The 57,671-nt window shown below is 74.0% G+C and carries 40 protein-coding genes and 5 pseudogenes (2 of these 45 running past the window's edge); 25 read left to right on the forward strand and 20 right to left on the reverse strand.

From position 1 onward, the window contains the following. Window positions 1–8,100 carry the 5' portion of a non-ribosomal peptide synthetase/type I polyketide synthase gene (locus O7613_RS04885; protein WP_282292380.1) on the reverse strand. 3,822 nt of this gene lie to the left of the window's left edge, so only the first 8,100 of its 11,922 coding nucleotides appear in the window; its start codon is at window positions 8,098–8,100; its stop codon lies beyond the left edge, outside the window. Window positions 8,101–8,848: 748 nt separating this feature from the next. Here O7613_RS04885 and O7613_RS04890 point away from each other — a divergent pair. The 11 genes from O7613_RS04890 (at window position 8,849) to O7613_RS04940 (ending at window position 22,887) form a co-directional block, all read left to right on the forward strand. Continuing rightward, window positions 8,849–12,064, forward strand: a complete 3,216-nt coding sequence (locus O7613_RS04890; RefSeq protein ID WP_282292382.1) for an Ig-like domain-containing protein — start codon at window positions 8,849–8,851, stop codon at window positions 12,062–12,064. Window positions 12,065–12,291: 227 nt separating this feature from the next. After that, window positions 12,292–13,560, forward strand: coding sequence for a cytochrome P450 (locus O7613_RS04895; protein ID WP_282292385.1), 1,269 nt, complete (start codon window positions 12,292–12,294; stop codon window positions 13,558–13,560). A 166-nt stretch (window positions 13,561–13,726) separates the two neighbouring features. Beyond that, window positions 13,727–14,164 (forward strand): helix-turn-helix transcriptional regulator, encoded by a 438-nt coding sequence (locus O7613_RS04900; protein WP_281583987.1) that lies wholly within the window; start codon window positions 13,727–13,729, stop codon window positions 14,162–14,164. A 253-nt stretch (window positions 14,165–14,417) separates the two neighbouring features. Beyond that, entirely contained in the window at window positions 14,418–16,811 is a 2,394-nt protein-coding gene (locus O7613_RS04905; RefSeq protein ID WP_282292387.1) for a nitrate- and nitrite sensing domain-containing protein, read from the forward strand. Between the two features lie 18 nt (window positions 16,812–16,829). Then, window positions 16,830–17,234: a roadblock/LC7 domain-containing protein gene (locus O7613_RS04910; RefSeq protein WP_282292389.1), complete on the forward strand. Its 405-nt coding sequence runs from the start codon at window positions 16,830–16,832 to the stop codon at window positions 17,232–17,234. A gap of 47 nt (window positions 17,235–17,281) precedes the next feature. After that, entirely contained in the window at window positions 17,282–18,475 is a 1,194-nt protein-coding gene (locus O7613_RS04915; RefSeq protein ID WP_282292390.1) for an ABC transporter substrate-binding protein, read from the forward strand. 5 nt (window positions 18,476–18,480) lie between these two features. Continuing rightward, window positions 18,481–19,353, forward strand: a complete 873-nt coding sequence (locus O7613_RS04920) for a branched-chain amino acid ABC transporter permease (protein ID WP_282292392.1) — start codon at window positions 18,481–18,483, stop codon at window positions 19,351–19,353. Continuing rightward, window positions 19,350–20,456, forward strand: a complete 1,107-nt coding sequence (locus tag O7613_RS04925) for a branched-chain amino acid ABC transporter permease (protein WP_282292393.1) — start codon at window positions 19,350–19,352, stop codon at window positions 20,454–20,456. The genes O7613_RS04920 and O7613_RS04925 overlap by 4 nt, the downstream gene beginning before the upstream one ends. Continuing rightward, window positions 20,453–21,196 (forward strand): ABC transporter ATP-binding protein, encoded by a 744-nt coding sequence (locus tag O7613_RS04930; protein WP_282292394.1) that lies wholly within the window; start codon window positions 20,453–20,455, stop codon window positions 21,194–21,196. The genes O7613_RS04925 and O7613_RS04930 overlap by 4 nt, the downstream gene beginning before the upstream one ends. Continuing rightward, a complete protein-coding gene (locus O7613_RS04935) occupies window positions 21,196–21,993 on the forward strand; it encodes an ABC transporter ATP-binding protein (protein ID WP_282292395.1) in 798 nt (265 codons plus the stop codon). The genes O7613_RS04930 and O7613_RS04935 overlap by 1 nt, the downstream gene beginning before the upstream one ends. A 6-nt stretch (window positions 21,994–21,999) precedes the next feature. Further along, entirely contained in the window at window positions 22,000–22,887 is an 888-nt protein-coding gene (locus O7613_RS04940) for a methyltransferase domain-containing protein (RefSeq protein WP_282292396.1), read from the forward strand. Window positions 22,888–22,906: 19 nt separating this feature from the next. Here the strand turns inward: O7613_RS04940 and O7613_RS04945 are convergent, their stop codons facing one another. Further along, window positions 22,907–23,380, reverse strand: a complete 474-nt coding sequence (locus O7613_RS04945; protein ID WP_281583979.1) for a DUF5709 domain-containing protein — start codon at window positions 23,378–23,380, stop codon at window positions 22,907–22,909. Between the two features lie 98 nt (window positions 23,381–23,478). Here O7613_RS04945 and O7613_RS04950 point away from each other — a divergent pair, with 98 nt between their 5' ends. Together O7613_RS04950 and O7613_RS04955 are read left to right on the forward strand one after the other, a co-directional pair. Continuing rightward, complete coding sequence (locus O7613_RS04950; protein ID WP_282292397.1) at window positions 23,479–25,137, forward strand: FAD-dependent oxidoreductase; 1,659 nt, start codon at window positions 23,479–23,481, stop codon at window positions 25,135–25,137. Window positions 25,138–25,172: 35 nt separating this feature from the next. Beyond that, complete coding sequence (locus O7613_RS04955; protein ID WP_282292399.1) at window positions 25,173–26,591, forward strand: ATP-binding protein; 1,419 nt, start codon at window positions 25,173–25,175, stop codon at window positions 26,589–26,591. Window positions 26,592–26,680: 89 nt separating this feature from the next. Here the strand turns inward: O7613_RS04955 and O7613_RS04960 are convergent, their stop codons facing one another. Next, entirely contained in the window at window positions 26,681–27,496 is an 816-nt protein-coding gene (locus tag O7613_RS04960) for a DUF72 domain-containing protein (protein ID WP_282294482.1), read from the reverse strand. A 242-nt stretch (window positions 27,497–27,738) separates the two neighbouring features. Here O7613_RS04960 and O7613_RS04965 point away from each other — a divergent pair, with 242 nt between their 5' ends. After that, window positions 27,739–28,497 carry a peptidylprolyl isomerase gene (locus tag O7613_RS04965; protein ID WP_282292401.1) on the forward strand — a complete coding sequence of 253 codons (759 nt, stop codon included), beginning with the start codon at window positions 27,739–27,741 and terminating at the stop codon, window positions 28,495–28,497. A gap of 56 nt (window positions 28,498–28,553) precedes the next feature. On the opposite strand, the gene O7613_RS04970 is transcribed toward O7613_RS04965, so the two are convergent. The 11 genes from O7613_RS04970 to O7613_RS05020 all read right to left on the reverse strand — a co-directional run bounded on the left by O7613_RS04970 (window position 28,554) and on the right by O7613_RS05020 (window position 41,854). Then, on the reverse strand, window positions 28,554–29,930 hold the full coding sequence (locus O7613_RS04970; RefSeq protein ID WP_282292403.1) for a glycosyl hydrolase family 18 protein: 1,377 nt from the start codon (window positions 29,928–29,930) through the stop codon (window positions 28,554–28,556). A 102-nt stretch (window positions 29,931–30,032) separates the two neighbouring features. Then, entirely contained in the window at window positions 30,033–31,712 is a 1,680-nt protein-coding gene (locus O7613_RS04975; RefSeq protein WP_282292405.1) for a discoidin domain-containing protein, read from the reverse strand. Between the two features lie 160 nt (window positions 31,713–31,872). Next, the gene (locus tag O7613_RS04980; RefSeq protein WP_282292406.1) at window positions 31,873–34,134 is read right to left on the reverse strand and encodes a catalase; all 2,262 of its coding nucleotides are present in this window, start codon (window positions 34,132–34,134) and stop codon (window positions 31,873–31,875) included. Between the two features lie 74 nt (window positions 34,135–34,208). Further along, a complete protein-coding gene (locus O7613_RS04985; protein WP_282292408.1) occupies window positions 34,209–34,883 on the reverse strand; it encodes a 4'-phosphopantetheinyl transferase superfamily protein in 675 nt (224 codons plus the stop codon). Then, window positions 34,880–35,713 (reverse strand): metallophosphoesterase, encoded by an 834-nt coding sequence (locus O7613_RS04990; RefSeq protein ID WP_281583971.1) that lies wholly within the window; start codon window positions 35,711–35,713, stop codon window positions 34,880–34,882. Before O7613_RS04990 ends, O7613_RS04985 begins: the two co-directional genes overlap by 4 nt. 50 nt (window positions 35,714–35,763) lie before the next feature. Next, complete coding sequence (gene pip / locus O7613_RS04995) at window positions 35,764–36,720, reverse strand: prolyl aminopeptidase (protein WP_282292410.1); 957 nt, start codon at window positions 36,718–36,720, stop codon at window positions 35,764–35,766. 42 nt (window positions 36,721–36,762) lie between these two features. After that, on the reverse strand, window positions 36,763–37,167 hold the full coding sequence (locus O7613_RS05000; RefSeq protein ID WP_281583969.1) for a hypothetical protein: 405 nt from the start codon (window positions 37,165–37,167) through the stop codon (window positions 36,763–36,765). A 106-nt stretch (window positions 37,168–37,273) separates the two neighbouring features. Then, entirely contained in the window at window positions 37,274–38,821 is a 1,548-nt protein-coding gene (locus tag O7613_RS05005; RefSeq protein WP_282292411.1) for a hypothetical protein, read from the reverse strand. A 119-nt stretch (window positions 38,822–38,940) separates the two neighbouring features. Next, complete coding sequence (locus tag O7613_RS05010) at window positions 38,941–39,903, reverse strand: sensor histidine kinase (RefSeq protein ID WP_282292412.1); 963 nt, start codon at window positions 39,901–39,903, stop codon at window positions 38,941–38,943. Then, window positions 39,900–40,721 carry an MEDS domain-containing protein gene (locus O7613_RS05015; protein WP_282292414.1) on the reverse strand — a complete coding sequence of 274 codons (822 nt, stop codon included), beginning with the start codon at window positions 40,719–40,721 and terminating at the stop codon, window positions 39,900–39,902. Before O7613_RS05015 ends, O7613_RS05010 begins: the two co-directional genes overlap by 4 nt. A gap of 23 nt (window positions 40,722–40,744) precedes the next feature. Then, window positions 40,745–41,854, reverse strand: a complete 1,110-nt coding sequence (locus O7613_RS05020; protein ID WP_281583965.1) for a hypothetical protein — start codon at window positions 41,852–41,854, stop codon at window positions 40,745–40,747. Between the two features lie 246 nt (window positions 41,855–42,100). Between O7613_RS05020 and O7613_RS05025 the strand changes: the two genes are divergently transcribed. The 3 genes from O7613_RS05025 (at window position 42,101) to O7613_RS05035 (ending at window position 45,154) form a co-directional block, all read left to right on the forward strand. Continuing rightward, entirely contained in the window at window positions 42,101–42,610 is a 510-nt protein-coding gene (locus O7613_RS05025; RefSeq protein ID WP_282292416.1) for a DinB family protein, read from the forward strand. An 82-nt stretch (window positions 42,611–42,692) separates the two neighbouring features. Beyond that, window positions 42,693–43,076, forward strand: a complete 384-nt coding sequence (locus O7613_RS05030; RefSeq protein ID WP_282292417.1) for an SCP2 sterol-binding domain-containing protein — start codon at window positions 42,693–42,695, stop codon at window positions 43,074–43,076. Continuing rightward, window positions 43,073–45,154 (forward strand): glycogen debranching N-terminal domain-containing protein, encoded by a 2,082-nt coding sequence (locus O7613_RS05035; protein ID WP_282292419.1) that lies wholly within the window; start codon window positions 43,073–43,075, stop codon window positions 45,152–45,154. The genes O7613_RS05030 and O7613_RS05035 overlap by 4 nt, the downstream gene beginning before the upstream one ends. 10 nt (window positions 45,155–45,164) lie before the next feature. Here the strand turns inward: O7613_RS05035 and O7613_RS05040 are convergent, their stop codons facing one another. Together O7613_RS05040 and O7613_RS05045 are read right to left on the reverse strand one after the other, a co-directional pair. After that, window positions 45,165–45,866, reverse strand: coding sequence for a Pr6Pr family membrane protein (locus tag O7613_RS05040; protein WP_281583960.1), 702 nt, complete (start codon window positions 45,864–45,866; stop codon window positions 45,165–45,167). 9 nt (window positions 45,867–45,875) lie between these two features. Then, window positions 45,876–46,772, reverse strand: coding sequence for a hypothetical protein (locus O7613_RS05045; protein WP_282292421.1), 897 nt, complete (start codon window positions 46,770–46,772; stop codon window positions 45,876–45,878). A 90-nt stretch (window positions 46,773–46,862) separates the two neighbouring features. Here O7613_RS05045 and O7613_RS05050 point away from each other — a divergent pair, with 90 nt between their 5' ends. Further along, a complete protein-coding gene (locus O7613_RS05050; protein WP_282292422.1) occupies window positions 46,863–47,753 on the forward strand; it encodes a DUF72 domain-containing protein in 891 nt (296 codons plus the stop codon). Between the two features lie 91 nt (window positions 47,754–47,844). Here the strand turns inward: O7613_RS05050 and O7613_RS05055 are convergent, their stop codons facing one another. From O7613_RS05055 to O7613_RS05065, 3 genes are read right to left on the reverse strand one after another with little or no spacing between them, the layout of a single operon-like run. Continuing rightward, window positions 47,845–48,474: a hypothetical protein gene (locus O7613_RS05055; RefSeq protein WP_282292424.1), complete on the reverse strand. Its 630-nt coding sequence runs from the start codon at window positions 48,472–48,474 to the stop codon at window positions 47,845–47,847. A 53-nt stretch (window positions 48,475–48,527) separates the two neighbouring features. Continuing rightward, on the reverse strand, window positions 48,528–49,397 hold the full coding sequence (locus O7613_RS05060; RefSeq protein WP_281583956.1) for an alpha/beta fold hydrolase: 870 nt from the start codon (window positions 49,395–49,397) through the stop codon (window positions 48,528–48,530). Between the two features lie 59 nt (window positions 49,398–49,456). Beyond that, window positions 49,457–50,671 carry a globin domain-containing protein gene (locus O7613_RS05065; protein ID WP_282292426.1) on the reverse strand — a complete coding sequence of 405 codons (1,215 nt, stop codon included), beginning with the start codon at window positions 50,669–50,671 and terminating at the stop codon, window positions 49,457–49,459. A 150-nt stretch (window positions 50,672–50,821) separates the two neighbouring features. Here O7613_RS05065 and O7613_RS05070 point away from each other — a divergent pair, with 150 nt between their 5' ends. Together O7613_RS05070 and O7613_RS05075 are read left to right on the forward strand one after the other, a co-directional pair. Further along, window positions 50,822–51,259, forward strand: a complete 438-nt coding sequence (locus O7613_RS05070) for an Rrf2 family transcriptional regulator (RefSeq protein ID WP_281583954.1) — start codon at window positions 50,822–50,824, stop codon at window positions 51,257–51,259. After that, window positions 51,259–51,891 carry a class I SAM-dependent methyltransferase gene (locus tag O7613_RS05075; protein ID WP_282292428.1) on the forward strand — a complete coding sequence of 211 codons (633 nt, stop codon included), beginning with the start codon at window positions 51,259–51,261 and terminating at the stop codon, window positions 51,889–51,891. The genes O7613_RS05070 and O7613_RS05075 overlap by 1 nt, the downstream gene beginning before the upstream one ends. Window positions 51,892–52,075: 184 nt before the next feature. On the opposite strand, the gene O7613_RS05080 is transcribed toward O7613_RS05075, so the two are convergent. Beyond that, a complete protein-coding gene (locus tag O7613_RS05080; RefSeq protein ID WP_282292431.1) occupies window positions 52,076–53,332 on the reverse strand; it encodes a hypothetical protein in 1,257 nt (418 codons plus the stop codon). A 282-nt stretch (window positions 53,333–53,614) separates the two neighbouring features. Here O7613_RS05080 and O7613_RS30750 point away from each other — a divergent pair. The 5 pseudogenes from O7613_RS30750 to O7613_RS30770 all read left to right on the forward strand — a co-directional run. Continuing rightward, window positions 53,615–55,090: pseudogene (locus O7613_RS30750) on the forward strand (ATP-binding protein); the annotation flags it as partial. Further along, window positions 55,067–56,536: pseudogene (locus O7613_RS30755) on the forward strand (DNA topoisomerase); the annotation flags it as partial. The pseudogenes O7613_RS30750 and O7613_RS30755, both read left to right, overlap by 24 nt. A gap of 6 nt (window positions 56,537–56,542) precedes the next feature. Beyond that, window positions 56,543–57,181: pseudogene (locus O7613_RS30760) on the forward strand (toprim domain-containing protein); the annotation flags it as partial. Between the two features lie 32 nt (window positions 57,182–57,213). Next, a pseudogene (locus tag O7613_RS30765) lies at window positions 57,214–57,621 on the forward strand (DNA gyrase subunit A); the annotation flags it as partial. Between the two features lie 3 nt (window positions 57,622–57,624). After that, window positions 57,625–57,671: pseudogene (locus tag O7613_RS30770) on the forward strand (LAGLIDADG family homing endonuclease); its annotated part runs 847 nt beyond the window's last position; the annotation flags it as partial.

Here is a 57,671-nt window from a genome sequence, read left to right on the forward strand (position 1 = left end):
GAGCACGCCGAGCAGCGCGACCGGCAGCTCGGCCGAGCGGGGCAGGCAGAGCGCGACCGGCACGTCCGGCCCGACGCCGGCCCGGCGCAGCCGGTGCGCGAGCCGGTTGGCGCGGGCGTCCAACGTGGCGTAGTCGAGAGTGGTCCCGCCGAACGTCACGGCCGGCCGGTCGGGGCCGGTCGCCACCTGGCGGGCGAAGAGGTCGACGAGCGTCGGCACCCGGTCGGGCGGGGTGTCCCAGCCGGCCGGCGTGGCGGTGTCGTTCCACTCGGCGAGCCGGGCCCGCTCGGCGGCGGTGAGCAGCGGCAGCGCCGCCAGCCGGACGCCCGGGTCGGTGACCGCGGCGGCGAGCAGGGTCTTCAGGTGGCCGACCATCCGCTCGGCGGTCGTGGCGTCGAACAGCGCGGTGTTGTACTCCAGCCGGAACCGCAGCCCCTCGGCCACCTCGTACGCGTACAGCGCCAGGTCCTGCTGGGCGATGCCCGGCTCGACCGCGAACGGGGTCATCCGCACCCCGGCCGCGTCCACGTCCCGCTGCTCGGGCACGTTGAGCAGGTTGAACATCACCTGGAACAGCGGGTTGCGGCTCAGGTCGCGGGGCGCGTCGACCAGGTCCACCAGCCGCTCGAACGGCACCTCCTGGTGCGCGTACGCGTCAAGCGCGGTGCGCCGGACCCGACCGAGCAGCTCGGTGAACGTCCAGTCGCCGTCCAGCACGGTCCGCATCGGCAGCATGGTGACGAAGAAGCCGACCATCGGCTCCAGCTCGGCGCGGACCCGGCCGGCGACCGGGGTGCCGACGCAGAAGTCCCGCTGGCCGGTCCAGCGGAAGAGCACCGTCTGCCACGCCGCCAGCAACGTCATGGCCAGCGTGGCGCCGTGCTGCTGGCTGAACCGGCGCAGCGCGTCGGCGGCCGGTCGGGGCAGGACCAGCGTGCGGACCGCCCCGTCGAACGTCTGCACCGGTGGGCGCGGCCGGTCGGTGGGCAGTTCCAGGGCGGCCGGCACCCCGGCGAGCTGCGCCCGCCAGTACGCCAGGTCCGGGTGGTCCGGGTCGGCCAGCCGGCCGCGCTGCCAGCGCGCGTAGTCGCCGTACTGGACGGCCAGCTCGGGCAGCGGGTCGGCGCGTCCCTCCCGCGCGGCGGCGTAGAGCGTGGCCACCTCGCGGGCCACCACGCCGAGCGACCACCCGTCGGAGACGCCGTGGTGCATGGTCAGCGACAGCACGTGCCGGTCGTCGGCGACGCGCAGCAGCACGGCCCGGAACAGCGGCCCGGCGGCCAGGTCGAACGGGCGCCGCACGTCGGCGGCGAGGGCGGCGTGCACCCATCCGGGCAGCGCGCCGGCCACCGCCGGCTCGACGATGCTCGGCGGCGCGTCCGGGTCCGGGTCCGCCGGGGCGGTCCGGACCGGCAGCTCCACCGACCCGGCCGGGAGCACCCGCTGGACCGGGTCGCCGTCCGGGCCGAGCGGGAACACGGTCCGCAGCGCCTCGTGCCGCCGCACCAGTCCGGCCAGCGCGGCGCGCAGCGCGTCCAGGTCGAGCTTGCCGTCGAGCAGCAGCGTGGTGCCGACGGTGTAGGCGTTCTGCGCGTACGCCTGGTCGAGGAACCACAGGCGGTGCTGGCCGGAGGAGAGCGGCGCCGGGCCGGCGTCCGGCGCGGCGCGCGCGATGCGCTCCCCGTTCGCCGCGTCCGGGGCGACGACCGTGGGCCGGGTCGCCGCGTCGTGGCTGTCCGCCGCGGGCTGGGCCGTCGGCCAGCCGTCGATCGGTGCGGGCAGCGCCGCCGCCAGCGCGGCGACGGTGGGCCGGGCGAAGACGGTCTCCATCGGCACCGCCACGCCGAGGCGGGCGCGCAGCCGCACCACCACCTGGGTGGCGAGCAGCGAGTGCCCGCCCAGTTCGAAGAAGTCGTCGTGCGCGCCGATCGGCCGGATGCCGAGCAGCTCCCCCCAGACCTCCGCCACCACCTCCTGCGCCGCCCCCGCCGGCGCCACGAAACCGGTCCCCAACGCCGGCCGATTCCCCCCGTCCTCCGCGCGCTGATTCCCGGAAAGCGTGGCTGTCTCGACCGGAACAGCCACGCTTTCCGGGAAAGCGGCCCCGGCGGGTGCGGGCTTGGCGGGGGCGATCCAGTGGCGCTGTCGGGCGAAGGGATAGCTGGGCAGCGCCACCCGCCGGTCACCGTCGCCGTGGAAGCGGTCCACGTCGACCGGGACGCCGGCCAGCCAGAGCCGGCCCACGGCGTCGAGCAGCGTCGTCAGGTCGTCGGCGTCGGCGCGGGGATGCCGCATCGCCGCCACCGCGTGGGCCGGGCGCAGGCCGGCGAGCCGGGCCAGGCCGCCGAGCGCGTGCCCGGGACCCAGCTCGACCACTGCCGCCTCCTGCTCGGCGAGGAGCGCGGCCGACTCGGCGAAGCGGACCGGCTCCCGCAGGTGCCGCACCCAGTACGCCGGATCGGTGACCAGGCCCGGCGTGACCGGACCGCCGGTCAGGTTGCTCAGGTAGGGACGGTCGGGTTCGGCGTAGTCGACGGCGGCGGCGTGCGCGGCGAACTCGTCCAGGATCGGATCGAGCAGCGCGGAGTGGTAGCCGCGGGCCACCCGCAGCGGCCGGCAGTCGACCCCGTCGGCGGCCAACCGGTCCCGCAGCCGCCCGACCGCCGCCGGGTCGCCGGAGACCACACACAGCTCCGGGGCGTTCACCGCGGCCAGTGACAGCCCGTCGTCGAGCAGCCCGGTCACCGCCGCCTCGGGCAGCCCCACCGCGAGCATCGCCCCGGCCGGGGTCCGCTCCACCAGCTCGCCGCGCACCCGCACCAGGCGCAGCGCGTCGGCGAGGGAGAAGACGCCGGCCAGGCAGGCGGCCACGTACTCGCCGAGGCTGTGGCCGACCATCAGGTCCGCGGTGACGCCCCGGGCCAGCAGCGTGCGGGCCAGCGCGTACCCGGTGACGAAGAGCGCGGGCTGCACCAGCGCGGGCCGGTCGAGCAGCCGCTGTGCCGCCGCGTGCCCGCCCGGCGGCGGGTCGAGCACGGCGCGCAGGTCCCGGCCAAGGTCGCCGCCGAGCAGTTCGGCGCACTCGTCCACCACGGCCCGGTAGGTCGGCTCGGACCGGTGGAGCCCGGCCCCCATCGCCACGTGCTGGGCGCCGTGCCCGGGGAAGGCGAACGCGAGCGTCCGCCGGCCGCCCGGGTGGCTGCCGGTGAACCGGCGCGCCGGGGTGTCCAGGGCGGACACCGCGTCGGCGCGGTCCGCCGCCACCACGTACCGCCGGTGGGTCATCGGCTGCCGGCGGCCCAGCGCCGTCGCGACGTCGGCGAGCGCCACCTCCGGGTGGGCGTCGAGGTGGTCGCGGAGCTGCCCGGTGACGCGCTCCAGCGCGTCCGGGGTACGCGCCGACACCACGAGCAGCCGTGGCCCCGGCGCGGCCGGGACCGGCGGCGGAGCCGGTGCCGCCGGCGGCTCCTCCAGCACCACGTGCGCGTTCGTGCCGCCCATGCCGAACGAGCTGACCCCGGCCCGGCGGGGTCCGTCGGCCACCCACGGGCCGCCGGCGGGGTCGAGCCGGAACGGGCCGGTCGTGACGTCGATCGCCGGGTGCGGCCGGTCCACGTTGATGGTCGGCGGCAGGGTACGCGTCCACAGCGCCATCACGGTCTTGATCAGACCGGCCACGCCCGCCGCCGCATCGGTGTGCCCGATGTTGGCCTTGACCGAGCCGAGCGCGCAGAAGCCCCGCGCGTCGGTGCCGCGCCGGAACGCCTCGCTCAGCGCGGCCACCTCGATCGGGTCGCCGAGGCTGGTGCCGGTGCCGTGCGCCTCCACGTAGCCCACCGAGCGCGGGCTCACCCCGGCCGTGGCCAGCGCCCGGCTGATCACCTCGACCTGCCCGGCGACACCAGGCGCGGTGTAGCCGGTGCGGCGCGCCCCGTCGTTGTTGATCGCCGAGCCGCGGATCACCGCGTAGACCGTGTCGCCGTCGGCGAGCGCGTCGGCCAGTCGCTTGAGCACGACCACGCCCACGCCGCTGGACTCGATGCTGCCGCGCGCGTCGGCGCTGAACGGACGGCAGTGCCCGTCGGGGGAGTAGATGCCGCCGTCGTGCCAGAGATACCCGCGTCGCTGGGCGGGGAAGACGCTGACGCCGCCGGCGAGCACCACGTCGGACTCGCCGCTGAGCAGGCTCTGCCGGCCCAGGTGCACGGCCACCAGCGAGGTCGAACAGGCGGTGGCCACGGTGACCGCGGGGCCGGTCAGGTCGAGCTGGTACGCGACGCGGCTGAGCAGGAAGTCCTTGTCGTTGCCGAGCGAGATCTGATGTTCGCTGAGCCCGCCGGTCAGCTCCGGGTGGCCGTTGAGGTGGTCGAGCAGGTAGGAGCTGCGGCCCGAGCCGGCGAACAGACCGACCCGGCCGGCGTGGCGGGACGGGTCGTGGCCGGCGTGTTCGAGCGCGTGCCAGGCGCACTCCAGCAGCAGCCGGTGCTGCGGGTCAAGCGTCTCCGCCTCGCGCGGGGTGAAGCCGAAGAAGGCCGCGTCGAACTCGTCGATGCCGGGCAGGTACGTGCCGGCGCGCACGTACGCCGGGTCGTCGACGCGGGCCGGGTCGGCGCCGTCGGCGAGCATCTCCTCGACAGTGAACTCACCTACCGACTCCACCCCGTCGCGGATGTTCGCCCAGAACTCGTCCACCGTGCGGGCGCCCGGGAACCGGCACGCCATGCCCACCACGGCGACCAGGCCGTCGGCCGGACCGGCGCTCACGGCCGGCGGCGCGACGGGCAGGACCGCCGGCTGCGGGTCCGCGCCGGTCGTCGTGACTCCGACGAGGTACGCGGCGAGCGACTCGGGCGTGGGATGGCGGAACAGGTCGGTGGCGGTCAGCACGTCACCGAGGCGGGCGCGGAGCCGGTCGAGCACGGCCAGCAGCCGCATCGAGTGCCCGCCGAGGTCGAAGAAGCTGTCCCGGGGGCCAATCTCGTCCACGCCGAGCACCTCGCGCCACACGTCGGCGACGAGCCGCTGAAGGCGTACCCGGTCGGCGTCCCACCGGTCCGCCGTGGCGGTGGCGGCGGGACCGGCCGGCTCCCGACGGGCGGCCTGGGGGCCGGTGACCCGGCGGACGTCGGACGGCCCCGGTGCGGGCAGCGCCTCCGGGTCGAGCTTGCCGTTGCCGGTCAGCGGCAGCGCGTCGAGCCGGACGAACGCGGCCGGCACCAGCCAGGACGGCAGCTCGGCGGCGAGCGCCGCGGCCAGCCCGGCCGGGTCCGCCCCGTCGCCGGCCAGGTAGGCCACCAGGCGCGGGTCGGCCGGGTCGTCGTGGCGCAGGTGGACGGTCACGTCGGCGCCCGGCCGGTGCCGTCGGATCGCCGCCTCGATCTCGCCGCGCTCGACCCGGTATCCGTGCACCTTGACCTGCCGGTCGGTGCGGCCCAGGTATTCCAGGACCCCGTCCGGCCGGCGACGCGCCAGGTCGCCGGTGCGGTACAGGCGCGCGCCGGGCACGCCGGAGAACGGGTCGGGCCGGAACCGCTCGGCGGTGCGGTCCGGCTGCCCCAGGTAGCCGCGCGCCACCCCGGCGCCGCCGACGTACAGTTCGCCGACCACGCCCACCGGCACCGGGTTGCCCCACGCGTCGAGCAGGTACAGCGCCGTGTTGGCGATCGGTCGGCCGATCGGCACCGAACCGTCGGCCGGGGTGTCCGGCTCCACCTCGTACGCGGCGCAGCCGACCACGGTCTCGGTCGGGCCGTACTCGTTGACGAGCGCGGTCCCCGGCGCGTGCGTCCGCCACGGCGCGACCTGGTCGACGCGCAGGTTCTCGCCGCCGATGACGAAGCACCGGGTCCGCCCGGCCAACTCGTCCGGGCGGAGCTGGTGCGTGACCAGCTCCAACTGGGCCGGGGTGATCTTGACGAGGCCGAACGGGGTGGTGGTGTCGCGCAGCGCCTCGCCCAGCGCGGCCGGGCCGAGGTGCGCACCGATCATGCGGACGGTCGCGCCGGCGGCCAGCGGCACCAGCAGGCTCGTCACGGTCAGGTCGAACCCGACCGACGAGTGCAGCGGGACCACGTCACCGGCGCGCAACCGGTAGGACTGGGTGGCCCACCGCACGTAGTTGGCCACCCCCCGGTGGGTGACCATCACGCCCTTCGGGCGGCCGGTCGACCCGGACGTGTGGATGACGTACGCCAGGTCGTCCCCGGTGGGCGCGGGCCGTCGTCGCGGGCGTCGGCGCGGCCCGCCACCACGCGCCGGCTCCACCACAGTCGCCTGGTCGTCCGGCCCCGGCACCAGCAGCGCCGCGTCCCCGGGCACCAGGTGCGCCAGCTCGGCGCAGGTGAGCACGACCCGGGCGGCGGTGTCGTCGATCAGGTGCCGCAGCCGGGCCGGCGGGTTCGCCGGGTCCATCGGGACGTAGGCAGCGCCGGCCCGCAGCACCGCCAGCACCGCCACGGTGAAGCCGACCGTGCGGGGCAGCAGCACCCCGACCAGGGCGCCGACGCCGACCCCGCGTGCGCGCAGCGTCTCCGCCAGCGCCTCGGCCCGGGCCTGCAACTCCCGGTAGCTCAGCGCGGCCACGTCGTCGGTCACCGCCACCCCGTCGGGGGTACGCCGGGCCTGCTCCTCGATCAGCACGTGGACCAGCTCGTCCGGCTCGGCCGGCGTGGCGGTGCGGTTCCACTCGGCGACCAGCCGCCGGTGCTCGGCGGCGGTGAGCATCGCCGCCGAGCCCACCGGCGCGCCCGGCTCGGCCAGCAGCGACGCCAGCAGCGTCTGGAAGTGCCCGGCGAGGCGGGTCATCGTGTCGGCGTCGAACAGGTCGGTGCGGTACTCCAGCACGGTCCGGAGACCACTGTCGTTCTCCCGGACGGCGACCGTGAGGTCGAACTTCGCGGTGTCGACCGGCACCTCCACGGCGCTCACCTGGAGGCCGTCCAGGCGGGGCGGGGCGGCTTCGCGCCCGTACACGAACATCACCTGGAACAGCGGGCTGAAGCCGGCCCGCCGCGCCGGGCGTACCGTCTCCAGCACGGTCGAGAAGGGAAGCTCCTCCCGGCTCAGGGCGTCGAGCACCGCGCCACGCACCCGGTCCAGCAGCAGGTCGAAGGACGGGTCGTCGTCCAGCCGGGCCCGGATCGCGACGGTGTTGAGCAGCAGGCCGACGAGGTGCCGCGTCTCCGGGCCGCGCCGGCCGGCCACCGGCGTGCCCACCACCACGTCACGCTCGCCGGTCCACCGGGCCAGCAGCACGTGCAGCGCCGCCAGCAGCACCATGTACGGCGACACCCGCGCCCGCCGGCAGAACGCGGCCAGTTCCTCGGCGGGCACCTCCAGCGGCACCGCGAGGGTGGCGCCGGCGGCGGACGGCACCGCCGGGCGCGGTCCCCGGGTGGGCAGGTCGAGCGCCGCCGGCGCGCCCGCGAGCTGGTCCCGCCAGTAGTCGAGCTGGGCCGAGGACTCCGTCCCGGCCAGCCAGTTCCGTTGCCGGATCGCGTGGTCGCGGCAGTCGCCGGCCACCGGATCGAGCGCGGCCGGTCGGCCCGTGCGGTGGGCCGCGTAGAGCAGTTCCCACTCGTCGGTCAGGATGCCCAGCGACCACTCGTCGATCGCGACGTGGTGGATCGTCAGCAGAAGCAGGTGCTCCTCCGGCGAGCACCGCAGCAGGTCGGCCCGGAGCACCGGCCCGCGTAGCAGGTCGAGCGGGTCACGGGCGGCGGCGCGCAGTCGTGCCCGCACCTCCCGGTCGCGCTGCCAGCTCGGCAGGCCACTGAGGTCGTGCACCCGCAGCAGCCCCGGGCGAGGCTCGTGGACCACCTGGACCAGACGGCCGTCATCGCCGTCGCCGCCCGGTCCGGGCGCGAGCGTGGTCCGCAGCGCGGCGTGTCGGGCCACCAGGTCGTCGAGCGTCGCGGACAGCGCCGGCACGTCGAGCGGCCCGTGCAGCCGGTAGGCCAACGGCACCAGGTAGCCGGCCGACCCGGGGTCGAGTCGGTCCAGTTGCCACATCTGGCGCTGCGCGGCGGTGGCCGGCGCGGAGCGGCCGGGGTCGGGCCGCGCCGGTCGGGTCGGTCGCCGGGTCCGCAGGACGTCGGTCATCGCCTCCGCCTTCGTCACTGTCCGGCCGCCTGGTGGGCGTCGTCCGGGCACGGAGAACCGCGCCCGGATCGGCCGGGTGATGGAAAAGATCCGGATTCCTCGATGGGGAACCACGCCCATCATGGCACCGGCGATCTTCGGCCGCCGATCCCCGGATCGTGTCGGCGGTTGATGCGTTCGGTGCCTGAGGCAACACTTTCGGCCAATTCCCGAGCGTCGGCAAGAAATGCGATTGCGGCATCCCGGCCCCGGCGATGTCGACCGGACGATAGTTTTCCCTGCTCACGGCCTTGTGTGGTGGCGTCGTTGACAGAGCGAACTTGATCGATTACCGTCACGATCGATCTTCGCGCGGCCCGCTGGGGCGACCGCTCGACGCGTTCGTCCGGGGCGGATCGCGCCGTCCCCGTCATTGATTCGACAATTGCGTCGGCGTGCTGCCCGCCGCGTCGCACCCCGTTCCTCGACACACTTCCCCGTTCTTTGTCGACATTTCCCGCGAAGGCAGTCGCCCAGGCGTCAGATCCAGCTCGGTCGACACCATTTCGCCGAGGTGGTGGGTGGGGCCCACCCGATCGGTGGACGGGACCCGCCGGTGTGGCCGAAATTGATGCCGAGCGGTCGATAACCGGCGCGGCGGCGTATCGCGAGAACTCCTTGCCTCCCTACGGTGACCTCCGGCACGCGGACGGAGGGAGTCGGGAGCCACCCGAGGGCGCCGTCCGCGCGGACAGGGAGAGTTGACTCGATGCGAGTTTGGAGTCGCGCCGTCGCGGTGCTCGCCGTGGGCGCGGTCGTGGTGGCGGGGGTGCCGGCGCTCGCCGCCACCACGACCGTCACCGACGCCGGCGCCGCCGGGCGGACCGGCGCCCGGGCGATGGGGGGCAGCGCCGCGCTCGGCGCCGCCCGTACGGTCGCCACCAGGGCACAGGTGACGCCGGGGGACACCCGGCTGATGCCGACCACGCCCCGCACCGACACGCCGCGGATCAACAATGGCGAGATCACCGACATCGAGGTGATCGGCAACCGGGTCTTCATCGCCGGCACCTTCACCTCGATCACCAATGTCGGCGGCACGGCGATCGCGCAGCGGTCGCTGGCGTCCTACAACCTCGACACCGGCAAGGTGGACACCGGCTTCAAGCCGACCATCGACGGCGCGGTGGCGGCCGTCGAGGCGTCACCGGACGGGTCGTCGCTCTACATCGCGGGCTCGTTCAACACGATCAACGGGGTCACCAAGCGCAAGATCGCCCGGCTCAACCCGTCCACCGGCGCGCCGGTCGCCGCGTTCACCGCGACCGCGAACGCGCGGGCGACCGCGCTGGCGGTGAGCCCCACCGCGGTCTACGTCGGCGGCCAGTTCGCCACCGTCAACGGGGTCTCCCGCAGCGGCCTCGCCGCGGTCAACCCCACCACCGGCGCGGTCGACACCGCGTTCAACCTGCCGCTCACCGGCGGCATCGGCGTCGGCGGCATGCTCACCGTGCAGCAGCTCAAGCTCACCCACGACCGCAGCAAGCTGCTCGTCGTGCACACCGGCCGCCAGATCGCCGGCCAGGACCGCTACGGGGTGGCGCTGATCGACACGGCCGGCAAGTCGTTGCTGCCGTGGCGGACCCGGCTGTGGGAGGACAACCTCTCCTTCGTCGGCGGAATCCAGCGCGTCTTCGCCGGCGACATCGCGCCGGACGACTCGTACTTCGTCGTCACCAGTGGCTCCGGCGGTGACCGCCCGCCGATCAACGACACCGCCATCGCGTACTCCCTGACCGGAAACGACCACGTCGAGCCGCTCTGGGTCTCCCGGCACTTCGACAGCATCTACTCGGTCGCGATCACCGACACCGCCGTCTACGTCGGCGGCCACTTCAGCTGGCAGGAGTCGCCCACCTCGAACGTGCCCTGGCCCGGCCTGGACAACGTCGGCTACGGCACCGGCCAGGGCCTGAGCGGCTACGGCCTCGGCGACCAGGTGGTCCGCCGCGACCACCTCGGCGCGCTGGACCCGGTCACCGGCACCGCGCTGGAGTGGAACCCCGGCTCCAACTCGTACGAGGGAGAGAAGGCGATGCTCGCCACGTCGCGCGGCCTGCTCGTCGGCGGCGACGGCAACGTCAAGGGCGGCAAGACGACCGGCCGGGTGGCCTTCTTCGACCTGTCCGCCGAGCCCGCGCCGTCACCGCTGGACACCACGATCACCACCCCGATCGAGGGCGCGGTGAAGCAGGCCGGCGAGTCGTTCGACCTCGCCGGGCAGGCGCTGGCCCCGGCCGGCGTGTCGAAGGTCCAGGTCGAGATCATGGACCGCACCAGCGGTCGGTACCTCCAGGACGACCTGACCACCTGGGGCGCGTTCAAGGGCATCAAGGCGACGCTCGCCGAGCCGAACGCCACGTCCACCACGTGGACGCTGCCGGTGTCGCTACCCGCCGGCACCTACCAGATCCAGGCCAAGACGTTCGCCGTCGGCGGGGCCGGCGACACCACCAAGGCGGTCAAGAAGATCGAGGCGTTCCGCTTCGACGATCTGCCGCCGTCGACCCGGATCAGCGCCCCGGCCGGCGGACTGCTCGCCACGCAGAGCTTCGTGGCCAGCGGCACCGCTACCGACGACCAGGGCGTCAGCTCGCTGATCTACTCGTTCCGCACCCCGGACAACCGTTACCTCCAGGACGACGGCAGCGTCGCGGCGGTCTACAACACGTTCCGCGGTGAGCCGGACGTGATCGGTGCGAAGTCCGCCACCTGGCAGTACGAGGTGACGCTGCCGATCGAGGGGCAGTGGAAGATGACCGCCACCGCGGTCGACACCGCCGGGCAGAGCGACCTGCGCGGCGACACCCGGGACTGGACCGTCTCGGCCACCGGCGTCCCGCCGACGGTGGCGATCACCGCGCCGGTGGCGATGACCCCGCCGACCGCCGCCGCGCCGCTGACCGTGGAGCCGGGCGCAACCGTCACGTTCGCCGGCACCGCCACGGACGAGGACGCCCTGCGGTCGGTCGAGATCTACCTGCGCAACAACACCACCCGTGAGGCGCTGGCCGCCGACGGCACCTGGGGTGCCGACTCGGTCGCCGCGTACCACCGGATCTCACCGACCAACCTGAACGCCGCGACGTTCGACTGGTCCTTCACCAGCGTGCCGCTCACCCCCGGGGTGTACGACTTCCGGGTACGCGCGACCGACAATCTCGGCCTGACCACGTCCAACTCCAACCTGGGCCGGCTCACCGTCACCGCGCAGACGCCCGGCGACGCCTTCCCGAACGGGCGGCTCAACTTCACCGGCACCGACCAGAACATCGACCAACTGCACCTCGACCTGTCCGGCACGGCCACCGACGACAAGGGCGTGCGGGCGGTCCGGGTGGCGTTGCGCGACCTGGACACCGGCCGGTACGTGCAGCCCAACGGCACGATGGCCGCCGCGTTCGCCACGGTCGACGCGACGCTCGCCGATCCGGACGCGACGAGCACCGCGTTCACGCTCTCGATCGACCTGCCCACGAAGGGCACCTACAGCGTCGAGGCGTGGGCCGTGGACACGGTCGGCCAGCAGGACGGGAACACCTCCGGCGCCACCGCGAGGTACCTGGTCTACCCCGGTGACCTCGACCCGACGCTGGAGCCGAGCATCACGCCGGTCGAGGGTGAGGTCTACTCCGGCGGTCGGATCGTGGTGACCGGCCGGGCCGTCGACGACGTCGGCATGCAGAAGGTGGAGCTCCAGATCACCAACAGCGCCGGGCAGGGCATGAACGCGGCCGGCACGTTCGGCCGGGCGGGCACGTGGATCGCGACGTTCCTCACCAGCCCGGGGTCCCCGGGGTCGAACTTCGCCTACACGTCCCCGGTCGTCCCGGCCGGCACGTACACGGTGACGATCCGCGGGATGGACAACTACGGGCAGTACCAGCAGCCGCCCCGTACCGTCTCGGTGACCGTCACCGACTGAGCCGTCGTCGCTCCGCGGGCCGGTCCGGCGTCGAATCTCTCGGCGCCGGGCCGGCCCGCGGCCGTCTCGGGCGGACGGCAATCCCTTGAGCACGGTCATCCGGATGGCAAGGCGCATGGCGCAAGGTGCGGGAAAGCGGCAGAAACAGATTGATGCCGGCATATCTTGACTCGTGTTCGACCGGTAGCGCACGGTAAGGAAAGCGGCCGGTAGTGCAGGAGGCGGTCATGCGGTTGAATCCGTTCGCGGGAACGTATCTCACCGATCCGGCCGGCGTCTGGGCCCGGCTGCTGGACCGCGACGGCGGGGTGCACCACGACGAGCAACTCGGATTGTGGCTGGTCACCCGGCATGCCGACGTGCGGCGGGCGCTCGCCGACGTGCGCTCGTTCGGCAACGCGCTCACCCTCGCCCCGGTGTACGACATCTGCCCGGAAGCGCTGGCGCTGGTCGCTCAGATCGATGCGCCACCCACCACCGCCGCCGCCGATCCGCCGGTGCATCCGCGGACCCGGCGGGCGTTGCGGGTGACCTTCGCCAACACCGCGGAACGGGTCGAGCAGCGCTACGGCCGGATCGTCCGTCGCCGGGTGGACGAGCTGGTGGCACGCCTGGCCACCCGGGTCGGGGCCGAGGTCGACCTCGTGCCGGAGTTCACCGCCGAGCTGCCGCTGCTGGTCCTGCTGGACATCCTCGGCGTACCGGCGTGCGACGTGCCGCGGATCCGGGCCTGGGCCGACGGCCAGATCGCCCTGGTCTGGGGGAGCCCGGACCCGGCCGAGCAGGTCCGGCTGGCCGGCGGGCTGCTGGAGTTCTGGCGCTACTGCCAGGACCTCGTCCGGTGCCGCCTCGACGTCGGTGGTGACGACTACGTGACCGAGCTGCTGGCGTACCGGGGCGGCGACGACGAGGTCCTGACCGCCGCCGAGGCCGCCAGCATCGTGTTCAACCTGCTGGTCGCCGGCCACGAGACCACCGCCGGGTTGCTCGCCCACGCGGTGGACCGGGCACTGTCCGAACCGGGCCGGTGGCGGGCGCTCGCGGACCGGCCGGAGCGGGTGCCGGCGTTCCTCACCGAGACGCTGCGGTACACGCCCGCGATCGACGGCTGGCTGCGGGTGACCAACCGGCCGGTCACGCTCGGCGGTGTCACCATTCCCGCCGGGGCGCGCTGCCTGCTGCTGATCGGCGCGGCCAACCGGGATCCGGCGGTGTTCGACCATCCGAACCGGTTCGATCCGGACCGGACGGACGCGCACGACCACCTCTCCTTCGGGCACGGTCCGCACTTCTGCATCGGCGCGGCGCTGGCCCGACTGGAGGCGGGCACCGCGCTCACCCGTCTCGCCGCGGCCCTGCCGGATCTGCGCCCGGCGACCGGGCACGACCGGGTCTTCCGGCCGAACCTGGCGTTCCGCGCGCACCGCACGCTGCCGGTGACCGTCGACGTGGCGGTGCCGGCCGGTCGGCGTCCGGCCGCCCGCCCGGCGGCCTGACCGCGTCCCGATGCGGGTGTCGACGATCGGCGGGAGCGGACACGCAGCGCGTTCACGTCTTCACACCCACGTGCCGGTGGGTTAAGAATGGCTCCCTGCGAACGCCCATTCATCACCCACCCTCGATCTGCTGCCGATGCCGGCCCGGCGTCGCGGAGGTGAGCACATGGATCGCACACCCGCTCCCTCCGCCGCCAGCCACCAGTTCCGTGTCGAGCTGCGCCGCTGGCGGACCCGGCGCGGCCTGACCCAGCGGGCGCTGGCCGAGCGGGTGCGGTTCAGCCGGGAGACGGTCGCCGCGGTCGAGTCCGGCCGGCGGTTCGGCAGCCAGGAGTTCGCCGTCCGCTGCGACGAGGTGCTCACCACCGGCGGCCGGCTGGCCGAGTTGTGGCCGTTGGTCGCGGCGGAGCAGTTGGCGGCGGACGGGCGACGGGGCCCCCGGCCCGGCGAGCCGGAGCCGGTCGGCCGTCCGACCGCACGACGCGACCCGCGCGATCCGCAGGCCGTGGTCGCGGCGATCGACGAGCTGCGGGAGTTGATCGGCCAGGTGCTCGCCCAGCCCGAACCCGAGGGCCCGCCGCCGTCGGCGGCCGGCCGGCGCTGACCGGCCCGGCGCCCAACGCCTCCGGGGCGTCGCCGGTGTCGCCAACTCTGGGTACAGATGCTGGTACGGCCTGTTTGTACCACGGTCGGGTCTGGTCTCGACGCATGGCTTCCGGCGCAATGAACGTGCAATCCGCAAATGCAGATGGAACGTTGCCGATCAGCGCGGGGAGTCAGCAGTGGCGTCGAGCACGAGGTCCCACGCGGCCCGACCCTACCCGACCCGCCGCCGCCGGTGGCGCATCGGTGGCCGCATGCGCCTCATCGTGGCCGCCCCGCTCGTCGCCGTGATGGGCTTCGCCGGACTGGCGCTCACCGAGAGCGCCCGGCAGACCGCCCGCGCCAGCGACCTCGGGCAGCTCGCCCAGCTCGGCGCCGAGGCGGGCGGTCTGGCCCACCGCCTCCAGCACGAGCGGATCGTCGCCGCCGACCTGCTGACCCGGGGCGCTCCGGAGCAGCAGGACGCGTACGCCGCCGCCACCGCCGCCACCGACACCGCGGTCGCCGGATACCGCCGGCAGCGCGCCCGGGTGCCCGCCGGCGACACCGCCGAACGGGCCGTCCTGCCGCGCATCGACGCGGCGCTCGCCGGCCTCGCCCCGCTACGCGCGCAGGTACGCACCGCCGAGCGCGCCTCGGTCTCGGCGATGACCTTCAGCTACCGGATCGTCATCGCCGACCTGCTCGGCCTGCGCGAGAGCGTCACCCTCGGCGTGGTCAACCCGCGGATCGCGGACGGCATCCGGGCCTCCGCCGCGCTGTCCAAGGTGGCCGAGACGGTCGGCCAGCAACAGGTGGCCGTGCTGCGCGCGGTCACCGCCGGCCAGGTCACGCCCGCGTTGCAGCAGGACATCACCGCCGCCCGGACCGGCTTCACCGAGGCGTCGCTGGCTTTCCTGTCCCTCGCCCGGCCGGCTTGGCAGGGCTGGTGGGAGCAGGCCGGCAGCGGCGAGAGCGCCGTGCGGCTGCAACGGATCCTCGACCAGGTGGCCCGGACGGCCGCCGGGGACCGCCTCGAACTGGACCTGGACACCTGGCTCACCGCCACCGGGCAATGGGCGGTACGCCTGGCCGAGCTGCGCCTGCGGGTCGACGGTGCGGTGCTCGACGACATCCGCGCCGCCCACGCCGACCAACGTCGGCGCACCGTCGTGGAGGCGGCGGCGGCCATGCTGGCCCTGCTGCTGACCGCGCTCGTCACCTGGGCGGTGGCCCGCCAGATCACCCGCCGGCTGCGGCGACTGCGGGACGCGGCGAACGCGGTCGCGTACGAGCGGCTGCCCCAGGTGGTGGCCCGGTTGCAGGAGCGGGACAGCGCCTCGGTGGACCCGGACGAACTGGCCCGCAGGCAGGCCCTCGACACGATCGAGGTCTCCGGCGACGACGAGATCGGCGAGGTCGGGCAGGCGTTCGACGCGGTGCACCGGGCCGCCGTGCGCACCGCGGCGGAGCAGGCCGTGATGCGGGCCAACACCCAGGAGATCTTCATCCACCTGAGCCGGCGGGAGCAGCGCCTGGTCGACGCCGTACTGGCCCAGGTGGACCTGGTCGAGCGGGACGAGACCGATCCGGACCGGCTGCACCGGCTCTACGCGCTCGACAATCTCGCCACCCGGATGGGGCGGATCAACGCCAGTCTGCTCGTCCTCGGCGGGGTGGGCGTCGGGCGGGTCCGCCACCACGACGTGCCGCTGCCGCAGGTGCTCCAGGCCGCGCAGAGCCAGATCGAGCACTACGCCCGCATCCGCCTCGGTCTGGTCGACGGCGACGTGGCGGTGGCCGCCGAGTCGGTCGACGAGGTGGTGCACCTGCTCGCCGAGCTGATGGAGAACGCCACCGGCTACTCGCCGCCGGCGACCGAGGCGTGGGTGACCGGCCGGAGCCTCGGCGACCGGGTGATCGTGCAGATCAGCGACGAGGGCGTCGGCTTGCCCCCGCACCGGCGGCAACAGCTCAACGACCTGCTCGCCCAGCCGCCCGCCATCGACGTGGCCACCGTCCGGGCGATGGGCCTGGTCGTGGTGGGGCAGCTCGCCATGCGACTGGGCGCCGCCGTCCAGCTCCGGTCCGGGCCGCGTCGCGGCACCATCGCCGAGGTGGCGCTCCCGGCCGCGTTGATCCGGTCGTTGCCCCCCGAGGAGTTCCTGCTCACCCCCGAACGGCCGTCCCGCCGGGCGGCCCGCAACACGGTCGCCTCCCCGGCCGGGCGGGCCCCCGTCGTGTCCGCCGGCCCACGGCCCGCCCCGCAGCCGTGGGCCGGCGGTCCGGCCGCCGACCGGGCGCTCCCGGTCGCCCCGGTCTTCCAGCCGGTGCCGGCCGGCGCCGGCGACGCGCCCACCGAGGAACTGGTCATCTTCCACCAGGTCAACCACTGGTTCCAGGCGGACCGGCCGGACGGCGACGGCCCGTCCTGGTCCGGCCCCGCCGACGACGCCTGGCGCACCGCGGCGCGTGCCGACGAGCCCCGGGTCGCCGGCACCACCACGTCCGGACTGCCCCGGCGGCAGCCGCAGGAGCACCTGGTGCCCGGCGGCGTGCCGGCGTCCCGCCCGACCAACGAGCACCGCGACCCGGCCCGGGTGGCCACCGCGATGGCCGCGTACGCCCGCGGTGTCGCCGGCCGCCGGCCCAACCTGATCACCCACTGACCCGACAAGGGAGTGCACGTGACCGATCACCAGGATCTCGGCTGGCTGCTGGACGCCTTCGCCGAGCGCGCCACCGAGGTCACCCACGCGATCGCCATCTCCAGCGACGGGCTGATGGTGGCCGCCACCCGTGGCCTCCCACCCGACCGGGCCGACCAGTTGGCGGCGACCGGCAGCGGGTTGGTCAGCCTGCTGCGCGGCGCGGCGGCGTTCTTCGACGCCGGCGCGGTGATCTCCAACGTGACCCAGTTGGAGGGCGGCTTCATGTTCTCCATGGCCTTCAACGACGGCGCCTCACTGCTCGTGCTGGCCGACCCGCAGTGCGACGTCGGCAAGGTCTCCTACGAGATGACCGAGCTGGCGAACCGCATCGGTGACGCGCTCACCCCCGCGGCCCGGGCGGCGTTGAGCCGCAGCCGCTGACCGCCGGCGTCCCGCCGGATCCGCACCCCTGACACAGGAGAGACACCATGTCCCTGACCCTGCCCGGGCGCAGTCGTGCCCGCACCGCGGCGCTGCTCGCGCTCGTCCTGCTCGCCGCGCCCGCCTGCGCCGACGACGGACCGTCCGCCGGCTCCGGCGGCCCCGTCAAGATCGGTCTGCTCGCGTCGCTCTCCGGCACCTACCAGTCGGTCGGCAAGGACATCCGCGACGGCTTCCAGCTCTACCTGTCCGCCCACGACGGCAAGCTCGGCGGCCGGCGGGTCGAGCTGGTCGTCGCGGACGAGGGCAACGGCGCGGCGACCGCCGTACCCGCCGCCACCAAGCTGCTCAAACAGGACCGGGTGGTGGCGCTGACCGGCATCGTCGGCGGCGGCTCGGTGGCCGCGGTCTATCCGCTGCTCAAGGAGACGAAGGTGCCGTTCGTCGGGTCCAACGGACGGCCGGAGCTCAAGGACGTGTCCCGGGTCTGGCACACCTCCTACCTGTCCGACGAGCCCGGCCAGGCGATCGCGGCGCACGTACGCGAGGACGTCAGCGGCAGCGTCTACGCCATCGGCCCGGACTATCAGGGCGGCTGGGACGAGCTACGCGGCTTCACCGAGGCGTTCGCCTCCGCCGGCGGCAAGCTCGCCAACCCCGACGGCAAGACCACGTTCACGCCGTTCCCGGCGACCACCAACTTCACCCCGTACTTCGCCCGGATCAAGGCGTCCGGGGCGGACGCGGTCTACACGTTCTACGCCGGCAGCGCGGCGATCGACTTCGTCAAGCAGTACGCCCAGTCGGAGATCAGGGACGTACCGCTCTACGCCGCCGGCTTCCTGACCGAGGGCGGGGTGCTCGACGCGCAGGGCGACGCCGCGCGGGACATCTACTCGGTGTTGAACTACTCGCCCGACCTCGACAACGCGGAGAACCGGTCGTTCGTGGCCGCCTGGAAGGCCGAGCACGACGGCTCCCCGACGACCTACGCGATGGCCTCCTACGACGCGGCGGCGGTGCTGGACCGGGCGATCGCGGCGGCCGGCGACGACGCCACCCCGGAGAAGATCAACGCCAGCATCGGCCAGCTCGGGCAGATCAGCAGCCCGCGCGGCACCTGGCAGTTCTCGCCGACCACCCACGCGCCGGTGCAGAAGTGGTATCTGCGCCAGGTCCGCCCGGACGGGCGGGCGCTGTCCAACACGGTGGTCGGCGACCTCGCCACCGTGGGGGGCTGACCGGCGTGCCGATCGACCCGTACGTCGTCCCGGCCCTGGACGGGGTCGCCTACGGGCTGCTGGTGTTCGTCGCCGCGGCCGGGCTGGTGCTCTGCTTCGGCGTGGCCGGCATCCTCAACCTCGCCCACGGCACGCTCTTCGCGATCGGCGGCTACACCGCCGCCGCGCTGCTGGACGGCGGGTGGCCCAGCCTGGCGCTGGCGCTGGCGGTCGGCGTGACCGCCGCCACCGCCGCCGGCGTGCTCGTCGCGGTGCTGCTCACCCGGGTCGCGGCGGCCGGGCACCTCACCCAGGCGCTGCTCACCTTCGGCGTCGCGCTGGCCGGTGGCAGCCTGCTCGTGGCCGCGTTCGGCCCGGACGACCCGCCGGTACGGGTACCCGCCGCGCTCGACGGGTCGGTCGCGCTCGCGGGTCACCGCTACGCGGCGTACCGGCTGGTCTTCATCGTGGTGGCCGGGTTGCTCGCCGGCCTGCTGCACCTGGTGGTGCGCCGCACCCGGGCCGGCATGCTGGTGCGGGCGGCGGTCGACGACGCCGAGATGGTCGCCACGCTCGGGGTGAGCCCGGCGGTGGTCCGGGTCGGTGTGCTGGCCGCGGCCGGCGCGCTGGCCGGGGCCGCCGGGGTGCTCGGCGCGCCGATCATCCGCCCGGGGCCCGGCACCGCCGACGCGGTGCTGCTGCTCTCCCTGGTCGTGGTGGTCCTCGGCGGCCTCGGCTCGATGACCGGCACGCTGCTGGCGGCGCTGGCGGTCGGCCAGATCCAGACGCTCGGCGTGGCGCTCGTCCCGTCCGCCGCCCCGTTCCTGCTTTTCGCCGCCATGGCGGTCGTCCTCGCGGTCCGGGCGCGCGGCCTGGCCCCCGCGCGGAGGGCGACGTGAGGGAGCGGGCGGTGCGGGTGCTGCGTCCGGTGGCCGGCGCGGTGGTGCTTGCCGGGCTGGTTGCCGTGCGGTCTGGTCGCGGTGCGGTGGGCGACGTGCGGGAGCGGGCGGTGCGGGTGGCCGTCGCCGTGGCGGTGCTTGGCGGCTTGGCCGCCGTGCCCTGGGCGGTGGACGACTACACCGTGGCGCTGCTGGCCCGCACGCTGGCGTTGGGCCTGGTCGCGGTGAGCGTCGCGCTGCTGACCGGCGTCGCCGGGCTGCCCACGCTCGGGCAGACCGCGCCGTACGCGGCCGGCGCGTACGCCGGCGCGGTGGCCGGCGGTCAGCTCTCCGACGTCGGGCCGGTGCACCTGCTCGTCGCGGCGGCGGCGGGCGCGGCGCTGGCCGTGGTCGCGTTGCCGCTCGTGCTCCCAGCCCGGGGGGTGGTGCTCCTGATGATCACGCTGGCGATCGGTGAGCTGGCGGTGGTCGTCGCCGGGCGGTGGACCTCGGTGACTGGCGGCACCGACGGGCTGGCCGGCATCGCCCCGACGCGCCCGTGGTGGGGGCTGCCGGTGCTGGCCACCGACCGGGCCCGCTACCTCTACACGCTTGTGGCGGTCGCGGCGCTCGCCGGCCTGGTGCTGCTGGTGCTGCGGACCCGCGTCGGGTTGCTGCTGCGCGCCGGCCGCGACGACGAGGCGCGGCTGCGGGCCAGCGGGCACCGCGTGCCGGCGCACGTGGCGGGCGTCCACGTCGCCGCCGGCGCGATCGCCGGCGCGGCCGGCTCGCTGCTGGTCACCGCCCAGCAGTACGTCTCGCCGGCCGACTTCGGCTTCGACACCTCCGCGCTGCTGCTGCTCGGTGTGGTCGTCGGCGGCACCGCCTCGGTCGGCGGCGCGCTCGTCGGCGCGGTGCTCGTCGTCGCCGCCCGGGACTGGCTGTTCGGCGCGCTGCCGGGGCAGGGGCCGCTGCTGCTCGGGTTGGCCTTCGTCGTGGCCGCGCACCTGCTGCCCACCGCCCGGTCCGCCCGGCCGGCGGCCCGGCCCGACCGCCCGGCCACCCCGGACGCGCACCCCGCCGAGGCGGAAAGACGCGCCGCCACGACCGGGGTACGCGCGTGACGCCCCTGCTCACCGCCGAGGCGGTCACCGTGCGCTACGGGTCGCTCGTCGCGTTGGACGCGGTCGACCTGCGGATCCCGCTCGGCCAGCGACACGCGCTCATCGGGCCGAACGGCGCGGGCAAGACCACGCTGCTCGACGTGGTGGCCGGCGCCACCCGACCGACCGCCGGTCGGCTCCGGCTGGCCGGGCGGGACGTCACCGGGCTCGGTCCGGCCGCCCGGGCCCGGCGCGGTGTCGGCCGGATCCACCAGCGTCCCGCCGTCTGGGGTTCGTTGACCACCCGGGAGAACGTGCTCGTCGCCGCGCTGCCCCGGGCCGAGCGGCCCGGTCGGTGGCATCCGGCGGCCCGGCGGCGGGCGGCCGGGCGCACCGCGGACGCGCTGCTGGACCGGGTGGGCCTCGGCGGCCTCGCCGCGACGCCCGCCGGGCAACTCGCCCACGGGCAGCGCCGGCAACTGGAGATCGCCGTGGCGCTCGCCGGCCGGCCGCGTCTTCTGCTGCTCGACGAGCCGGCCGCCGGGCTGTCCACCGTGGAGGCCGGCTGGTTGGTGGAGTTCCTGCGCGGGCTGCCCCGCGCGGTCGCGGTCCTGCTCGTCGAACACCGGCTGGACCTGGTCTACGCGCTCTGCGACACGGTCACCGTGCTGCGCGACGGGCGGACGCTCGCCACCGGGTCGCCCGCCGAGATCCGCGCGTCCGGCCCGGTCCGTCAGGCGTACGCGGAAGGGGTGACGTGATGCTGCGGATCGAAGCGCTCCGCGCCGGCTACGCCGGTGGCACGGTGCTGCACGAGGTGGATCTCGACGTGCGGCCCGGCGCCGTGCAGGCGGTGGTGGGCCGCAACGGCGCCGGCAAGACCACGCTCGTGCACTGCGTGGCCGGCCTGGTCCGGCCGCAGGCCGGGCGGATCGAGATCGGCGGCGTGCCGGTCGCCGGCCGGCAACCGCACCGGATCGCCCGCGCCGGGGTGGGGCTGGTGCCGCAGGGCCGGCGGGTCTTCTCCCGGCTGACGGTGGCCGAGCATCTCGTCCTGGCCGCCGCGCCGTGGCGGGCGGCGACCCCGGGCGGGGAGGGCTGGACCGTCGCCCGGGTGCTGGAGCTGCTGCCCCGGCTCTCGGCACGGCTGCGGCACCGCGGCGACCAGCTCTCCGGCGGCGAGCAGCAGATGCTGGCGATCGCCCGCGCCCTGCTCGGCCAGCCCCGCGTGCTGCTGCTCGACGAGCCGTGCGAGGGGCTCGCGCCCGACCTGGCCGTCCGGGTCCGCGACCTGGTCGGCTCCCTGGCCCGGGCCGGCATGACCGTGCTCCTGGTCGAGCAGCAGCTCCGGTACGCGATCGAGGTCGCCGACCGGATCGCCGTGCTGGAGTACGGCCGGGTGGTCTACGACCGGCCGGCCGACGAGTCCCGGGCCGACCCGGGCGCGGTGGCGGCGCTGCTGAGCGTCGCCGCAGTCGCGGAGCCACCGGCTCCCCGGCCCCGGCCCGGGTTGGCGGCAGCCCCGGGCGCGCGAACCGAACGACCGCGACAGGAATGAGGAGCGATGCCGACCGACACCCCCGAGACCGACCACGCCCCCGAGTCCGACCACGCCTCCGAGTCCGACCACGCCTCCGAGTCCGACCACGCCTCCGGCACCGACTACGCCTTCGACACCGGCGCCCCCGACGCGGTGCCCCAACTGCACGCGCTCGAATCGTTCCTCGATCCGATCACCACCGGCCGGATCGCCGCGCCGCTGCTCGCCCCGGGCAGCCGGTGCTGGGAGGTCGGCGCCGGCGGTGGCTCGGTCGCCCGGGCCATGGCCGCCACGGTCGGCCCGGCCGGCCGGGTGCTCGCCACCGACCTCGACCTGACGCACCTGCGCCCGGCGGGCAACCTCGACGTACGGCGGCACGACGTGCGTCACGAGCCGCCGCCCGGGGACGACTTCGACCTGGTCCACGCCCGGCTGGTGCTGCTGCACCTGCCGGAACGGCGCCGGGTCCTGCGTACCCTGGCCGGCGCGCTCGCCCCGGGCGGCTGGCTGGTGGTCGAGGAGTTCGACTGCACCGCGCCGCTGCGGGTGCTGACCGCGCCCAGCGACGACGCGGCGAAGCTCTTCGCCCAGGTGACGGACGCGATGCTCGGCATCCTCCAGAGCCACGGCGCGGACCTGGCCTGGGCGCAGGACGTGCACGCCGAGCTGGCGTCGGCGGGCCTGGTCGAGGTGGACAGCGTCAGCCACGCACGGAGCTGGCCCGGTGGCTCGCTCGGCATCTCGCTCTACGGCACGAACTCCCGGCAGCTCGAACCGGAGCTGCTCGACGCCGGGCTGTCCGCCGGCCAGTTGGACGCCTTCCGCCGGCTGCTGCGCGATCCGGCGTTCGCGGCGATGTCGTACCAGTTCGTCTCGACCCGGGGTCGGCGGCCCGGCCCGGGACGGCGATGACGCCCCCGCGGGCCGGCGGTCAACGCAGCGGGCCGTCGCCCGGGCCGAACGGATCGTCGACGACGTGCACCGCGGCCTCCTCGGCGCTGGCCGCGCCGCCGTCGATGCCGACGTCCCAGGCCACCGAGTCGGCCTGCTCGTCCTCGCCGAAACCCTGGTCGTCGGCGACCAGGCGACCCGTCCGCGCCTCCCGCTCGTAGCCCCGGCGGCTCAGTTCGTCCTCGTCGTCGGCCGGCTCGGCGTACGGGTCGACGTCCGGCTCCTCCTGGGCGAGCAGATGCGCGAGCGAGTCGCCGGCCCGCTCCTCGGCGGGCGTGGTGCCGAACCGGTTCGCCGCCGTCCAGCGGTCGGCGGCGGCGATGCCGGTGTCCAGCGGGTCACCGCCCCGGTCGTCGAGGGTGTCCGAGGCATCAAGCACGCCGTCGTCCTCGGCGACGTTCCATTCGTCACCGACCTGCTCGGCCTGGCTCATGGTGGACCCCTTCCCGGTCATGTCCTGCTCCGCCATCTCAGCGCAGAAATCCCGTCGACGGAAGGGCCCGTGGCCGCCGGTGGTGCGGATGGGCAGCCAGGGGTGCTTCACTGGACGCCATGCCCAACCCCGCGATCCTCACCGTCGACGACGACCCGGCCGTCTCCCGGGCGGTCGCCCGCGACATCCGGCGCCGCTACGGCGACCGCTACCGGGTGGTGCGGGCCGACTCCGCCGAGGCGGCCCTGGAGGCGCTGCGCGAGTTGAAGCTGCGCGGCGAGCAGGTGGCGGTGCTGATCGCCGACTACCGGATGCCGCAGATGAACGGCATCGAGTTCCTCGAAGCGGCGATGGACCTGTTCCCCGCCGCCCGCCGGGTCCTGCTCACCGCGTACGCCGACACCGACGCCGCGATCAACGCGATCAACGTGGTCGACCTCGACCACTACCTGCTCAAGCCGTGGCACCCGCCGGAGGAGAAGCTCTACCCGGTGCTGGACCAACTCCTGGAGGCGTGGACCGCCGGCGGGACCACGGCCGCGCCGGAGCTGCGGGTGGTCGGGCACCGCTGGTCCGCGCCGTCGTTCACGGCCCGCGACTTCCTGGCCCGCAACCTGGTGCCGTTCCGCTGGGTGCTCGCCGACGAGCCGGAGGGCGCCGAGTTGCTCACCGCCGCGGGCGTGACCGCGAACGACGTACCCCTGGTGGTGACCGCGGACGGCAAGTCGCTGGTGCAGCCGACGGCGGCCGACCTGGCCGCGCAGGTCGGGCTGGCCACCACGCCGGCCGCCGACTTCTACGACCTGGTGGTGGTCGGCGCCGGCCCGGCCGGCCTCGGGGCGGCCGTCTACGGCGCCTCCGAGGGGCTGCGGACGGTGCTGATCGAGCGGCGGGCCACCGGCGGGCAGGCCGGGCAGAGCAGCCGGATCGAGAACTACCTCGGTTTCCCGGACGGTGTGTCCGGCGCGCAGCTCACCGACCGGGCCCGCCGGCAGGCGTTGCGCTTCGGCGCGGAGCTGCTCAGCGCCCGGGAGGTGGTGTCGCTGGAGAACGCCGGCGGGGCGCGGGTGCTGCGGTTCAGCGACGGCAGCAGCGTCGCCGCGCACACCGTGGTGCTCGCCACCGGCGTCTCCTACCGGATGCTGCCGGCGCCGGGGCTGGCCGAGCTGACCGGTCGTGGCTGCTTCTACGGCTCGGTGGCGAGCGAGGCGCCGAGCTGCTCCGGGGCGGACGTCTACATCGTCGGCGGGGCCAACTCGGCAGGTCAGGCCGCCGTCCACTTCTCCCGGTACGCCCGCCGGGTGCACCTGCTCATCCGCGGCGACGACCTGACCCGCTCGATGTCCAGCTATCTGATCGACCAGATCGCCCGGATCGACACCATCGAGGTCCACCCGTGCACCGAGGTGGTCGGCGGTGCCGGCCAGGAGCACCTGGAGCGGGTGACGCTGCGCGACATGCGCACCGGCGAGACCCGGGAGGTGGACACGTCGTGGCTGTTCGTGTTCATCGGCGCGGAGCCGCACACCGACTGGCTCGACGGCGCGGTGGTCCGGGACGGCCGGGGCTTCGTGCTGACCGGGCCGGACCTGACCCGAAGCGGCCAGCGGCCGGCCGGCTGGTCGCTGCCGCGCGACCCGTACCACCTGGAATCCAGCATGCCGGGCGTGTTCGCCGCCGGTGACGTGCGGGCCGACTCGGTGAAGCGCGTCGCCTCGGCCGTGGGTGAGGGCGCGATGGCGGTCTCGCTCGTGCACCGATACCTGGAGGCGCAGTGAGCGACGACCGGCTCACCGCGGACGAGGGAGGCAGTATGACCACCGACCGGCTCGCCCCGGACGAGCTGCGGCAGCTCTTCCTGTTCGAGTCGCTCACCCCGGAGCAGCTCGCCCATCTGGCCGAGCACGGCCGGGTGGAGCGGCGCCGCGCCGGCGAGGCCGTCTACGTCGAAGGCGAGCCGGCGAGCTGCTTCTACGTCCTGCTCGACGGCACCGTGGCGATGCACCAGCGGGTGCAGGGCGACGAGGTGGAGGTGAGCCGCACCAGCCACCGTGGTGTCTACGGCGGCGCCATGCAGGCGTACGTCGGCGACCCGGCCGAGCAGCGCTACCGCAACAGCCTGCGCGCGGTGACCGACGTCGCGGTGTTCGCCCTGCCCGCCGAGATCATCGCGGACGCCATGCGCGGCTGGTTCCCGATGGCCACCCACCTGTTGGAGGGCCTGTTCGTCGGGATGCGCAACTCGCAGACCATCGTGGGGGAGCGGGAACGGCTGCTGGCCCTGGGCGCTCTCTCGGCCGGGCTCACCCACGAGCTGAACAACCCGGCGGCGGCGGCCGTCCGGGCCACCGCGGCGCTGCGCGGCCGGGTGGCGAAGATGCGGCACAAACTCGCCATGATCGCCGACGGCCGGCTCGACGGGCGGCGCCTGCACGACCTCGTCTCGTTGCAGGAGGAGGCGGTGAAGCGGGCCGCCGCCGCGCCCGCGCTGTCGCCGCTGGCCGCGAGCGACGCCGAGGACGAGCTGGCCGACTGGCTCGACAACCACGGCGTACGCGGGGCGTGGGAGCTGGCGCCGACGCTCGTGGCCGGTGGCCTCGACACCGGCTGGCTGGCCCAGGTCGACGCCGCGGTCGGCGGCGACGACCTGGAGTCGGCCGTGCACTGGATCACCTACACCATCGACACCGAGCTGCTGATGGGCGAGATCGACGACGCGGTCACCCGGGTCTCCGGGCTGGTCGGGGCCGCGAAACAGTATTCCCAACTCGACCGGGCGCCCTACCAGACGGTGGACGTGCACGACCTGCTCGACGCCACGCTCGTCATGCTCCAGGCGAAGATCCCGGCCGGCGTGCGGGTGGTCAAGGAGTACGACCGGAACCTGCCCGCCGTCGCGGCGTACGCGGCCGAACTCAACCAGGTCTGGACCAACCTCATCGACAACGCGCTCGCCTCGATGGCCGGCGTTGGCACGCTGACGGTGCGGACCGGGCGCACCGACGACCGGCTGACCGTCGAGATCCGCGACACCGGCCCGGGCATCCCGCCGGAGGTCCGGCCGCGCATCTTCGAGCCGTTCTTCACCACCAAGGCGGTCGGCGAGGGCACCGGTCTCGGGCTGGACATCTCGTACCGGATCGTGGTCAACAAGCACCACGGCGACATCCGGGTGCAGTCCGAGCCCGGCGACACCCGGTTCATGGTGCTGCTGCCGTTCGCTTCCGCCTGAGCCGGCGCGGGCCGTTGGCCTGACCGCGGGCTTTGGGTGCGCCTGTGGTCGCCGGGGCGACGACAACCGCACCCAAAGGCGTGGTGCAGTCAGAACAGCGTGGCCGGGCCGACCGGCGTCGGCTCGGGCAGCGGCGTCAACTCGGGCAGGCGGGCGCGGACCTGGTCGTGGAACCGGCGGGCCAGGTCGGGGGCGTCCGTGTTGTCGGGCGTGTGCACGAACACGGTCGGCGAGCGACCCTCGCGCAGCCAGCCGGTGACCACGTCCAGCCACGGCTGCCAGCCCGCCACCGTGGCGGCCGGGTCGTCCCGGCCCAGGTAGCGCACGATCGGCCGGTCGGTCAGCGCCTCGGTGCGCAGTGGTAGGCGCGGCTTGCGCGTCCACGCCTCCCGCTCCGCGTCGCTCGTCGGCGGCGTGCGGAAGAACGCGGTGGTGTCGAACGGGATCCACTCCGCGTCCGCCCGGCGCAGTGTGGCCGCCAGCGCGCGGGCGGCGGCGTCCTCGGTGAAGAAGGCGGGGTGGCGGACCTCGACCGCGTACCGGTGGGTGGCGGGCAGGGCACGCAGGAACCGGTCCAGATCGGGCACGTCGCTCGGGCCGAACGAGCCGGGCAGTTGCACCCACAGCATGTGTGCCCGTGGCCCGAGCGGCTCCATCGCGTCCAGGAACGCCCGCAGTTCGGCCTCACCGCCGGTGAGCCGGCGCTCGTGGGTGACAGCCTTCGGCAGCTTCGGCAGGAAAACGAAGTCCGGGTCGGTCTGCTCGGCCCAGGACGCCACCGTCTCCCGGGACGGCGTCGCGTAGAAGGTGGTGTTCCCTTCGACCGCGTCGCACCAGCCGGCGTACGCCCGAAGTCGCTCGTGCGTCGGCAGGAGCCGTCCCGGCCAGGCCCGATGTGTCCACATGGCACACCCGACGTGCAGTCGCATCCGACCCCCTCCCGGCCGGGCCCACCGTATCCGACCCCCTCCCACCGCCGCTCGTGCCCCACCCGGCTCGCGGATCTCCTTGATCACGGCCTCAGGGGTGGGGTGCGCCGACCCTTCTCGGACGTCGCCGCGCCCGGGCAACCCACTTTCGTCGACATCGGAGCACCGGATCCATAGACTCCGGTCGTTCTGGTGCCACGAGTCCAGGGAGGACCCACGTGTCGAGCGAAACCCGACCGCACGCCGCCTCATCGCTGCTGGCCCGCCTCGCCGGGGTGACGGTGACCGCCGCCGCACTGGTCGCCACCGCCGGTGTCGCCGCGAGCGCGGCGCCGGCCGCCGAGCCCGCGCCCACCAAGGGGCCGTGCGCGTACACGCCGACGCCGGACGAGCCGGCGGCCCGGCCGGTGCCGCTGCCGCCGGACCCGCGTCGCACGCCGGCCCGGGGGACGGTACGGGTCACGCTGCGCACCAACCAGGGGCCGATCGGGCTGGTCCTCGATCGCGAGCAGGCGCCCTGCACCGTGCAGAGCTTCCTGCATCTGACCCGGCACCGGTTCTACGACCGGACGCCGTGCCACCGGCTCACCGCGTACCCGACGTTGACGGTGCTCCAGTGCGGCGACCCGTCCGGCACCGGCGAGGGCGGCCCGGGCTACCGGTACCGCGACGAGCTTCCCACCGACCTGCCGCCCGCGCCGACCGACCCGACCGGGGTACGCCGCCTCTACGCCCGCGGCACGCTTGCCATGGCGAACGCCGGGCCGGACACCAACGGCAGCCAGTTCTTCCTGGTCCAGGCCGACTCGGCGTTGCGGCCGAACTACACCGTCTTCGGCCGGGTCGACGCCGCCGGGCTGGCCACCCTGGACCGGATCGCGGCCGGCGGCATCGCGGCCACGCCGGAGGACCCGGCGCCGGTCGACGGCGCGCCGGCCCACCCGGTGCAGATCTGCCGGGCCACCCGGGGCCGCTGACACCGGCGGCCCGGCGGGACGGCCTCGTGGCCGCCCCGCCGGACCGGTGGTGCGGGTCAGGCGGGCAGTCGCCAGACCTGGTTGGCGCCGCCGAAGCAGTCCCAGATCTGGAGCCGGGTGCCGTCGGCTGAGCTGTTGTCGGTGGCGTCCAGGCACCGGTTCGACACCGGGTTGCGCAGGGTGCCGTTGCTCTGGGCCTGCCAAACCTGGGCGCCGGTGCCGTTGCAGTCCCAGATCTGGATCTTGGTGCCGTTCGCGGTGCCGGCGCTCGTCACGTCGAGGCACTTGCCCAGCGCCCGCAGGGTGCCGTCGCCGCCGACGGTCCAGCTCTGCGCGGCGGTGCCGTTGCAGGTGTAGAGCTGGACCGCGGTGCCGTTGGCGCTGCTGGCGGCGGCGACGTCGACGCACTTGCCGCCGATGCCGGTGACCGGCCCGGTGCGCCCGGACGGCGGCGGGTTGGTGCCGCCGCCGGTGGCCGCGTCGTAGATCGCGGTGACCAGCGACGTCGCGCCGGTGGTGTCCTGGGACAGCTCCCAGTTCATCATGCCGCCGGCGTTCGCCCTGGCCCACTGCGTCTTGCGCGTGACCGTGGGCAGGCCGTTGTAGCACTGCTGGACGCCGCCGACGGTGGTGCAGTCCCGGTTGGCGTTCGCCGGGTCCATGCCGACGAGCGCGGCGTACGTGTAGTAGCCGGGCCGGCTGTAGAAGGGCACGCCGAGCACCGCCTTGGCGGCGGGCAGGCCACGCGCCTTCCATCCGTTGACGCTGGCGATCGCCCAGTCGTAGTTGGCGTGCGGGCTGCCGCCGTCGTACGCCATGATGTTCAGCCAGTCGACGGCGCCGAAGACCGCCGTGGGCACCCCGTTGACGTAGTAGCCCTCGGCGACCACGGCGGCGGTGAGCAGCTTGCCGCGGCTGTGCAGGGCGCTGCCGAGCTGCTGCATCAGCAGCGTGTAGTTGTTCGCCGAGGCGCCCGGGTCGGGGTATTCCCAGTCGATGTCGACGCCGTCGAGGTTGTACTGGTTGACGAAGTTGACCACGTTGGTGACGAACGCGCCGCGGGCGCCGGAGTTGGCGGCGAGCGCCTCGAACGCGGAGTCGTCGCCGTCGTTCCAGCCGCCGATGGCGATGGACACCTTGACGTTGTTGGCGTGGCCGAGCGACACCAGCGAGGAGAGCTTGCTCGGGTTCTCCACCGCGCGCAGGCTGCCGTCGCCGTTGGGTAGCGCGAAGGCGTAGTTGACGTGGGTGAGCTTGCCGTACTGGATGCTGTTGACGCTGCCGCTCCAGGACGGCATGTAGCCGACGCTCTTGAAGCCGTTGGGCAGCACGGCCGCCTCGGCGGCGGACGGGGCGAGGGTGAGCGTGGCGGCGGCGGTGGCCAGCGCGAGCGCACCGGCGGCGAGGCGACGCCGGAGGTGGGGTCTGGGCATCGAGGGGCCTTCCCGGGGACGGGGGCGGACAGGGGGTGTTCCTCGAGGTGAACCAAATATTAAAGACTATTAACTAAGCCGTCAACGAGAGACTTCGATGGGTCATGCTGCGTACGCGGACAGTCGAGCGAGCTGACCCGCAGGCCAGCCGGTGTTCGCCGTGATGAGCACGCGGAGGTACCGGATCGAGGTGGCGGCGAAGGTCAGCGTCGCCTGGTTGCCGCCGGCCGGGTCGAACCGCACCCCGGCCGACGCGGCCAGCGTGCCGAAGCTCGCCCCGTCGGTGCTGCCCTGCACGGACAGCGTCTGGGTACGCGCCTCCCATCCCGGCGGCAGCGCGAGCACCACGCGGGCCACCGACCGGGCGGCGCCGAGGTCGACCTGCCACCACTGCGGGAACACCCCGTTAGCCGACTCCCAGTAGCTGCCCGGGTCGGCGTCGACCGCGTTGCCGGCGCTGAACGGCCCGTTCTGCTGGCTGCTCGACGACGCGGGCCGGCCGGCCGCCAGGTCGCCGCCGGACGGCTGCCCGCCGCCGGTAACCGGCGGGGTGGGGCGCACCGGGGTGAGCGCCAGTTGTCCCTTGAGCATCCGGCCGCCGTCGGCGGTGATGCGCAGGTAGTAGTCGGCCGAGCAGAACGTGCCGTCCTCGTCGAGCGCCCGGATGCCGGCGCCGGCCGGGGTGGCCGCCGCGGTCTCGCTGGTCTTGGAGATCTGGTTGCCCTCGTTGAACTCGTCGAACATCGACACGTAGAGGCCCTGCGACCCGAGCCGGACCATGTTGTAGAGGTGCCGCCAGTAGAAGTCGCCGTGCCGGCGGTGCCCGGCGGACAGGTCGCCGGGCATCACGCAGGGCTGGTAGTCGATGCCGTGGGCGGCGCAGTCGGCCAGGTCGGGGACGTTCACGTTGGCGTGGAACCAATCCAGCCCGTCGAGCGTGCCGGTGCGGCCGACCATCCACGGCGACAGCATGTCGAACGCGTGGTAGACCTCGGCGAAGCCGGGCCGGGAGTCGTTGATGCCCTGCCGCCAGTAGGTCGGCACCCCGCCGATGACGTAGCAGCCCTGCGCCTTGAGCCACCGCACCACGTCCAGGCAGGCGGCGGGCGCGAAGGGACGGCCGTCGTCGGCGAAGCCGAACCCCCAGACGCACACCACCGGCCGGCCGTTCTGCCGGGCGTACGCCGGTGAGGCGGTGTGCGCCGACATCCTGGTCGTCCAGTCCTCCTTGAGCTGCGACTGCATGGCCGTCCAGCCGGTGACGTCGTACATGACGTAGAACTTGCGGCCGTAGCGCTCCGCCGCCGAGCGGACCTTGACGGTCATCGCGTCGCGGGTGGGCCCCTCGTCGCCGAACGGGTTGAACCGCTGCAACGCCGCGGTGTCGCAGCCGTACTCCTGCATCCAGCGGAAGTGGGTGTCCACGGTCTGCTGGTCGTAGGAGGAGAAGAGCGTGGCCGGCCGGCCGTCGCCGAGGTTCGGGTACGCGGTGGGGTAGCCGCGGGCGTACTCCCGCATGTCCGGCCAGGACACGATCGTGGTGTTCGACGGCGCGGGGGACTGGAAGCGGTCGCGGCTCCAGTGCCACCAGCCGCCGATCGGGGCGCCGTCACCCGGGCAGCTGAACCAGCCCTGGTAGCCGACCGTGACCTTGCCGACCACGTCGCCGGGGGGACTGGCCGCGGCGGCGGACCGGGCGGTGAGGGGTGGCAGATCAGGCAGCACGGCGAGCGCGGACCCGGCCACCACGGACCGGATCAGAGTACGGCGGGTGGGCGCCATGGGGACCACTCCTTCGAGGGAGGAAGAAATGACGGTCATCATGGCAGTACGCGACATCCAATCGCAATACTTAGACAAGTCGATGAAACATCGCGGCCGGGGGCAGATGACGACGCGGGGCGGCCCCGTCCGGGACCGCCCCGCGTCACGCGGAGGAGACTCAGCCGACCGAGGCGGGGAACCGCTCCCAGACCCGGTGCGCCGCCATCAGCCCCTGCACGGCTTCCAGCACCTCGGCGCCGGAGCCGCCGCTGACCACGCCCGGCGAGCCGGCGACCCCGGCCCGCTGGAGCACCTCCGTGCCGGCGCCCCACGCGCCGATCGCCTTGGCGTGCCGCCACGCCTCCTCGACCAGCAGCAGCACCCGGGGGTCGACCGTGGGGGAGCCCGCCGCGCCGGCCTTGGCGTCCCGGGCCGGCAGCGCGTCAGGCGCCGGCGCCGGGGCCCCGGCCAGCAGGACCGCGTCGAACTCGACCGAGCGGGCGGTGGCGAACGTACGCTGCACCGGCAGCCCGCCGACGGTGCCGCCGTGCGCGGCGATCAGCAGCGGCACCATGCCGGCGGCGAACACCGCCCCCTGGACCTGCCCGACGTCGTCCAGGTCGCTGTCCGCGTCGACCACGATGCCGACCATCCGCCCGTCGGCCGGCCACTCCCGGCCGACCTGGGACAGCGCCGGGCTGGGCTGCACCTCGGCCAGCGGCACGGTGGGCTGCGGCGCGGGCAGGCCCAGGCCGGTGGCGACCCGCTCGCAGAGCACCGGGTCGATGTTGGCCAGGCACTGGAGCTGCCGCTCCTTGATCGCCTGGTGGTAGCACTTGCCCAACTCGAACGTGTACGCCCGGACGATGTGCTCCTTCTCCACCGGAGACATGCTCGCCCAGAAGAGCCGGACCTGGCTGAAGTGGTCGTCGAAGGAGGCCGGGGCCGCCCGGACCTTCGGCGCCTCCGCCACCGTCACCGGTACGTCGACGAAGGCGTGCTCCCGGTCACCGGCCGGGAACGGGTTGCCGCCGTCGAGCGAGTTCGGCCGGTACGGGGCCACCCCGGCGTGCACCGCGTGCTGGTGGAAGCCGTCCCGCAGCATGTCGTTGACGTCGGCGTGCGGCCGGTTGATCGGGATCTGGGTGAAGTTCGGCCCGCCCAGCCGGGTGAGCTGCGTGTCCAGGTAGGAGAAGAGCCGGCCCTGGAGCAGCGGGTCGTTGGTGACGTCGATGCCCGGCGGGAGGTGCCCGAGGTGGAACGCCACCTGCTCGGTCTCGGCGAAGAAGTTACGCGGCGTCCGGTTGAGCGTCAGCGTGCCGATCGGCTGCACCGGCGCCAGCTCCTCCGGGACGATCTTCGTCGGGTCGAGCAGGTCGACCCCGGCGAACGTCTCCTCCGGCGTGTCCGGGAAGACCTGGATGCCCAGCTCCCACTCCGGGAACGCGCCGGCCTCGATGGCGTCGTAGAGGTCGCGGCGGTGGAAGTCCGGGTCCATGCCGTTGATCAGCTGCGCCTCCTCCCACTCCAGCGAGTGCACCCCGAGCTTCGGCTTCCAGTGGAACTTGACGAGCACCGTCGCCCCGGCGTCGTCGACCAGGCGGAAGGTGTGCACGCCGAAGCCCTCCATGGTCCGGTAGGACCGCGGGATGCCCCGGTCGGACATGTTCCAGATGGTGTGGTGCTGCGCCTCGGTGTGCAGGGAGACGAAGTCCCAGAACGTGTCGTGCGCGCTCTGCGCCTGCGGGATCTCCCGGTCCGGGTGCGGCTTGCCGGCGTGGATGATGTCCGGGAACTTGATCGCGTCCTGGATGAAGAACACCGGCATGTTGTTGCCGACCAGGTCGAACGTGCCCTCGTCGGTGTAGAACTTGGTGGCGAAGCCCCGGGTGTCACGGACCGTGTCCGCCGAGCCGCGCGAGCCCAGCACCGTGGAGAAGCGGACGAAGACCGGTGTCTCGCGTCCCTTCTTCAGGAAGCCGGCGCGGGTGACCTTCTCGGCGGCGCCGTTGGCGACGAAGACGCCGTGCGCGCCGGCGCCCCGGGCGTGCACCACGCGCTCCGGGATCCGCTCGTGGTCGAAGTGCATGATCTTTTCGCGCAGGTGGTGGTCCTGGAGCAGCACCGGGCCGCGCGGACCGGCCTTGAGCGAGTGGTCGGTGTCGCGCAGCCGCGCGCCGTTGGCGGTGGTGAGGTACGCCCCCTGCTGCCCCTTGGCGCTCTTCGGCACGCCGGTCTCCGCGCCGGTCGGGGTGCGGGTGTCCGGTGCGCCCTGCTCGTCGGAGGGTGGCAGCGGGCCGTGCGGGGTGGTCGGCTCCTCCAGCGAGGGTGGCGCGCTGCCCGGCGCGCCCGGCACATCCGGCGTCAGTGCGTCGCCGACCTTCTCCACGGCGGCCTCGACGACGTCCTTGACGACCTGGGCGGGCTTGCTGGATTCCATCAGGCTTTGTCCTCCCTGGGGCGATTTATCAAGCCCTCAGGGCCCTACCCGTGGCGGGGGAGGACAAACACGGATCACCCGGACGGGTCGCCGGGGTGCGGCACGACCACGGCGGTCACCACCAGCCCACCGGCGACCAGCCATCGACCGTCGAGCACGCGCAGCGGCGGCCCGCCGTCGGCCCGGGCGCCGTCGACAAGGATCCGGGCGGCGAACCGGCCGGCCGGGTCGATGGTCAACTCCGCGTCCTCGAACCCGAGCCAGCGGCCGGTCAACGGGTACCACGCCTTGTAGACGGACTCCTTGGCGCTGAACAGCAGCCGGTCCCAGTGCGTCGCGGGGTCGGCGGCGCGCAGCGCGGCCAGGTGCGCCGGCTCCCCGGCGGTGGTGACCGCCTCGGCCACGCCGTCGGGCAGCGGCCCGTGCGGCTCGGCGTCGACGCCCAACCCGGCCAGCGTGTCGGCCGGCGCCACCACCGCCGCCCGGTAGCCCGAGCAGTGGGTGATGCTCCCCACCACCCCGGACGGCCAGACCGGCTCCCGGCGCGGGCCGGGAAGGATCGGCGCCGGCGCGTACCCGAGCCGGCCCAGCGCCTCCCGGGCGCAGCGGCGGGCGGTGACGAACTCCCGACGGCGACCCTCGACCGCGCGGGCGACCAGGTCCTCCTCCCCGGGGTACGGCGTCTCGCCGGGCACGTCGGCGAACGCCTCCACGGCCACCACCGCCGCCGGCAGCAGCGCCTCGATCACCCGGCACCGCCGAGGATCCGCCGCATCGGCCGGGGGTCACCGCCCCGGCGACCCCACTCGCGCGGGTAGCCGAGCGACACCTCCTCGAACCGCACCCCGTCGTAGTGGGTGGTGCGCGGGATGTGCAGGTGACCGTAGACCGCGACGGCGGCCCGGTGCCGCACGTGCCAGTCGGCGGTGCGGTCGGTGCCGCACCACTGGGCGAATTCCGGATACCAGAGCACGTCGGTGGGCTGGCGCACCAGCGGCCAGTGGCTGACCAGGACCGTGGGCAACGCCGGGTCCGCGGCGGCCAACCGCCGCTCGGTCGCCGCCAGCCGCGCCCAGCACCACGACTCCCGATCCGGGTACGGGTCGGGATGCAGCAGCATCTCGTCGGTGCACACCACCCCGGAGGCGTACGCCACGCGCAGCGACTCCTCCTTCGTCGTCGTCCCGGGCGCCCGGAAGGAGTAGTCGTAGAGCAGGAACAGCGGCGCCACGGTGACCGGCCCGCCCGCGCCCCGCCACACCTGGTAGTCGTCCTCCGGGGTGAGCACGTCCAGGTCGCGGCACATGGCGACGAGCGCCTCGTAGCGCGCCACCCCGCGCAGCGTCACCGGGTCGGCCGGGTGCGTCCACAACTCGTGGTTGCCGGGCGCCCAGATCACCCGGGCGAACCGGTCGCGCAGGTCGCGCAGGGTGCGTTCGATGTCGGCGAAGGCTTCGCCGACGTCACCGGCCACGATCAGCCAGTCGTCGGCCGTCTCCGGCCGCAGGCCGTCCACCACCGCGCGGTTCTCCGCGTACGACACGTGGAGGTCACTGACCGCGTACAGCCCAGCCGTCACCCGGTCGATCTTGCCAGTGGCGCTCCCGGAAGGCCAGGCGTGGAGCCCGGTCAACCGGTCAGATCGGCGACCCGGTCGACGGCGCGCAGCAACTCCCGGGCGATGCCCGGCTCGGCCGCCGAGTGGCCGGCGTCCGGCACGATCCGCAGCTCCGCCGCCGGCCACCGGTGGGCCAGGTCGTACGCGGACACCGGCGGGCAGCACAGGTCGTACCGGCCGTTGACGATCACGGCGGGCAGGTGCCGGATCCGGTCCACCCCGTCGAGCAGTTGACCCTCGGCGAGAAAGCCGCCGTGCACCGCGTAGTGCGACAGGATCCGGGCGATCGGCAGCGCTTGGGCGTCGTCGGTGAAGTGGGCGAGCACCTCCGGGTCGGGCCGCAGCGACGAGTTCACCGCCTCCCACCGCCCCCAGGCCCGCGCGTACGCCCGCGCCTCGTCCACGTCCGCGCCGTGCAACCGCCTGTGGTAGGCGGCCAGCACGTCACCGCGCTCGGCCGGCGGGACCGGGGCGACGAACCGCTCCCACTCCTCGGGCTGGAGGTGGCGCAGGCCGCCCTGGTAGAACCAGTCCCGCTCGCTGCGCCGCAGCAGCAGCACGCCGCGCAGCACCAGGCCGGTCACCCGGTCCGGGTGGGTCTGCGCGTACGCCAGGCCGAGGGTGACCCCCCACGACCCGCCGAAGACCAGCCACGACTCGATGCCCAGGCGCTGCCGGATCGTCTCCAGGTCGGCCACCAGGTGCCAGGTGGTGTTGGCCCGTAGCTCGCCGAACGGGGTGCTGCGGCCCGCGCCGCGCTGGTCGAACAACACCGCCCGGTAGCGCCGGGGATCGAAGAACCGCCGCGCCGCCGGCACCAGGCCGCCGCCGGGCCCGCCGTGCAGGAACACCACGGGTACGCCGTCCGGCCGTCCCACCTCCTCCACGTGCAGGACGTGGCCGTCGCCGACCGGGATCCGGTGGGTGGCGTACGGCTCGACGGGCGGGTGGAGGGCGGCTCCGGTCATGCCAGATGATTCTGCCCGTCCGGCGCCCGCCGGGCGGGCCGGTCAGCAGGCGACGTTGGCGCCGAGGTTGTCGAGCAGGGCGTCGGCGGCCCAGCCGGACACGCCGGTCGTGGTGTCCTTCAGGTAGGTCCAGGTGTAGGTGGTGTGCCCGTTGGCGCTGACCCGGTCGCCGCTGGCGAAGCAGTGGAAGTCGACGCCGTGCGAGAGCTGGCCGTAGCCGAGCGATCCGCAGCTGGTGTGCGGACCGGTGCGGATGTTGACGTTCGTGGCGTTGAAGAGCTGGCCGAACTTGTTGTCCACGTTGGAGTGGGAGTGGCCGCAGCTCGCGCTCGCCGGTGCGCCCGCGCCCACCACCGCGACACCCGCCGCGGCGACGGTCAGGACGACCGCCGCGCCGATCGAGGACGCCTTGCGCATGCTCATCAACCCCCGGATCAAGGCCGCCATTGATCCACATATTTGCATATGGCAAAGGCAGGTGGCAAGCGCGCCGGGAGGTAAGGAGGGGCCCCTTTTTAACACACGTGTGTTAAAAAGGGGCCCCTCCTTACCCTCAGGCGGGGGTGCGGACGTCCGTGTCCTCGTCGGGGACGGGGCGCGGCGCCGGCGTGCGCACCGCGAACGCGTCGAAGCTCGGCCCGTCCAGCCGCTCGATGAACGGCTCGGCGCTCGGCCGGTCGACCTCGCCCCGCTCGGACTCCGCCCGCTCCGAGTTCGCCCGCTCGTTGTCGGCCCGCTCGTTGTCGGCCCGTTCCGCGTCGAGCCGCCCGGTGTCAGGCCGCCCGGTGTCCGGCCGCTCGGCGTCGGACCGCTCGCCGCGCGCCGGCTCGGCCGCCGCCGGGACGGAAGCGGCCGGGCGCGCGAGCACCTGCGGATACTCGGCGGTCTCGCTGCCACCCGCGGCAGCCGCCATCACCGCCGCCGCGGCCAGGTCGGCCACCCTCTTGGCCTCCCGCTGCACCCGGGCCCGGGTCTCCTTGGCGTGCTGCTCCGCCAGGTCCGCCGCCCGCCGCGCCTCCTCCAGGCGCCTGGTCTCGGCGGCCAGGTCCCGGCGTACGCCGACCAGCCGCTCCTCCAGCTCGGCGCCGGCCTGCTCGATCTCGGTGATCTCCCCGCGGGTCTCCGCCAACTGCTGGCCGACGGACTCCAGCTCGGCCTTGAGCTGGGCAAGCGCCTCCTGCCGCTGCTGGACCTCCCGCTGCACGACGGCGAGCTGCTCCTGGTGTGCGGCGTTCTCCTCGTCGGCCCGCTCCCGCACCTCGGTCGCGTACTGCTGGGCCTCGGCGACAAGCGCGGCGATGTCCCGTTCCGCGGCGGTTGCCCGGTCGGCCAGCTCCTGCTCGGCGGCGGCCCGCCGCTCGTCCAGCTCGCGGGCCATGGTGGCCTGCCACTGGGCCAGCTCCTGCTGCGCCTTGCTCCGGTTGGCCTGCACCTCCTGCTGGATCTGGGTGCGCGCGGCCTTCACCAGCGCCTCGGACGCCGACCGGGCCTGCTCGACCTGCTGGGTGGTCTGCTCGGAGATCCGCTTGGCCTCCTGCTGGGCCCGGTCGTGCACGGCCTGACCCTCGGTGCGCAGCTTCTCCGCCAGCTCCCGCGCGGCGGTCAGCTCCGCCTGTGCGACGGCCCGCCGCTCCTCGTCCGCCCGCTCCTGCTCGGCCCGGCGGGTGGACAGCTCCTCGTCCAGCTCGCGCCGGTCCCGGGCGGCCTGCTCCTGGGCCGCGGCCAGCACCTTCTCCGCCTGCGCGTGGACGTCGTCGGCGCGCTTCGTGGCCATCTCGGTGATCTGGCCGGCCTGCTTCTCGGCCAGATCGAGGATCTGGTCGACCATCGGGCCGAGGTCCCGGAAGGAAGCCCGGTCGACAGGCGTCGGGCGGTCGCGCAGCTCGACCGCCTCGGCCTGCGCCCGCTGCATCTGCGCGGTCAACTCGCGGACCTGCGCGTACGCCCGGTCCCGGGCGGCGGTCAACGAGCTGACCTCGCCGTCCATCTGCTCGACGTACCTGTCGACCTGCCGTTTGTCGTAGCCGCGCAGGGCCGGGTCGAACCGTGGCCGCGCGGACACGTCGTCGTGGGGTGCGAACGGTTCCTCACCGTTGGACATGCGCCATCCTCCGTCGGTTCGCCAGCGCCAGGCCGCGGGGCACGATGAGGCGCAACGGTACCGTGTCCGCGCGCGCCGTTGACCCCGCCCCGCCCCGGGACCGCCGGTTGGTCGGTCGGTCAGACCGGGAAGTGGGCATTCCCCGCCGTCAGTCGGATGGTGAAACCGTCGGCGTCGCGGTGCGAGGTCACGTGGTCGCAACTCTGGTGGGTGATCCAGAGCCCCAGGCCGCCCTCGCTGCCGTCGCCCGCCGGCAGCAGACCGGCGTACGGGTCCTTGGGGCCTGGACCGCGATCGTGGACGGTCACCACGATCCGGTCCGCCGCGCACCACACCCGCACGCGCACCGGCGTCGTCCCGTGCCGCAGCGCGTTGCACACCACCTCGCTGACGGCCATCACCAGGTCGTCGACGCCGTCGGGCGAAAGCAGGCCGTGGTCGGCGGCGCGTACCGCCTCCCGGGCGCGGGCCGGCGTCGGATCGGTCAGGTCGACCGCGGGCGTGGTGTGCTGGAGCGGGTCGAGCGGGGCCGGGTGGTGCTCGGCCAGGTAGCTCACCGGCTCGGTGTAGACGCCGGTCGGCTCGTGGGCGTCGTCCGGCCCGGCGATCCGGGGATGGGTGCGCGCCACGTCGGCCAGCACGTGCGGCGGCGCGACCCGCCGGTCGTACGCGCACATGCTCCAGAGCGGGAACTCGTCGTACGCGTGGTTTATCGCCGACTCGTAGCGGGCCCACCAGTCCCAGGTCGCACCGAACACCACCGGCGGCAACTCGCCGACGATCCGGATCTGCGTCGCGCCCGCCGCCACGTGCCCGGCGAGCAGTTCCCGGTAGGCGCGGATCGCCCCGGTGGGCCGGGCGTAGACGTCCCCGCCGGGCAGGAACGTGACCCCGGCGCCGGCCGGCAACGCCCGACGCACCAGGTCGGCGTTGCGGGCGCCGAGGCCCACCACGGTGGGCTCACCGGCCTCGACGCCGCCGGTCAGGAACGGCAGCACCACAGCCAGCAGGTGCTCGTCGGAGTCGTAGAGGATCGCCTCGTGGATGTAGCCCACGTGCCCGGCCGCCGCACCGGTCCTCATCGGAGCACCTCCACCCGTACCTCGGTCAGGCCCAGCAGCTCGACCAGCCGGGCCACGGCCGGGCGGCGGGTGCGCAGCACCACGGCGGCGCGGTGCCGGCGGGCATGGTCGCGCAGGCGCAGAAGCGCGCGGTGGTCGACGAAGCGCAGGTCGGCCGCGTCGACGACGAGCCGCCCGGCGACCGGTCGCGGGTCGGCCCGGTCCAGGGCGGCGGCGAAGAGCGCGTGGTGAGTCTGGTCCAGCTCGCCCCCGAGCGCCACCACCGCGTCACCGTCGCCGGCGTGCAGCCGGAACGGCACGTCGGCGTTGCTCTCCGGATGCAGGCAGGCCAGCTCGGCGACCGCCGCGTCGCCGAGCGCCCGGCGGTCGTAGGCGCACACCGCCGACATCGGCCGGTGCCGCATCCAGCGGTCCACCTGGTGCTCGTAGCGGGCGAACGCGTCGCGCCGGGCGGCGTCACGGACCAGGGCGGTCGCGTCGGCCACCACCCGCAGGCCGGTGTGGCCGGCGGCCAGCGCCTCGGCGGTGGCCCGCGCGTACGCCCGGACCTGTCGCCGAGGGTCGACGGCCCGGTCGTGCCGGTAGGCGTCGCCGGTCGCGAACAGCCGCACCGTGCCGCGACCCAACGCGGCGTCGAAGCCGGGGACGGACCCCAGCCGCCGGGTCACGGCACCGGGCTCCTCCGGCCCGACCACCCAGACCTGCTCACCGGCCGCGAGACCGACGGTGACCTGCTCGACCGTGCGGGCGTGCCACGTGGCCGGGTCGTCGTAGGCGAGGCAGGCGTGGCCGTGGCCCGTCGCGGCCACGCTCGTCACCGGCTCCGCCCCATCAGGTCATTCTAAGCCCAGCCGAGCTGGAGATCGCGCCAGGCGGTCGACTCCAACGGCGGGTCGCCCAACGGCACTCCCGTCGAGTTGTTCCAGTACGCGATCGCGTCCACGTCGTGCTGCTGCCGCAGCCAGGTGACGTGGTCCCGGAGCGCCTGGGCCCGGCCCGCGCCCGTGGTGTCGGCGGTGGTCCGGCTCAACCCGTACTCGGGCACCAGCAGCCGGACGCCGGGGACGGCGGCGCGCACCTTGCCGAAGGCCACCCCGAACATCCGGGAGGCGGGCCAGTACGCGGCGGTGTCCTGCGAGTAGCAGTCCACCCCGTAGTGCGTCATGCCCGGGTAGACCCAGTCGGTCGGGTTGCCGCGCCCCTCGTCCAGCCAGTAACGGGTGACGATCGGGCCGTGCCCCAGCACCCAACGCCGTTGGGGATGCGCGGCCAGGATCTGGCTCACCCGGGCGGCGGTGGCCCGGTACGTCGCCGGCGTCACGTCGCCCATCGGCTCGTGGTACCAGGTCAGGTAGATCGGCCGGCGCACCTCGTCGAGCCAGCCCGCCAGCTGCTCGACGTCGTCCTTCCAGGAGACGTGCATGACGGCCGACGGCGCGTCGGCGAACTTCCCGGCGTTCAGCGGGGGCAGCTCCGGCAGCGCGTCCGCGTCCGGGCCGTCGGTGCCGTAGTCACGCATGTAGCGGATGCCCGGATAGTCGGCGACCACCCGCCGGGTCCGTGCCCCCTTCTCGGCGGACATGCCGACCAGCAGTGGCACCGTCAGGGTGGCGCTGCCGGTGCCGGCGCGCCCCGCGCCGTCCCGGGCGGTCGCGGTGAGCGTCACCGTGCCCGGGCCGGCCAGTACGCCGACCGTGAAGCGGGTCGGGTCGGCGTCGGCGGGCGTGACTGTCACACCCGGTGAGGCGCTGCCGAGCTGCACGGTCAGCGGCACGCTCAGGTCCAGCCGGACCGGGCTGTCCCAGGCCACCCCGGTGGGGTCGCTGACCCGGCCGGGGAGGGTCAGCAGTCGGGAGTCGGGATGGTAGGCGTCGACCCGTACGGTGGTCGACTGCCCGGGTGTCAGGACGGTCTGGTCGGCGGTGACGGAACGGATCACGGGTGCGGCCATGACGATCTCCTTCGACGTGCGCCTACGCGCTCCAGCCGCACGTCTTCGGGTGACCAGATAGGCTCTGAGCTGCTCTTTCACTAGCTTGCGCCGATTCGGTGCGGACCGCCACAGGTGGTAGCAGATGGTGCGAAATCCGAGGCGGGGCCCGACCACCGGATGACTCCCGGCGGCGATGTTTGCCGGACGCGCTCGGCGGTACTGCACCCGGGGGACGGCAACGAGACGGTGGGGGAGTGAGGCGCGGTGGACGTGAACGACCTGCTGACCGAGGCGTACGGGCGGCTGCCGGACCTGGTCGCCGGTGCGCTCGACGGGCTCGACCCGGAGCAGCTTCGGCAGGCCCCGGCCGACGGGGCGAACCCGGTCGGCTGGTTGATCTGGCACCTGACCCGGATCCAGGATCATCACGTGGCGGACCTGCTCGGGGAGAAGCAGCTCTGGGCCACCGGCGACTGGGCGCAGCGGTGCGGCCTGCGCCCCGACGCCGACGACACCGGCTACGGCCACGGCCCCGAACAGATCGCCGCGGTGCGGCCGGATGACGGCGGCGTGCTGCTCGACTACCACCGGGCGGTGGTGGAACGGAGCTTGGCATACCTGCGGCGGTTGCGTCCGGGCGATCTGGACCGGGTGGTGGACGAGAACTGGGACCCGCCGGTCACGCTCGGTGTACGACTGGTGAGCGTGCTCGACGACGACCTTCAGCACGTCGGACAGGCGGCGTACGTGCGCGGCCTCATCCGGAACGGGTGAGTTGGACCCACCCGGGCGGCGGGAACCCAGCGCCTCGGGCGGAGTCCGGCATCGGCCGCCGCCACGGACGAGGGAGGGATCGATGAGCGCCTCCGCCGCGGAGTACCTGGCCCGGGGAGCGGCCGGCCATCACCCCGAGCTGCCCGAGACCACCTCCGGCACGATCCGCCTGGACCTGGGAGAGGGCGGCCGGACCGAGCACTGGTATCTGACCATCGACCACCAGGCGGTCGGGGTGACCCGTTCGGCCGAGGCGGCGGACCTGGTGATCCGGGCCGACCGGGAGGTGTTCGACCGGATCGCCGCGGGCCGCCTGCACCTGGCCGCGGCGATCCTGCGCAACGACATCAGCGGGCAGGGCAACCTACGACTGTTGACGATGTTGCGCCGCATCTTCCCCGGCCCGCCGGACGCGCGGCACCCCCGGGACGTCGCCGGTTCCCCGCACCGGCAGGCGACGCGATGAAGCAGGAACTCGTCTCCGTCCTCGCCGGCAACGCCTTCGCCACGGGCGACGCGCAGGGCGACATGGAGGCGGAGCCGTGCGTGCCGATCGGCCTGTTCTCCTTCGACACCCGGTTCCTGTCCCGCTGGATCCTGACGATCGACGGTGAGCGGTTGCAGGCGCTGTCCCGGGACGACCTGAGCTACTTCGAGGCCCGCTTCGTGCTGGTGCCCGGCGCCGCCAGCCACTATGTGGACGCCGACATCTCGGTGATCCGGTACCGCTCCCTCGGCGAGTCGTTCCACGAGGAGATCACGGTGCTGAACCACTCCGCCGAACCCGCCGAGTTCACGGTGCGGATGGAGATCGGCAGTGACTTCGCCGACACCGCCGAGATCCATCAACCCGGCCCGCGCCGCCCGGCCGCCACCGCCGACCCGGAGCGCCGCGAGCTGCGGATCCGCTACCAGCGCGAACGGTTCACCCGGGAGACGGTGGTCGCCAGCACCGCCCCGGTCGAGGTCGACTCCCGGGGGATGACCTTCCGACTCCGGATCGAGCCGAACGGCCTCTGGCGCACCCATCTGCACGTGCACATGGTCATCCACGGCGCCGGCGAACAGGACCTGCGGACCGACATCGAGGACCACCGCCAACAGGTCCGGCAGAGCATGGCCGACGACCTGACCCGGTGGTTCGACCAGGCGCCGCAGTTGGTCGCCGACCGCGCGCCCCTGGCCGCCGCGTACCGGCAGGCCCTGGCCGACCTGGCCGCGCTGCGCTACACCCCGCTCGCGTACGCCGAGCGGGTGCCGGTCGGTGGGCTGCCCTGGGCGATGACCCTGTACGGCCGGGACGCGCTGATCACCTGCCTGGAGACGCTGCCGTTCACGCCCGAGCTGACGCCGCCGACGCTGCGCATGCTCGCGTTCGCGCAGGGCGGCCAGCTCGACGACTACCACGACGAGGAACCCGGCAAGATCCTCGGCGAGCTGCGGTACGGCGAGACGGCCGCGTTCGACGAGAAGCCCACCGCGCTCTACTACGGCGCGGCGGACACCACCCCGCTCTTCGTCGTCCTGCTCGACGAGTACGAACGCTGGACCGGCGACGCCGACCTGGTCCGGCAACTGCGCCACCCGGCCCGGATGGCGCTGGACTGGCTGACCGAGTACGGCGACCCGTACGGCGACGGCTACCTGCGCTACCAGCCGCGCAACACGACGAACGGGGTGGCCAACCAGACCTGGCGCAACTCGCCGGACGCGATCGTCGACCGGCACGGCGTCGTGCCGCCGTTCCCGCGGGCCACCTGCGAACTGCAGGGGTACGCGTACGACGCGCGGATCCGGGGCGCCCGGCTGGCCCGGGAGTTCTGGAACGACCCGGGGTACGCGCAGCGGCTGGAGGCGGACGCGGCCCGGCTGCGGGAGCGGTTCGACCGGGACTTCTGGCTGCCGAACCGGGGCTACCACGCGCTGGCCATCACCCCGGACGGGGAGCCGGTCGACGCGCTCACCTCCGCCCTCGGACACCTGCTCTGGAGTGGCATCGTCGCACCCGAGCGGGCCGACTCGCTCGCCGCCCACCTGTGCGGGCCGGACCTCTTCTCCGGCTGGGGAGTGCGCACCTACGCGGAGGGGCAACGGCCGTACAACCCGGTCGGCGCGCACCTCGGCGCGGTCTGGCCCTCGGACAACGCCCTCGTCGCGGCCGGTCTGCGCCGGTACGGCTACGACGCCGAGGCAGCCCAGGTCGCCGCCGGTGTGCTCGCCGTGGCGGAGACGCTCGGCGGGTCGGTGCCGGAGGTGATCGCCGGCTATCCGCGCCGGCTCACCAGGTACCCGGTCCAGCTTCCGGCGGCCGGGCGACCGCAGTCGTGGGCTTCCGGCGGCCTGCTGATGCTGCTCGCGACCATCTTGGGACTGCGCCCGTGCGGGGACAACCTGCTGGTGGACCCGGCCATCCCCGCCGGCTACGGAAAGATCGAGCTGCTCGACGTCCCGGGCCGGTGGGGCCGGGCCGACTCGTACGGCCGGGAACGAGGCAGTCGTCGGCGGCTGCGCACCGGCGGGGGAGCGGGCCGGCGCGCCGCCTGACCGCGCCCGCTCAGCCGGAGCCGGAGCCGCTGCGCTCCCGGGTCGCCGGTCCGTTCGCCTCGGGTTGCGGCGGCGGGTCGGCCCGGGACGTCCGGGCGAGCAGCCGGTCGACGCCCACGAAGAGCAGGCCCAGCAGCCAGAACACGGTGGCGAACCCGAGCGCGCTGACCCCGACGCCGTCGTAGCCGAGCTGCCCGGCGTCCAGGAACGGGTACGGGTAGCGGTCCACGACGAGGCCGCGTACCAGCGCGAACCCGAGGTAGGCGAGCGGGAACGCCAGCCACCAGGCGGCGTACCGCGGGCGCAGCCGGCCACGCCTGTCGAACAGCGCCCAGTCGGCCACGGCGAGCAGCGGCACCACGGTGTGCAGGAGCTGGTTGCCCCACCACTCGCCCGGCTCCCGGTGCGGCTGCGCCATGGCGAACGGGCTGGCTGGATTGGCCAGCACCAGGTGGTAGACCGTGCCGGTGATGGTGATGTAGAGCGTCACCGCGCCCTTCAGCGCACTCGGCGGCTCCGGCCGGTCGCGCGACGCGCACCAGGCGGCGTAGCCGGCGAGGACGCCGACCGCCACGTTGCTCTGGATCGTGAAGTACGGCAGCAGGCCGGTCACGGTGGCCGGGCCGAGCGCGGTGAGCACGATGCCGGCCAGCACGGCGAGCACCACGGCCAGGCGGAGGAGGATCGCCGGTCGGCGACGCCGGGGGGTCACCGGGGCAAGTTACCAGCCGGTTCGTCCATCGGCCCGCCGGCCGGACGGCGGCGGCGTCCGAGCCGTCACCGACCGGTGGGCGGAATCGTGGGCACGGGTTGACGGAACCACGACGTCGGGGGTGGGGACGCCTCCGGTCGGTGGACCGGTGGACTGGCCGGTCGGATCCGCACCCGACGGCGTGGCGGTCGGCCCGGGCGAACCGGAGCCGTCGAGCAGGCCGGCGCAGTAGCCGGGCACCCGGTCCGGGCCGCCGGCGGCGGCGACCAGACCGGCGAAGGCCGGCGTCTCCAGGGCGGGACCCCGCTCACCCTCGGCGACGGCTCGGTACGCGGTGCAGAGTCGGGCCGGTGCGGACGTGTCGGTCGCCCTGCCGGAAGGGCCGCTGCCGGCCGGAGGACTCGGGTACGCCGTGGGTCTGGCGCCGGCGGTGGGTCTGGCGCCGGCGGTGGGTGTGGCGCCTGCCGTGGGCGCGGCACCTGTGCCGGGCGTCGCGGGTTGCCCGTCGACCTCGACGCCCCCGGGCAGGTTCCCGGTCACGGCGGCCAGCGCGACGCCACCGGTGAGCGTCGCGGCCAGGGTGGCGATGGCGAGTTTGGCGCCGAGCAGCCCGGCGGCGAATCGTCGGATCGGACGGCCGCCCGGGTCACGCCGTGCCGCCGCGCGCGTCCGCCGGCCGTAACCGGCGACCGGCCCGACGGCTGAGTCCGGTCCGGTGCTCTGCACACGCGCCGCTCGATAGGCCGCGAGGACGGCCGCCTCGCCGTCGAGTTCCCCGTTGTCGGGTGCGGCCCGCACGGCGTGGAGGAGCCGGACGAGCGCCCGGGGCGCAGCCGGCCGGGAGTCGCCGGCAGCACCGGCGAGCAACCACTCGACGGTCTCCTGATCCAGGCGGGGTGCGTCCATCTCGTGACCCTCAGCGCCGTCACCTGCCCGCGCGTCACACACCGGCCTCTCCGGTTGCCGGTACGTCCGGTTCGGGGTGAACTGAATGACATGGGTGTCATCAAGGTGGGCACGTCCTCGTGGGCCGACCAGATGCTGGTCCGCTCCGGCTGGTATCCACGCGGGACCAACACCCCGGCCGGCCGGCTGGGCTGGTATGCCGAGCACTTCGGACTGGTCGAGGTGGACACCTCGTACTATGCCGTGCCGGCGCCGGAGACCACCGCGGGCTGGGCGGACGCGACCCCGTCGGGCTTCACCTTCGACGTCAAGGCGTTCCGGCTCTTCACCGGCCACCACACCCCGGTCGAGGCGCTGCCGAAGGACCTGCGACCGGCGGGTGGCCCGAGCCGGATCCGCTGGCGGGACCTGTCCGCCGGGGCGTACGACGAGTTGTGGGACCGGTTCCACGCGGCGCTGGCGCCGCTCGCGGCGGCCGACCGGCTCGGCGCCGTGCTGTTGCAGTTCCCGCCCTGGCTGGCCCGCGGCGACGCGGCCCGCCGGCGGATCCTGGCCGCCGCGCGGCGGTGCCGGCCCTTCCCGGTCACCGTCGAGCTGCGGCACTCCTCCTGGTTCGCCGAGGACGCCGTGGTGGACACCGTGACGTTCCTGCGCGAGAACGGGCTCGGCTACGGCTGTGTGGACATGCCGCAGGGGCACGCCTCCTCGGTGCCGCCGATCCTGGTCGCCACCACCGACCTCGCGGTGGTCCGCTTCCACGGGCACAGCGACGCCTGGGAGAGCGGCGACAAGCAGGAGCGGTTCCGCTACGCCTACGGCGAGCGGGAGCTGCGGCACTGGTCGGTGCTGTTGCGCGAGCTGGCCGACAAGTGCGCCGAGCTGCACGTGCTGATGAACAACTGCTGCGGCGACCAGGCCCAGCGGGACGCCGCCCGCCTCGCCGGGCTTCTCGGCGTGGTTCCCGCCACCGCGCGCGCCTGAGGCCGCCCGGGACGGGGGCGGCACCGGCTCCCGAGCAGGGCACCGCGTGGCCGGCGACCCACCCCGATGTGGGCCGCCGGCCACGCGGTGGTCAGCGGGTGGCCCCGGCCATGTGCCGCGTGGCCGCGCCCATCGCGGCGACCTTGCCGACCGTCTTCGGCGCGGACATCAGCCCGCCGGCGCGATCGAGCATGCCGCGGAACACCTGGGTCGGCTTCTGCTGTTCGCTCATGTACGCCGTCACCACGACCAGCGCGCCGGTCAACGCCGGGATCGCCCACTGGAGCAGCTTCATCTGCCGCTGGCTGGCGGCGACATTGGCCGGAGTGTGGTGGTTCGGCTCGGTGGTCCCGTCGACGGGTGGCCCGCCCGCCCGCTCCAGGCGCATGCCCACCATCTTGCTGTACCCGGTCACCGCGAGCGCGCCGACGGTGAGCGCGGTCTTCACCGCGCTCGCCTTGCCCACGCCGGACTGCCGGGCCATCCGCGGGCTCTCGGTGACCAGCTCGCCGACCGCGCCGGCCAGGTGCGCGCCGATCGCCGCCGCGTTCACCGGGGTCCACCGCGACCAGCCGGCCGAGGCCACCGGCAGCCGCTGGGTCGTGTCGTCGATTCGTGCCGCTGCGCCGTTGACGCCGAGCGCTCCCATCAGCGAGCCGCCGAACCAGGCCGCCAGGCCCAGGTCGTGCATCGAGCGCAACGTGGTGTGCCGTTCGGACATCTGATCCCCCTCCGCCGTGTTCGGGCGGTGCGGCATACCCGTCCTGGATCCGCTCACGCCCCCGGGATGCGGGTCGGCAGCGTGTCGGCGAACGCGGCCACCCGGGCGGCGAGCGGCGCCGCCGCCCGGACCCAGGTGAAGTGGTCCAGCGCGGCGCCCGCCTCGGCGACGGTGTACCGGTGCCGGGTGACCGGCGCGCCGGTCAGCTTGTCGCAGAGGTGGTCGAGCGTGTCGTGCGGCGTGTACTGGTCGTCGTCGACGCTCACCGCGAGCACGGGCGTCCGGATCCGCCGCACGGCGGCCTCCGCGTCGACCCCGTCGAGCGCCGGGAACCGCCCGGTGCGGGCGGTGTGCGCCCAGTCGCGGATCACACCGCGCGCCTGCCGGCCGCCGAAGCCCCAGCCGGGCCAGACGCCGAGCAGTCGGGCCGCCGCCGCGATGCCCTGGGTGTACGGCAGCACACCCCAGCCGCGTCGACCGGGATACCGTCGCCACCACGGCAGGCCCACCGCCACGAGCGCCAGCCCGTCCACCCGGCCGGCGTCGTGCAGCGCCTGGTGCAGCACCGCGACCTGCCCGCCGAGGGAGTGCCCGAGCAGCACCCGGACCCGGCCGTCCAGCCGTGGCTTGAGCGCGTCGAGCACCGCGCCGACGTCGCCGGCCAGCTCGGCGTAGCCGTACCGGCAGGTGCGGGCCGGGGTGGGGGTGCTCTCTCCGGTGCCGCGCAGGTCCGCCACGATCACCGCGAGCCCGGCCTCGCGCAGCGCGGCGGCGAACGGCCGGTAGTAGCGGGCCCGGACGCCCATGGCCGGCCAGATCACCACCACCGGCGCGCCGGACCGCCCGGCCGGCTCCGGATAGACCTGCACCCCGATCCGGGCGCCGTCGACGTCCACGTACTCCTGCGCGTACTCGACACTCACCGGCCCAGCGTAGCTACCGGCGGGTAGCAACGGTCGGCCGGTGCCGCACCGCCGGCCGGTCAGCCGGGCAGCATCCCGGGGCCGAACACCTCGTAGGCGATCCGTCCGGCCGGCACGCCCCGCCCCAGCAGGTTGCTCCGGACCAGGTTCATGAAGGCGATCGGGCCGCACAGGTGCGCCGTGGCCCCGGCGGTGACCGGGATCCGTTCCGGCTCGACCAGCCCGGACCGTACCTCCGCCTTCAGCCCGGGCAGGTCGCCGCTGGCGGCGTCCTCGTACCAGAGCCGGGCCGTGAGGTTCGGCAGCCGCTCCTGCAGCGCGGGCAGTTCGTGGCGCAACGCGTGCGTGCTGGCGGTCCGGTCGGCGTGCACAAGCGTCACCTCGCGGTGGGGGTCCTGATCGGCCAGGTGCGCCAGCGCCGCCATCGCCGGGGTGAGTCCGATGCCGGCGCTGACCAGCAGCAGCGGCCCGTCGCCGCCGGCCGCGTCGACCTCGCCGAACGCCGGGCTGAGCCGGAGCGTGTCGCCGACCGCCACATGCTCGTGCAGATGCCCGGAGACCATCCCGTCCGGCGCGCCCGCCTCGCCGCGGACCCGCTTCACGGTGATCCGCCACGTGTCCGCGCCGGGCCGGCCGGAGAGGCTGTACTGCCGGATCTGCCGCCCCTGGCCGGACTCCAGGTCGACCGCGACCGACACGTACCGGCCGGGAACGAAGCCGGGAGCGGCGGCACCGCCGGCCGGGGCCAGGGTGAACGAGACGACGTCGGCGGTCTCCCGGGCCCGGCCGGTGACCCGCCAGTCCCGCCACACCGGACCGCCCTCGGGCACGCCGGCCCCGGCGTACAGCCGTGCCTCCCGGGCGATCAGCTCGCACGCGAGCAGCCAGTAGACCTCGTCCCAGGCGGCGACGACCGGGGGCGTCACGGCGTCGCCGAGCACCTCGCCGACCGCCGCGAGCAGGTGCCGGCCGACGATCGGGTACTGGGTGGCGGTGATGCCGAGCGAGGCGTGCTTGTGCGCGATCCGATCCAGCACCGGCCCCCACGGCGGGCCGGCGGAGTCCCCGGTCAGGTACCCGGCGTACGCGACCACGGCGGCGGCCAGGGCGGCCTTCTGCTGTCCGGTCGCCTGGTTGCCCCGGTTGAAGAGGTCCAGCAGTTCCGGGTGGGCGTCGAACATCCGCCGGTAGAACCGGCCGGTGATCGCCTCGCCGTGCGCCCGCACGGCGGGCAGGGTCGCGGTCACCACGGCGGCGGAGGATTCCGAGAGCACGACTGTCTCCTTCGGGCGTCCATCAGGTCGACCTCCACGAAACAGGAGTGACGGAGTCCTCTTCAGGGTCCAAAGTCCCGGCGTGAGCATGGCGTGGGTCACCCGAATCGACCCGTGTCACATTCGGCGTCCAGTGGCTAGGGTCGGTGCGTGAGGCTCAACCGGTCGACCGACATGGCGTTGCGGATCGCCATGCTGACCGCCGCGTCCCCGGTCCGCGCCACGGTCGACGAGCTCGCCACCCGACTCGCGCTGCCCCGCAGCCATGTCGCCAAGGTGGTGCAGCGGCTCCAGCGGCTCGGCGTGCTGGTGACCATCCGGGGCCGTTCCGGCGGGGTGGCCTTCGCCGAGCACGCCGGCGAGCTGACCGTCGGGCACGTGGTCCGGGCCTTCGAGGGCGACGACGAGGTGGTCAACTGCGCCGAACCCGCCTGCCCGCTCGTCACCGGCTGCCGGCTGCGCGGCGAACTGCGCCGCGCGCAGGCGGCGTTCCTCGCCGTGCTCGACGGGACCCGCCTCGGCGATCTGGTCGACGGCGCGGCCGGCCCACTCCTGCTCAGCCTCGGCGCCCCACCGGCGGCCCGCTGATGGGTTTCTCCCACCCGATCTTCGCCCGGCAGTTCGCGCGCGCCAGCGTCGCCATGGACGCCATCGGCGTCGCCGCGCACCGACGCCGCCTGGTGGCCGGGCTACGCGGCCGGGTGGTCGAGGTCGGCGCCGGCAACGGGCGTAACCTGTCGCACTACCCGCCGGCCGTGACCCGGGTGCTCGCCGTCGAGCCGGAACCCCTGCTGCGCGCCCTCGCCCACGCCGCCGGGGCCGCCGCCGGAGTGCCGGTGACCGTCGCCGCCGGTCTGGCCGAGGCGCTGCCGGTCGCCGACGGCGCCGCCGACGCGGTGGTCTTCTCGCTGGTGCTCTGCTCCGTGCCCGACCAGGCGGTCGCGCTACGGGAGGCGCGTCGGGTCCTGCGACCCGGCGGCGAACTGCGCTTCTACGAGCACGTGGTCGCGTCGACGCGGGGCCTGCGCCGGGCCCAGCGCCTCGCCGACCGGACGCTGTGGCCGCTGTTCTGCGCCGGCTGTCACACCGGCCGCGACACCGTGGCCGCGATCCGGGCCGCCGGCTTCACCGTGACCGAACTGGACCGGTTCCGCTTCCCCGAGCGGGGGATCCCCGTGCCCGCCTCGCCGCACGTGCTCGGCGCCGCGATCCGGAGCTGACCGCTGCCCGGCGAGGCGATCCGGAGTCGATCGAAGCCCGGCGCCGCCACCCGGAGTCGATCGAAGCCCGGCGCGGCGACCCGGAGTCGATCGCGGCCCGGCCCGGCGGCGGTGCCGCGCGGTGGGCGGCTCCCCGAGCCGGCGCGGGCCGGCGTATCCGGTGCGGGAACGCCGGCCCGCGGCCTCAGCCCACCGTGATCGTGCCGTCCGCGGCGCGGACGCAGGCCACGGTGCGGGCGCCCGTCGTCGCCGCCCCGCTCAGGCACCGGCCGAGCACCCGGTGGCCGGCGGCGCTCGGGTGCCACGACTCCTGGCAGGTCTGGAAGTAGGTCCCGCAGGCGTTCGCGATCCGCTGGATGTCGAGCTTGTCCTTGCCGGAGAGGCTGGTCACGAAGACGCCGCTCGGGCCGTCCATCAGCCGGATCGGAGTGGCCAGCGCGTTGGCCGGGCTGCCCGCCGACTCGCAGAGCCGGGCGCCGTCGAACGCCCGCTGCACGTTCAGGTAGACCAGGTCGTCGGCCGGGAACTCGGCGGCCAGCGTGTCGCGTACGGAGCCGACCAGGGAACCGAGCCCCTGGGAGAAGCGCTGCCCGGGCGCCAGGCTGGCCCGGTGGATCGGACAGCCGGCCGCGTACCGCTCGGCGCCCAGGGCGCGGAACTTGTCCCGGGTGTCGTCCCGGTTGTCCTCACTCCAGTAGCTCTGCGCCAGCTCGGGCGGCAGCGGGTTGGTGTAGTCCTGGAACACGATCCGGTGCTGGCCGTCCGCGTCGACCTCGTCGAGCGTGGTGAGCAGTTGGCGCAGCGCCGCCGTGGTCTCCGCGGTGGCGGCGGAGAACTGCGCGGCGGTGCCCAGGTCGGCGTCGGTGCAGGGCCTCTGCTCCACCGGCCCGCCCAGGTAGGCCCAGAACTCCCACCAGCCGGTCCAGGCGTCGGCGATGAACCGGTTGGCGCACTTCTCCGCCACGCTGCCGAAGGTGAACGAGCTGTTGTTCGAGCCGAGGCCGACAAGCACCAGGTCGATGTCGTGGGTGCGCGCCACCGACCGGAGCTGGTCGAGCTGGGCGGCCACCTGCCGGCCCTTGGCCCGGGTGGCCGAGGCGTTGGCGATGTCGTACGGCTGCCCGCCGGAGCAGGCCAGGTTGAACCGCGCGGCGATCCCCGGCAGGTCGGCCTGGAACAGCGAGGCGTTCGGTGAGCGGTGGCAGAAGTAGGCGTTGGCGTTCGCCGCCGACCAGCCGGGGAAGCCCTGCGCGACGCCGTTGACGTCGACCACCGGGGCGTACGCGCCGGCGCCCTCGCCGCTGATGAAGCTGTCACCCAATGCCACCGCGGCGGTGGGCAGCGCCGCGGCGGCGGGCGCGGCGGGCGCCGCGGCGACCGGCAGCCCCACCGTGGCGAGCGCCAGCGCCGCCGCGAGCACGGAACGACGGAACACGGTCATGCCGACCACACCCCTCACCCATCGAAATGTGAAAGATTCTTCAAGGGGGCGATCAGATCACGCACGTGTGACGGGCGTCAATGGCTGGACATCGGCCCGACCCGGACCGGGAAGACAACCGGCGGGTCGGATCGTTGTCGTGCACGGACGCCTCCTCATACCGTGGGCCCTCGCCCCCGGCGCGCCCCGCTGGTCAACCGGACAACGCACCCCACCGGGTGCGTCGGACCTGTCGGGGTGCCGGGCTACGCTCGCTGCGGCGCGCCGCGCCCGGCGATCGCCGTGGGGGCATCGCACGGTGAACGGCACCACACCGCCGAGACCTGGGAGTACGACCAGTTGACCGCACAGCCTGAGACGCTCTACGGAGCCGACGACCTGACCCACCTGGAGGGCCTCGACGCCGTCCGCAAGCGCCCCGGCATGTACATCGGCTCGACCGACAGCCGTGGCGTGGGCCACCTCGTCAACGAAATCCTCGACAACTCCACCGACGAGGGCGTCGCGGGCCACGCCACCAAGGTCGACGTGATCCTGCACGCCGACGGCTCGGTGCAGGTCGACGACGACGGCCGGGGCATCCCCACCGACGTGCACGCCAAGTCCGGCATCTCCGGCGTCGAGCTGGTGCTCACCCGGCTGCACGCCGGCGGCAAGTTCGGCGGCTCGGGCTACAAGACCTCCGGCGGCCTGCACGGCGTGGGCGCCTCCGCGGTCAACGCCCTGTCCCGCCGCTTCGACGTCACCGTCCGCCGCGGCGGCAAGATCCACGCGATGTCGTTCCGCCACGGCGTGCCCGGGGTCTTCGACGGAGACGGCCCCGACGCGCCGTTCACCCCCGGCCCCGGCCTCCAGGTCGTCGGCGCGATGAAGCGCGGCCAGCGCACCGGCACCTCGATCCGCTGGTGGCACGACCCCCGCTACTTCGAGACCGGTGCCGCGCTCGACGTCGACGCGGTCCGCCTCAAGCTGCGCAACACCGCCTTCCTCGTCCCCGGCGTGGCCTACCGGCTGCGCGACGAGACCGGCGAGGAGACCGCCGAGGAGCGCTTCCACTTCCCCGACGGCCTGACCGACATGGTGGAGTTCCTCGCCCCGGCCGGCGACCGCCCGGTCTCCGGCACGCTGCTGGTCACCGGTGAGGGCACCTACCGCGAGAACGCCGCCGACGCCAACGGCGTCATGCAGTCCAACGTGCAGCGTCGCGCCGAGGTCGAGATCGCGTTCCGCTGGGGCACCGGCTACGAACGCACCGTCGAGTGCTTCACCAACACCATCCGCAACGCCCACGGCGGCACCCACCGCAAAGGCTTCGAGCGGGCCCTGGCCCGCACCCTCGCCGAGGCCGCCCGCAGCGCCCGTGGCCTGCTCAAGCCCAAGGAGGACGCGCCCACCCTGGACGACGTCCTGGAGGGCATGACCGCGGTGGTGCACGTCCGCATCCCGGAGCCGCAGTTCACCTCGCAGACCAAGGACGAGCTCTCCACCGCCGGCATCACCAAGGTGCTCCAGGGGCTGGTCGAGGCGCACCTGAAGAGCTGGCTGGACGACCGGCGCACCAAGGCCGAGGCCCGCACCGTGCTGCAGAAGATCGTCGACGCGGCCCGGGTCCGGCTCACCCAGAAGCAGCAGAAGGACGCCGCCCGCCGCAAGACCGCGCTGGAGGGCGCGGCCATGCCGGCCAAGCTTGTCGACTGCCGCGCCACCGGCGTCGACCGCAGCGAGCTGTTCATCGTGGAAGGCGACAGCGCCCTCGGGTGTTTCACCGGCGAAACGATGGTCGCACTCGCCTCTGGCGAGGCCCGGTCATTCGCTGACCTCGCAGCCGACTGGGCTCAGGGCGTCACCCACTTCGGCTACACGACCAACAAGGCCGGCCGGGTGGTGCTCGCACCGCTTCAGGAACCTCGGCTCACCAAGCGGGACGCCGCACTGGTCCGGGTGACCCTCGACAACGGCGAGTCGGTCCGATGCACACCGGACCACCTCTTCCGGCTGCGCGACGGCTCCTACCGCCGAGCCGATGCTCTGACGCCTGGCGACTCGCTGATGCCGCTCTACCGACGCCTCTCCAGCAAGGCCGAGGGGCACAATCTGAATGGTTACGAGCGGGTCTGGATGAACGACCGCGCGGAGTGGGTCTACACCCACTACCTCGCGGACGGATGGAACCTCCGTCACGGCAGGGACAGCGCCGCGAACGGCAACGTCAGGCACCACATCGACATCAACAAGCGCAACAACGATCCGCGCAACCTGCGGCGGATGACCCCGGCGGATCACTTCGCCCTGCACGCCGCCATGATGGGCGACCACGTTCATGCGGCGTGGCGGGAGTGGTTCGAGAACGGTGGGCGGGAGTTCCGCTCGGCGATGTTGACCGCGCAGTGGCGGGATCCTGCCTTCCGGGAGGCATGCCTGGCCCGGCTGTTCGCGCTCAACGAGTCGCCCGCGTTCCGCGCCAAGATCGAGCAGAGGTTCCAGGAGTGGTATTCCGCGCTCAGCGATGACGAGAAGCGCGCCTACGCCGAGCGTATGCGCGAGCGCCAGCACGAATACTGGTCCCGTCCCGAGCACCGGCTCGCGGACGCCGAGCGGGTGCGGTTGTTCTTCACCGACCCGGCTCGCCGCGAAGAGTGGCGTCGTCGTTCCGTACGCCAGTGGCAAGACCAGGACCTGCGTGCGTGGCGGAGTCAGAAGACCACTGAGCAGTTCGCGGATCCGGCCGAACGCGAGCGTCAGCGCAATGCCGTCCGGGCCTGGCACGAGGACAATCCGGAGTTCCGCCGGGCACATTCGCGTCGGATGGCGGGCCGGATGACGGACCCAGCCACCGGTCACCTCGCCAGAATTCAGGCTGGGCGCGCTCGCTATGTGGCCAACGTCCCGCGCGCCGAGCGGGCCGCCCAGCAGAAGGACGGGCGACGAGTAGCTGCCCTGCGACGACTCGCGCCGCTGGTGTCCATGCCCGACGCGGAGATGGCCGCCGCCTATGAGGCCGAGCGAAAGCGGACCGCGCGCACCGGCCTGCGATTCGATCGGCTACTGGCTCTGCACGAAGGCGACTACGCGCGCCTGCGAGAGGCAGCCGCGCTCGTCAACCACAGCGTGGCATCGGTCGAGCATCTGAGTGAGACGGCTGACGTCTATGACCTGACAGTCGAGGGCTACCACAACTTCGCGCTGGAAGCCGGGGTGTTCGTGCATAACAGCGCCCGAGTGGCGCGAACGTCGGAATATCAGGCGCTTCTCCCGATTCGCGGCAAGATCCTCAACGTGCAGAAGGCCAACCTCCAGCAGGTGCTGGACAATGCCGAGTGCGCGGCGATCGTGCAGGTGCTGGGCGCCGGCTCCGGCCGCACGTTCGACCTGTCCACCATGCGCTACGGCCGGGTGCTCATCATGGCCGACGCGGACGTCGACGGCGCGCACATCCGCACGCTGCTGATCACGCTCTTCGCCCGCTACATGCGCCCGCTGATCGAGGCCGGCCGGCTCTACGCGGCGATGCCGCCCCTGCACAAGATCACCACGAAGGGGCGCAACGCGCAGACCGTCTACACCTACACCCAGGCCGAGATGGAGGCGACGGTCCGCAAGCTGGAGAAGGCCGGCAAGCAGATCGTCACCCCGATCCCGCGGTTCAAGGGCCTGGGCGAGATGGACGCCGACGAGCTGTGGGAGACCACCATGAACCCGGCCACCCGGGCGGTCCGCCGGATCACGCTCGACGACGTCGAGGCCGCCGAGCGGATCCTCGACCTGCTCATGGGGGAGAAGGTCGAGCCTCGCCGCAACTGGCTCATCGACTCCGCCGACCGCGTCGACCGCGACGCCATCGACGCCTGACCACCGCGTTCGTTTCGGAAGGAAGCTGCACCATGGCACGCCGCAAGGACGACCGCGCCAAGGCGGACCTCTCCGCCTTCGACCAGGCCGGCGCACGGGTCTTCGACAACCCGCTTGTCACCGAGGTGTCCGACTCCTATCTGGAGTACGCGTTCTCGGTCATCCACTCCCGCGCCCTGCCGGACGCCCGGGACGGGCTCAAGCCGGTGCATCGGCGCATCCTCTGGTCGATGCACGAGCAGGGCCACCGCCCCGACCGTGGGCACGTGAAGAGTGCCCGCATCGTCGGTGACGTGATGGGTAAGTACCATCCGCACGGCGATACGGCGATCTACGACGCCATGGTGCGGTTGGCGCAGGACTTCTCACTCAACACCCCACTCATCGACGGGCATGGAAATTTTGGGTCACCGGACGACGGCCCGGCGGCGGCGCGTTACTGCGTGGTAGGCGATACCCGGATCCGTATGGCCGACGGGACCAGCCCGCG

The organism is Micromonospora sp. WMMD975 (assembly GCF_029581215.1).
GTDB lineage: Bacteria > Actinomycetota > Actinomycetes > Mycobacteriales > Micromonosporaceae > Micromonospora.

Bases quoted from the DNA above. Each gene is read 5' to 3' on its own strand.
- O7613_RS04890 (WP_282292382.1), top strand. From the start codon at position 8,849: ATGCGAGTTTGGAGTCGCGCCGTCGCGGTGCTCGCCGTGGGCGCGGTC.
- O7613_RS04895 (WP_282292385.1), top strand. From the start codon at position 12,292: ATGCGGTTGAATCCGTTCGCGGGAACGTATCTCACCGATCCGGCCGGC.
- O7613_RS04900 (WP_281583987.1), top strand. From the start codon at position 13,727: ATGGATCGCACACCCGCTCCCTCCGCCGCCAGCCACCAGTTCCGTGTC.
- O7613_RS04905 (WP_282292387.1), top strand. From the start codon at position 14,418: ATGCGCCTCATCGTGGCCGCCCCGCTCGTCGCCGTGATGGGCTTCGCC.
- O7613_RS04915 (WP_282292390.1), top strand. From the start codon at position 17,282: ATGTCCCTGACCCTGCCCGGGCGCAGTCGTGCCCGCACCGCGGCGCTG.
- O7613_RS04935 (WP_282292395.1), top strand. From the start codon at position 21,196: ATGCTGCGGATCGAAGCGCTCCGCGCCGGCTACGCCGGTGGCACGGTG.
- O7613_RS04940 (WP_282292396.1), top strand. From the start codon at position 22,000: ATGCCGACCGACACCCCCGAGACCGACCACGCCCCCGAGTCCGACCAC.
- O7613_RS04945 (WP_281583979.1), bottom strand. From the start codon at position 23,380: ATGACCGGGAAGGGGTCCACCATGAGCCAGGCCGAGCAGGTCGGTGAC.
- O7613_RS04950 (WP_282292397.1), top strand. From the start codon at position 23,479: ATGCCCAACCCCGCGATCCTCACCGTCGACGACGACCCGGCCGTCTCC.
- O7613_RS04955 (WP_282292399.1), top strand. From the start codon at position 25,173: ATGACCACCGACCGGCTCGCCCCGGACGAGCTGCGGCAGCTCTTCCTG.
- O7613_RS04960 (WP_282294482.1), bottom strand. From the start codon at position 27,496: ATGTGGACACATCGGGCCTGGCCGGGACGGCTCCTGCCGACGCACGAG.
- O7613_RS04970 (WP_282292403.1), bottom strand. From the start codon at position 29,930: ATGCCCAGACCCCACCTCCGGCGTCGCCTCGCCGCCGGTGCGCTCGCG.
- O7613_RS04975 (WP_282292405.1), bottom strand. From the start codon at position 31,712: ATGGCGCCCACCCGCCGTACTCTGATCCGGTCCGTGGTGGCCGGGTCC.
- O7613_RS04980 (WP_282292406.1), bottom strand. From the start codon at position 34,134: ATGGAATCCAGCAAGCCCGCCCAGGTCGTCAAGGACGTCGTCGAGGCC.
- pip (WP_282292410.1), bottom strand. From the start codon at position 36,720: ATGACCGGAGCCGCCCTCCACCCGCCCGTCGAGCCGTACGCCACCCAC.
- O7613_RS05000 (WP_281583969.1), bottom strand. From the start codon at position 37,167: ATGGCGGCCTTGATCCGGGGGTTGATGAGCATGCGCAAGGCGTCCTCG.
- O7613_RS05005 (WP_282292411.1), bottom strand. From the start codon at position 38,821: ATGTCCAACGGTGAGGAACCGTTCGCACCCCACGACGACGTGTCCGCG.
- O7613_RS05010 (WP_282292412.1), bottom strand. From the start codon at position 39,903: ATGAGGACCGGTGCGGCGGCCGGGCACGTGGGCTACATCCACGAGGCG.
- O7613_RS05020 (WP_281583965.1), bottom strand. From the start codon at position 41,854: ATGGCCGCACCCGTGATCCGTTCCGTCACCGCCGACCAGACCGTCCTG.
- O7613_RS05030 (WP_282292417.1), top strand. From the start codon at position 42,693: ATGAGCGCCTCCGCCGCGGAGTACCTGGCCCGGGGAGCGGCCGGCCAT.
- O7613_RS05035 (WP_282292419.1), top strand. From the start codon at position 43,073: ATGAAGCAGGAACTCGTCTCCGTCCTCGCCGGCAACGCCTTCGCCACG.
- O7613_RS05045 (WP_282292421.1), bottom strand. From the start codon at position 46,772: ATGGACGCACCCCGCCTGGATCAGGAGACCGTCGAGTGGTTGCTCGCC.
- O7613_RS05050 (WP_282292422.1), top strand. From the start codon at position 46,863: ATGGGTGTCATCAAGGTGGGCACGTCCTCGTGGGCCGACCAGATGCTG.
- O7613_RS05055 (WP_282292424.1), bottom strand. From the start codon at position 48,474: ATGTCCGAACGGCACACCACGTTGCGCTCGATGCACGACCTGGGCCTG.
- O7613_RS05075 (WP_282292428.1), top strand. From the start codon at position 51,259: ATGGGTTTCTCCCACCCGATCTTCGCCCGGCAGTTCGCGCGCGCCAGC.
- O7613_RS05080 (WP_282292431.1), bottom strand. From the start codon at position 53,332: ATGACCGTGTTCCGTCGTTCCGTGCTCGCGGCGGCGCTGGCGCTCGCC.